We start from the raw sequence: 55,634 nt of genomic DNA, 5'->3' as shown, positions 1-55,634 counted from the left end.
CACGTCCGAGCCGTCGACGAAGGTGACCGGGACCCGGGTGCCGTCCGGCGTCACCAGCGTAACCGTGGTGGGCAGGTCGGGGGCGAACCCGGTCGCCACGACCTCCACACCGTCGGCGAGGAACTCCGCCGCCGTCAGCTCGGCGGGGGTCACCGCACCGGCCGGCTGCAGCGGAGCGGGCTCGTCCGGGGTCGGCTCGGGCGTCGGCTCCGGCGACGGGGTCGGCTCCGGGGTCAGGCTCGGCTCCGGCGTCGGGGTGGGCGTCGGCTCCTCGTCGGCGCCGAAGGCGATGCCGACGCGGAACGGGTTGTGGTCCGAGGCCCGGAACTCGTCCCCGGCGTAGAGCTGCTCGACGTTGTAGTTGTGGCGGCTGTACTCCAGGGCGACCGGCTCGTAGGCGTTGATGGTCCAGGTGTCGACACCCGTGACCAGCTCGGCGGCCGCGGCCGAGGCGTACACCCCGTCCAGCGAGCCGACGGTGCCGCCGAAGAGGTAGGAGTACTCCGTGCCCGGGGCGCCCGGGTCCAGGGCGGTGTTCTCGGCGGCGCCCAGGTTGGTGTACCCGGCGGCGGTCAGCGTGGTGGCCGGCGTCTCCTGGGAGTAGGAGTTGAAGTCGCCCACCAGGAAGACGAGGTCGGTGCCCCACTCGGCCTGCAGCCCGTCGGCGAAGTCGACCAGCGCCGCCGCCTGCCGCGTGCGGTCGCCGTTCCAGCCGCCCGTGGCCCCCGCCGGGCCCGCGGTCTCGTCGGGGTTGACGTTGTCGCCGGAGCCGGAGCCGCCCTTGGACTTGAAGTGGTTCACCACGGCGATGAACTCCTCGCCGCCCGCCAGCTCGCGGAACTCCTGCGCCAGCGGGGCCCGCGCGTTGTCGAAGACCGCGTCGTCGAGGATCCGCGACGAGCCCTCGACCGGCTCGACCGAGGCGGGCTGGTAGATGAACGCGGTGCGGATGACGTCGTCCCCGGTGCCGGGGACCACCTCGGGTGAGGGCACGAAGGCCCAGCGGTCCTCACCGGCTGCGGCGTTCAGCGCCTCCACCAGCTCGGCCAGCGCCGTGTCCCGCGGCTGGCCGAAGTCCGAGCTGTCCTCGATCTCCTCCAGCCCGACGACGTCGGCGTCCAGGGTGTTGACGGCGTCGACGATCTTGGCCTGCTGGCGCTCCAGGTCCTCGGCCTCGTAGGCGCCCCGCGGCTCGCAGTCGCGGGTGGTCACGGGGTCGCCGTCGCGGTCGGTGTAGGCGTCGGCGACGGTGCAGCCCTCGACGTCCTCGCCCAGGGTGGTGAAGTAGTTCAGCACGTTGAAGGTGCCCAGGGTGATGTCGCCGCCGACCTCCTCGACGCCCTCGCGGGCCGCGCCGAAGGTGGCGTGCGCGTCCTCGGGGTTGTCCCCGGTGACGGGGACCCGGGGCTGGAAGCGCCAGCGGTCGAAGTCGTATCCGACGACCACGCCGGTCTCGGCGAACTCGACCGCGGCCCCGACGGTGACCGGGGTCTCCAGGGTCAGGAAGGGCAGCGGGACGTCGTCCTGGTTCAGGTAGTTCGTCGTGGCGCCGTCGTCCAGGGTGACGCCGTGGGCGGCGTTGTACGCCGCCTGGGCCACCGCCTCGGGACTGCCCGGGGCGCCGACCTCGGTCGGCGTGACCAGCAGCCGCTCGCCGGCGGCGAGGCCGACCTCGCCGTACTGGTTGAGCGAGTAGTTGTCGGTGACGCGGTAGCTGCCCTGCGGGGCGATCAGCATGTGCTCGAGCCGCTCGCGCTCGGCCTCGCTCTCGGGCCACTCGACGGGCAGCGGCTCGACCTCGGCCCCGGACCCGGTGGTGGCGACGATGTCGGCGGTGATCTGGGTGGCCTCGAAGCGCTCGGCGACCGTGCCGGTCACCACCACGGAGTCGCCCAGGGACAGGCCGTCGACCTCGTCGGGGGCGTAGACGAAGACGCCGGTCGAGGCCCCGGCCCCGGGGTCCGTCGGACCTGCGGTCTGGATGGTGAACCCGTCCCGGCCGCCGGTGGCGTAGACGCCGGTGACGACGCCCTCGGTGCGGACGAGGTCGCCGGCCAGCGGGGAGGCGTCCCCGGTGCCCTGGATCTCGGCGATGGTGACCTCGGCGGGCTCACCGGGACCGGTGGGGTCGTCGGGGTCCGGGACGGCGCCCGAGCTCTGCGGGCTGGGTGCCGACGGGGCGAAGTCCGTCGCGTTGTCGTCGGTGTCGGTGCCGTCGGCGTCGCGCGAGGCGCTGGTGGCGTTGCTGATGGCCGGCGCCGGCCCCGAGCCCTCGAAGGTGCTCGCCGCACCGAAGCCCACGTAGTCGACCAGCTCGTCGGGGGTGCCGGCCCGGTCGCCGGCCACGTCGCCCGTCGGCAGCGCCGGGCCGTCGGCGACGTCGAACAGGGCCACCCGGCCCTGGGTGCCCGACAGCGTCAGGCCGCCGGTGACGTCGGGGCTGGGCAGCGGCTGCGAGGGCTGGCTGCCGGCCGCCAGCTGCACGAGGTAGTGGCCACCGGCCGGGACCGAGCCCTGCAGGGTCACCGAGCCGCCGCTGCCGCCGGCGGCGGAGAAGTACTCCAGCGACCAGCCGTCGACGGTCACCGCCTCGCCGGTCGGGTTGTACAGCTCGACGAAGTCGTTGCTGTAGACGGAGCCGCTGTTGCCGCCACCGCCGTAGACCTCGCTGATGACGACCTCGTCGCCCTCGGGAGCGGCCAGGGCGGTGGGGGCGGTGAGCGTGCAGGCGCTGGCGGCGACCAGCGCGGTGGCGGCTCCGGCGGCGAGCAGCCGGTGTGGGGTGGGTGGCACGGTCGTCCTTCGTCGTCGGGCGGGGTCGGGTCCGAACCTAGCGACGCGCTCCGACAGCTTCGGCCTCCCGCCGTGAACACCCGGCGACGGCGAGGTGACGACCACCTCCCGCCCACCGGGGCCGGACGGCCGGTGCCGCTGCGAGGACCGACCGGTCACCGGGACGTCACCTGGGACCTGGCCGCGTGTCACCGGGCTGGTGCAGGCTGGGAAGCCCCACACCCCCTGGAGGACACCATGCACAGCACCGCGCACCGAGCGGCGGTCCTGCTCACCGCCGCCCTCACCCTGCTCCTCACCGCGCTGCCGGCCAGCGCGTCGCCGCGGCCGGGGCCGCCGCCGGCCGAGCTGCAGGTGATGGCCTACAACATCCACCACGGCGCCGGCGTCGACGGCGTGCTCGACCTGGAGCGGGTGGCCCGGGTGATCGAGGAGTCCGGCGCCGACGTCGTCGGGCTGCAGGAGGTCGACCGCCACTTCGGTGCCCGCAGCGAGGACGTGGACCAGGCCCGCTGGCTGGCCCGCCGGCTGCGCATGCACGTCACCTTCGGCGCCAACCTCGACCTGGAGCCGGCGCCCGGCAGCACCCACCGCCGCCAGTACGGCACCGCGATCCTGAGCCGGTTCCCGATCCTGGAGTCGCAGAACCACCTGCTGACCAGCATCCCCTACCCCGAGCGGCCCACCGAGCAGCGCGGGCTGCTGCACGCCGCGATCAACGTCCGCGGCACCACCGTCGACGTCTGGAGCACCCACCTGGACCACCAGCGGGCCGAGCAGCGCATCTCGCAGGCGCGCGAGATCGTCGAGCTGACCAGCGGCACCGCCGACCGCCCCGGCTTCCTGGTCGGCGACCTCAACGCCACCGCCGAGACGACGGAGGTGCGGCTGCTCGCCGAGGCCGGTTTCGCCGACCCGTTCGCCGGCTCCGGTCCGGAGGGCTGGACGTACCCGGCCGAGGCACCCCGGTCCCGCATCGACTACGTGCTGGGCCGCGGCGTGAGCAGCTGGCAGGACCCGGTCGTGCTGGCGACCACGGCCTCGGACCACCGGCCCGTGCTGGTGACGGTCGAGGTGCCGCGACCGGCCCGAGGCTGACGCACCGGACGGTCAGGGACCGACCGACACCTCCACCCGGTTCGCCCACGGGTCGTCGAAGGCCAGCGTGCGGCCGTCGTCGCGGACCCCGACGCGCAGGTGGCGCAGCCGCTCGCCCAGGGCTCCCAGCTCCTCGGCACCGGGCAGCTCGATCCGGACCAGCCCCAGGCCGAGCGCCGGACGTCGCCGTCCGGCGCCGGCGCTGTTCCAGGTGTTCATCGCCATGTGGTGGTGGTACCCGCCGGCGCTGACGAAGAGGGCCTGGCCGCGCCACTCGGCGGTGGTCTCGAAGCCGAGCTGGTCGACGTAGAAGCGCCGCGCGCTCGCCAGGTCCCCCACGGCCAGGTGCACGTGACCGACCGTGGCCGGTCGCTGCCGGGCCTGCCCGAGCGCGGTCTCGTCGAGGTGCTCGCGCAGGTACCGGTGCGGGTCGAGCAGCAGGCTGTCCATCTGGATGCGGCCGTGGGCCCAGCTCCACCGGGTGCGGTCCCGGTCCCAGTACAGCTCGACGCCGTTGCCCTCCGGGTCGTCGAAGTAGAAGGCCTTGCTGACCAGGTGGTCGGCGCTGCCGGTGAAGCTGCCCGGGTGGCGCGTGGCCACCGAGTACAGGGATGCAGCCAGGTCCGCCTCGGTCTCGAACAGGATGGCCGTGTGGAAGAGCCCGGCCTCCCTCGGGCCGGCGTGGCGCAGCTCGGGGGCGTGCTCGAGCACCACCAGCGGACGGCCACCGCGGCCGAGCACGGCCCGGTCGCCGTCCTGGGCCTGCACGACCAGCGTGACGGCGTCGCGGTAGTAGGCGGTCATGGCGTCGAGGTCGGCCACCTTCAGCGTGACCGCACCCATCGCGGTGTCGCCGGGCAGCAGCTCGGCCGGCGAGCGGCTCATGCGACCGCCTGCCCCGTGGTGCCGCTGCCGGTGGTGCCCAGCTGTGCCATGACCCGCTCCTCGCCCTGATCGTCGCGACAAAGTTGTCTCTACAACTAACACGGTACGCCGCTACAGTTGAAGAATCAACCAACGGGAGGGCGAGCACGTGACGCGATGGCTGGACGAGGAGGAGCGGACCGCCTGGCTGCGGCTGGGCGGCGTGCTGGAGCTGCTGCCCGCCGCGCTGGACTCCCAGCTGCGCCAGGACGCCGGCCTCACCCACTTCGAGTACCTGGTGCTGGCCATGCTGTCCGAGGCCCCGGGGCGGACGCTGCGGATGACCGCGCTGGCCACCCGCACCAACGCCACGCTGCCCCGGCTCAGCCACGTCGTGCGCCGCCTGCAGGAGCGGGGTCTGGTCGACCGCCTCCCCTGCCCCGAGGACGCCCGCGCGACGAACGCCCGGCTCTCCGAGCACGGCTGGAGCACCCTGGTCGCCAGCGCCCCCGGCCACGTCGACGCCGTCCGCCGCTACGTCCTGGACGCCCTGACCCCCGAGCAGGTCGGCCAGCTGGCCGAGATCGCGGGCGCGGTGCTGCAGCAGCTGGACCCCGAGGGACGCTTCGCCAGCACCTTCACCGGCCGGGGACCGGCGACGGCCGGGTAGCCGCCCCCGCCGGCGTCAGCCCCCACCTCGGAGCCGCTGCTCGAAGCCGCTCAGCAGCACGTCCAGACCCATCTCCAGCTCGGCCTCGCCGTCGTAGCCGGCCAGCTCCCCCGCCACGCTGCGCAGCAGCGGGAACTCCCGCGCCGGCAGCCGGTGCAGCCCGAGCCGGAGCAGGTCGTCGGTCTCGTCCGGCTCGACCGCGGTGGCCTGCAGCTCGTTGATGACGTGGCCGTACAGGAACCCCACGTAGAGCCGGTAGCAGTGCAGCGCGGTGGAGGGGTCGAAGCCGCTGGCGGTCAGCAGCCGGAGCAGGGTCTCCAGCGGCCGCAGCGTGCCGGCCGGGCGACGCCCCAGCGGCATCAGCAGCGGACGCGTCACCAGCACCGGGACCACGTTGGGGTGGGCCAGCGCGAGCCGGCGGAAGCTGCGCGCCCCGCGGCGCAGCTGGCTCTGCCAGTCCTGCTCGTCGGCCTCGGCGTCCAGCTCCTCCAGCACCAGCTCCACGATCCCGTCGAGCAGCGCCTCACGGTCGGGGGCGTGGCGGTAGAGGGCCATCGCGTCGCGACCGAGCTCCTCGCCGAGGCGACGACGGGTGAGCGCCTCGAGGCCCTCGGCGTCCACCAGCCTCAGCGCGGCCGTCATCACGACCCTGCGGGTGAGCGGCTCGCGACGCGTCCGCCTGCGTCGGCCGCGGACTTCTGGGTACTCCGGCTCCGGGCTGGTCCCGGTACTTCGCGTGGTGGCTTCGTGTTCGGCGTCCGACCCCCGTGATGACACGTCCGACAGCATACCCTGCGAATCTCTACAACGTAGACCTAGAACGTAGATCTACACCGTAGACGGACACCGGGTCCGTCACCGCCCGGCCTCCGGGTGGGCAACACCTCTTCAGGAGCAACCATGACCGTCCCTCCCGCACCGAACGGACCGGCGAACCCGGGTCCGGGTCGCGTCGCCCACGAGGGCTCGCACGGCCGCCGTCGTCTCACCACCGAGACGAAGGCCGCGTTCAAGACGACCGAGTTCATCTTCTACGTGCTCGTCTCCGTCGCCGTGCTGATCGCGGCGGCCGTCACCGACAACGGCGACGACGGCCAGGGCTTCGGCGCGCAGAGCGCCTGGTTCTACGTCACGCTGCTGACCATCGGCTACATGGTGAGCCGCGGGCTGGCCAAGTCGGGCAGCCGCGAGCGCTACGACGACTGACCCCCTCCGGGGTCTGCGGACCCCGGGAGGACACGAGGACCCGCGGTGGATCTCCACCGCGGGTCCTCCTGCGTCCGGCGCTCTGTCTGCCGTGTCGCGGGACGGGACCGCGGCAGCCGTCGTACCGTGCCTGTCGTGACCGACGGAAGGACGTGCCGTGCGTGACCTCGTCTACTACGTGGCCCTCTCCATCGACGGCCTGCTCGCCGGCCCGCAGGACGAGCTGGACTTCTACCGGGGCTCACCGGAGTACCAGGAGTGGATGGTCGCCGAGTACGCCGACGCCCTGCCGACCGCGCCCCGCCGGCAGCTGGGGTGCGACCACGAGCCGCTGCGACGCTTCGACACCGTCGTGATGGGTCGACGCACCTACGACCCCGCCCTGGTGGAGGGCATCACCAGCCCGTACGCCCACCTGCGTCAGTACGTCGTCTCCCGGACGCTCGAGTCGCCCGACCCCGCGGTCACGGTGGTCGCGGACGACCCGCTGGCCACGGTCCGGGCGCTGAAGGCCGAGGACTCCGAGCTCGACATCTACCTGGCCGGCGGCGGCCAGCTCGCCGGCGTGCTCCTCGACGAGATCGACCGGCTGGTGGTGAAGCGGTACCCGGTGGTGGCGGGTGCCGGCCGGCCCGCGTTCGGCTCGTCCTTCTCCCCCACCCAGTTCGACCTGGACGACGTGCGGACGTTCCCGGGCGGGAACGCCGTGCTGTCCTACCACCGCCTGCGCTGACGGACCGGCCGCACGGGCCGCACCCGCAGGTGCGACCCGGTCGGCCGGGCGACCTCAGCGGGTGCGGGTCCGCCGGCTGAAGTCGGAGGCGCTGTGGCCGCTCGTGCCGGGGGTGCCGGCCCCGGTCCGCCCGCCCTGGGCGCCCTGACCGGGGTGACGGTCGTTGCGGGGGCGGCTGCGCCGGCGCGAACCGGCCGAGCGCGACCCCTCGCCGGCCACGTCGCGGGACTCCCCGCCCCGCGGGCCGCCGCTGCGGCTGCCGGCAGACCCGCCGGAGCCGCCGCCGCGGCGCGAGCCGGAGCGGCCGCCACCGGAGCGGCGCCCGCCCGAGCCGGAGCCGGCGGCAGCCGGAGCCACGTCCGAGCCCGCAGCGGGGGCCAGCCCGCCGGCGACGAGCACGCGCTCGCCGGGGGCCAGCTCCTGCAGGATCGGGTGCTCGGGGCCGCCGACGCGGGTCGTGGTGGCGGTGATCTTCGCGGCGCGGGTCAGCGCGCGCACGTCGGCCACCTGGGCGTCGGTCATCAGGGTGACCACCACGCCCTCGTTGCCGGCGCGCGCGGTCCGGCCGGAGCGGTGCAGGTAGGCCTTGTGCTCGGCCGGCGGGTCGGCGTGCACCACCAGGGCGACGTCGTCGACGTGGATTCCGCGGGCGGCGATGTCGGTGGCCACCAGCGTCTGCGCCCGGCCGGAGTGGAAGGCGTCCATGTTGCGGGTGCGGGCGTTCTGGCTCAGGTTGCCGTGCAGCTCCACGGTCGGGACGCCGCGGCCGTTGAGCTGGCGGGCCAGCGCCTTGGCGCCGTGCTTGGTCCGGGTGAACACCACGGTGCGGCCCGGCGCGCTGGTCAGGTCGGCCAGCACCGGCAGCCGCTGCTCCTTGGGCAGGTGCAGCACGTGGTGGGTGATCGCCGGGGCGGCCTGCTGCGCGCCGTCGGTCTGGTGGGTCACCGGGTTGCGCAGGAAGCGCTTGACCAGCACGTCCACGCCGGCGTCCAGCGTGGCGGAGAACAGCAGCCGCTGGGCGTCGGTGCGGGTCTGGCCCAGCAGCCGGCGGACGGCGGGCAGGAAGCCCAGGTCGGCCATGTGGTCGGCCTCGTCCAGCACGGTGATCTCGACCTCGGAGAGGTCGCAGGCCTTCTGCTGGATGAGGTCCTCGAGCCGGCCGGGGCAGGCGAGCACGATGTCGACGCCGTTGCGCAGGTTCTGCACCTGGGGGTTCTGGCCGACGCCGCCGAAGACGGTCATCGTCCGCAGGCCGGCCACGGCGGCCAGCGGCTCGAGCGAGGCCTCGATCTGGCCGACGAGCTCACGGGTCGGGGCCAGCACCAGGGCCCGCGGGGCCCTGGACCGGCGGGGGCTCCGCGAGGCGGAGAGCCGCGCCACCAGGGGCAGTAGGAAGGCGTAGGTCTTGCCCGAGCCGGTCGGGCCGCGGCCCAGCACGTCGCGGCCGGCCAGGGAGTCGGCCAGGGTGGCCGCCTGGATGGCGGTCGGGGTGGTGATCTGACGCTCGGCGAGGACGGCGTCGAGGGACGCGGGCACACCGAGGCGGATGAAGGCAGAGGTCACGGAGGAAGTCACTTTCCAGGTCTCGCCGGACGGCAGACACATCCTCACGCGGTCAGCGCGAGCGAGGCTCGGGGAGGGGAGGAGCAGGGAGCTCGACGTCACCGGCAACCCGAGGCGAGACTGGCCGAGCTGCTGCCCCGAGCCTAGCCCATCACCGGCAGCCAGGTGGCGGGTGGCACGCACCGGGGCGCCGGATGGCCCCGTGGGGCAGGATCGCAGGGTGGTCTACACCTTCTTCGCCGTCATCGTGCTGCTGCTCATCGCCGCGGTCAACCTGTGGCTCTCCGACGACGCCGGACGCTCCGCCAGCACCCGCCAGCTGCACAAGCTCGTGGCCGGTCTGTGCGCCGTGGCCGCCGTCGGGCTGCTCGCCTGGGTCTTCCTCTCCCCCGTCCTCGGCGCGGGCTCACCGGCCTGACGCCCGTCGGCGGCCGGGGCTAGCCTTGCCCGGGTGAGCGAGCACACCGACCCCGCCCCCTCCTCCTCCGCCGGCGCGGCGGCCACGACGACGCAGACCCCGGCCGAGCCCGTCGACGACCTGGTGTCGTCGCGGCACCAGCTGGTGACCGACGGCGGGACGCTGGACTACACGGCGGTCACCGGGCGGATCGTGCTGCGCGACGAGGTGCACGAGGACGGCACGTTCAAGGGCTTCAAGCCCAAGGCGGAGATCTCGATCACCTCCTACGTGCTCGACGGCGACGACCCCTCCCGGCCGGTGACCTTCGCCTTCAACGGCGGACCGGGCAGCTCCTCGGTCTGGCTGCACCTGGGGCTGCTGGGTCCACGCCGCGTGGTGATGGGCGACGCCGGCGACCTGCGGCCGCCGCCCTACGGGCTGGCCGACAACGCCGAGTCCCTGCTGGCCGTCTCCGACCTCGTCTTCATCGACCCGGTCTCCACCGGCTACTCCCGCGCCGTGGTCGAGGGCAAGCCCGACGCCTTCCACGGCTACACCGCCGACATCGAGTCCGTCGGCGAGGTGATCCGGATGTGGACCAACCGCCACCGCCGCTGGATGTCGCCGAAGTTCCTGGCCGGGGAGTCCTACGGCACCCTGCGCGCGGCCGCGCTGGCCGACCACCTGCAGTCACGCCACGCGATGTACCTCAACGGGCTCATGCTGATCTCGAGCGTGCTGGACCTGTCCTCGATCGACTTCCACCAGCAGCGCAACGACCGCGCGCACGCGTTGTACCTGCCCACCTACGCCGCCATCGCCCACTACCACGGCCGCATCCCGGGCTCGACGCTGGCGGAGGTGCTGGCCGAGGCCGAGGCCTACGCGACGCGGGAGTACCCCTACGTGCTCGCCCGCGGCAACCGGCTGGGCTCGGAGGAGCGGGCGGCCGCGGTGCAGCGGCTGGCGGCGCTGACCGGGTTGAGCGAGGAGTACGTCGACCGCGCCGACCTGCGGATCGAGCACTGGCGCTTCTTCGGCGAGCTGCTGCGCGACGAGCGTCGCACGGTGGGCCGCCTCGACGGCCGCTTCTCCGGCCCGGCGGCCAGCGCGATCGCCGAGCACATGGACGCCGACCCGTCGATGGACGCCATCTGCGGGCCGTACGCGGCGGCCTTCAACCACTACGTCCGCGCCGAGCTGGGCTACGAGAACGACCTGCCCTACGAGCAGCTGTCCCGCCGGGTGCAGCCGTGGTCGTACAAGGAGTTCGAGGGCCGCCCGGTCGACGTCACCCCGCGGCTGGAGCGGGCGATGCGGCAGAACCCGCACCTGCGCGTGCACGTGGCCTACGGCTACTACGACGGCGCCACCCCGCACCTGGCCGCCGAGGACGTCGTCGCCCACCTGCAGCTGCCGGCCGAGCTGCAGGCCAACATCGAGCACGCCTACTACGAGGCCGGCCACATGATGTACGTGCACGAGCCGAGCCGGCTGCAGCAGAGCCGCGACCTGGCCGACTTCGTCACCCGGCACTCCGCCGGCTGAGGCCCGCCAGCCCGGCGCCCTCCTCGGCGCGCCGGGCCGCGGGGCCCGGGACCAGACCCAGCTGCCGCTGGCCGTGGTCGGCGACCGCGGCCAGGAAGAGCACCACGCCGAGCATCTCCAGGAACTCCTCCACGGTGACGAGCACCGCGTAGCCCACGCCCGCCACGCCCTCGGCCTGCGACAGCGCCGCGCCGCTCATCTCCAGGCCCACCGCGCCCAGCACGAACACCGCACCGGCGGCCACGAACGTGGCGAGCGTGCGGCGCGGCAGGGCCAGCAGGAAGGGCAGCAGCACCAGCAGCAGCACCACCACGAGCGGGACCGCCACCACCACCCAGGCGTAGTACAGCGCCCCGCCGAGCCCCAGCGCGTCCCGCACCGGTGCGGTGAGGCGCTCGTGCAGACCCACCACCTCGTCCACGGACAGGAAGGCGAAGACGGCCGCCAGCAGCCGCCAGTGCCGGCTCCACCGCTCGCGGCGGGCCCGGACGGCGTCGGCCACCGTCCACAGCGCAGCGGCGCAGGCGGCCAGCCAGACCGCCTGCAGCCAGGTGGGGATGGTCTCCTCGGCGTCCACCTGCACCAGCCAGGACAGCCCCCGCAGCACCGACGAGTCGAGCTCGGGGGTGATCACCAGCAGCCGGCTGAGCAGGCTGGTCACCGAGATCAGCAGCACCAGGGCCGGCAGCCACAGCAGCACCCGGCGCGGGTCCAGGGCGAGCCGGAGGGCGCCGCCTGCTGGCGCCGCGTCGTCGTCCCCGCCAGGTCCCGTCATGGCCGGGAGGCTAGCAACGCGCACCCGTCCCGGCGGGCTGCCCACGCCGGGCTCAGTGGACGAGCTCGTGCAGCCCCACGTCGTCGCGGGCGGTCTCGGCCAGCAGCTCCAGCGCCCGCCGGGTGGCCGGGTTGCGCTCCGAGGTCCGGCGCACCGAGGCGACGTCGAGACGCTGCGGCGCGGGGTCGGTGATGGCCAGCACCCGCACCTGCGGCCCCAGCCGGGCCACGGTCAGGTACGGCCCGACGAAGAGCCCGATGCCCGCCGCGGCGAAGGCGATGGCGCTGTGGTGCCCCGACGTCCGGGCGACGATGTGCGGCGTGCGCCCGACCTGGCGCCAGGCCCGCTGCAGGATCTCCCCGCAGACCGTCTCGCCGAGGTCCTCCTGGACCCACGGGTGCTCGACCAGCTCGGCCATCGAGACCGCCGACCGGTCCGCCAGCGGGTGGTCGGTGGCCACCACCGCGAAGTAGCGCTCGCGGGCCAGCTCCACCCGCCGCCGCCCCGGCACACCCGGCACGCCCGGCCGGGCGTCACCGGTGGCGTCGGTGTGGATGGTGATGTCGGCGGAGTCCAGGTCGGCGGGGGTCACCATGTCGGAGAGGTCGACCCGCACCGACACCTCCGGGCGCTCCTCCAGCAGCCGCCGCACCACCTCGGGCAGCCACGCCTCGCCCGTGGAGGGGAAGGAGCGGATGGTCAGCTGACCCGAGCGGCCGGCCGCCAGGTCCTGCACCACCCCGTCCAGGTGGGCCAGCTGACCCATCACCGCGTCGCTCTCGGCGGCGAGCAGCTCCCCGGCCGGGGTGGGCACGATGCCGCGGCCCGACTTCTCGAACAGGGCCAGCCCGGTCTCGCGCTGCAGCGCCGCGATCTGCTGGCTGACCGCCGAGGGCGTGTAGCCCAGGGAGACGGCCGCAGCCTGGACGGAGCCGGTCGCCACCACGGCCCGGAACGCCCGCAGGCGTGACACGTCGACCATGCGCTCACCGTACAGCGGTGCTGCACGACTGTGAAGGACTATTCGCTGGTGCTGAAGGGTGGCGGGACAGAGGCTGGAGCCATGACGAACCGATACGGAACCCTCGGCCCCTCCCCCGTGGACCGCGACCGGGAGCGGCTCGCCCAGGACCTGCAGGTGCTGCGCGCCGCGGCCCCGCGGACCTGGACGAGGACGCCCCGGCAGCCCTCGCGCTGGCGCCGCGCCCGGCTCGTGCTGGCCCACGTGCTGCGTCCCCGCACCCGGCTGAGCCTCTGACCCGGCCGGCTCAGTCCCGGCTGCTCCGCCCGGCCGGCCACAGCACCAGCCCCACCGCGGCCACCAGCAGGCACACCAGCACGCCGGTGGCGGTCAGCGCCGGTGGCAGCCGCACCCCGGCCAGCACCCCGGCCAGGACGGCGGCCACCGGCACCGACACCGCGGCGGCGGCCAGCGGGACGGCCAGCCGGGCCACGACGCCCCGTCCGACGCGGGCGTGCGGGCGTCCGACCGCGGTGGCCGAGGCGGCCCAGTGCCAGCCGAGCAGCCCGAGGGTCACCGGCACCAGCGCCACCACCCCGGCGTCGGCGAGGGCCACCGACCAGAGCACCACCGCCGCCGCGAACCCGGTGGGGACGTGCCCGCGGGGCAGCAGCAGGCCGGCGACCAGCAGCAGCAGGACCGGCACGCTGAGCACGGCCACCGGTGCCAGCGTCCACAGGACGGCCACCGCGAGCAGCCCGCTGAGCAGCATCACCCCGCGCAGCGCCCACTGGGTGCGGCTCAGCCGCCGGACGCGCTCGACCAGCTCGGCCAGGGCCTCGGTCAGCCCGATCACGCGCCACCTCCCACCGAGCTGCCGCGGGCCAGCCGGGGCGCGGTCCGGCCGGCGCTGAGCGCGGCCACCACCAGCGCCAGGCTCTCCATCCCCTGCCAGGCCACCACCGGGACCCCGAGCCGGGCCAGCTGGGCCAGCTCGACATCGCGCTCGAGCCGGCGCAGCGCCCACGCCTCGTCCCAGAAGCGCTGGGCGCGGAACCGGCCCGAGAGCGCGTCGAGCACCGCGCCAGCACCGCGGGCGCGGGACGGCAGCCGTCCCAGCCCGGCCGGCAGGGTGTCCACGGCCAGCACCGCCGCACCCCGGTGCACCAGCCGGAGGACCTCCTCGAGGACGTCCGGGTCGAGCAGCGGGGAGCACACCACCACCAGCGACCCCGGCCGCACCCGGCGGATCCGCTGCAGCCGGCTGCGGGCGATGCGCTCCACCGACGCACCGGCCAGCTGCTCGACCAGCACCGCCCGCTGGCGGGACCCGGCGCCCGTCGGCACCGACCCGATGACCCAGCCCAGGTCGTGCAGACCGACCCGGTCGCCGAGCCGCAGGTAGTGCTCGGCCACGGTGGCGGCCGCCAGCACGGTGATGTCGAGGCTGGAGTCGGAGGTGCTCCTGCCCTCCTCGTCGGTGACCGCCAGGTCGGCCAGGGTGTCCACCACGACGAGCACGTCGGTGTCGCGGTCGGCGGTGGTGGCGTTGGTGTGGAGCGCGCCGGTGCGCGAGGTGACCCGCCAGTTGATCCGGCGCAGCCGGTCGCCGACCTGGAAGCGGCGAACCTCGGCCAGGCTGCTGCCCTCGCCGCGGCTGCGGCTGGGGTGGGTGCCGACCAGGCCGACCGGGTGCGGGATGGCCTCCCCGCCGCCGGGTGCGTCGCGGCCGGGGGCCACGGTGAGGCTGCTGGCCGGCGGCGTCCACGAGCCCGACCACAGGTTCCAGTCGTCGCTGACGCGGACCTCGCGCGGCTGCAGCAGGTGACGTCCCCAGCGCTGCGGCCGGACCCGCACCACGGCCTCCTCCACCCCGACCGCCGCCCCCAGCGGCGGGTCGAGCTCGCCGCGGGCCGGGGCGGGCAGGTCGAGCTCGAGCAGCAGCCCGGACCCCGGGGCGCTGACGCGCTGCTCCACCACCTCCCCGACGTGCAGCCGGTGCGCACCCAGCTCGCTCGTCGGGGTCGGCAGCGGGCCGGCCGGGCGGCGCGCGACGCCGAGCGCGCACCAGGTCAGGAACGGCGCCACCACCACCAGCAGCTCGACCCGGTGCGTCAGCAGCACGAGCAGCCCGGACAGCCCCGTGAGCAGCGCCGCCCGGACGAGCGAGGTGGCGGGGCGCAGCTCCATCAGGGCTCCGGGGAGTACTCGGTGGGCACCGGCACGCGGTCCAGCACGGCCGCCACGACCTTCTCGCCCGTGACGTTGCTCATCCACAGCTCTGGGCGGACGGTCACCCGGTGCGCGAGCGCGGCCACGGCCAGCGCCTTGACGTCGGCCGGGGTGACGTAGCTGCGGCCCTGGATCAGCGCGTGCGCCCGGGCGCAGGTGAGCAGGGCCAGCGAGCCGCGCGGGGAGGCGCCGACCAGCAGCGCGGAGTCGCGCCGGGTCTCGGTGGTGACGGCGATGGCGTAGCGACCGACCTCGGGGTGGAAGAAGACGTCCTCCGCCGCCTGCTGCACCGCCGCCAGCCCCGCCGCGTCGAGCACGGCGTCGACGCGCTGCTCCTCGGCGCGACGGCTGATCCGCCGCGAGAGGACCTCCCACTCCTCCTCGGGCTCGGGGTAGCCGAACTGCAGCCGGAGCAGGAACCGGTCGAGCTGGGCCTCCGGCAGCGGGTAGGTCCCCTCGGTCTCGATCGGGTTGGCGGTGGCCAGCACGTGGAACGGCCGCGGCAGCGGGTGCGTCACGCCCTCGACCGTGACCTGCCGCTCCTGCATCGCCTCCAGCAGCGCGGCCTGCGTCTTGGGCGGTGTCCGGTTGATCTCGTCGGCGAGCAGCAGCCCGGCGAAGAGCGGTCCGGGACGGAAGTCGAACTCGGCCCGGCGCTGGTCGTAGACGTAGCTGCCGGTCAGGTCCGAGGGCAGCAGGTCGGGGGTGAACTGGGCCCGCCGGAAGTCCAGCCCCAGCGCCTGGGCGAAGCTGCGGGCCGCCAGCGTCTTGCCCAGCCCGGGGAAGTCCTCGAGCAGCACGTGCCCGCCGGCGACCACCCCGGTGAGCACCAGCTCCAGGGCGCGGCGCTTGCCGACCACGGCCCGCTCGACCTGGTCCAGCACCCGCGCGCAGGCGGCCGCGGCCTCGGCGGTGCTCATCGGCCCCCCTGTGCTGGTCGGTCCTGTGCTGGTCGGTCCGGTGCTGGTCGGTCCGGTGCTGGTCGGTCCTGTGCTGGTCGGTCCGGGCGCGCTGGTCGGTCCGGGCGCGCTGGTCGGTCCGGCGGCGGTGGTCAGCGGGTCGGTGGTCACAGTCGGTTCAGCTCCTCGAGCAGGGCCCGCAGCTGCCGGCGGGTCAGCGTGGGCGGCGGTTCGGACGACAGGTAGGTGGCGAGCGCCGGGGGCAGCGGTGCGTCACGGGGGCGGCGCGCCTCCGCGACACGGGCGACGGTCTGCTGGACCTCGGCGCGGTTCATGCCGTGCTGGGGCTGCACCCCCCACAGGTGCTTCTCCAGCACCCGCACCCGGCGGTCCAGCTCCCGGGTCACCACGCCGGGCGGGTCGGGCTCCGGCGACGGCGGGGGGTCCACGGCGGGACGCACGACGGAGGTGAGCCAGCCGGCGGCGACGGCCGCGACGACCAGGGTGACCAGGAACGGCAGCCTCAGCCCGACGCCGACCAGCTGCAGGACCAGACCGCCGGCCACCACGGCGGCGGCGGCGACCGAGCACCGCACGGCCAGCCGGCGCCACGGCACGGCCGTCCCGGCGGCGCCCGCGCTCACCGGCTGCTCCCCTGCGCGGCGGCACGGCGCAGCTCGGCCAGGGCGTCCAGGGCCGCGGTCCGCGACGTCTCCGGCAGCCGGGTGCCGGCGAAGAGCGCCGCCTCGTACAGGTCGGCGAGCCGCTCGGCCGGGCCCTGCGGCAGCTGCGCGTCGGTCAGCACGGCCACGACGTACTCCCGGGCGGTCTGGCTGGCCCCCCGCGGGACGCCCGCGTCGGCCGCCAGCGCCTCCAGGCCGCGCCAGCAGCTCACGACGGCCCGGTTGACGTCACCGTCGAGGTCGATCTCGGAGCGGCTGCGCCGCAGCAGCTCCTCCACCTCGGCCAGGTCGACCACGGCGGGCTCGGTGTCGTCGATCCCCTCCGGCAGCGGCGGGCGACGGGCGACCACGCGGGCGACCAGCAGCAGCACCAGCACGAGCAGCGCCACCCCGACGACGACCAGCAGGCCGACCAGCACGTCACCGACCGCCTGCGCGGTCTCCGACGGCGGCTGCGGCGGGGCACCCGGCGGCAGCGGCGGCGGCGCGGGCGGCGCGGCCGGCGTCGGAGCCGGCACGGTCCGCGGGGCCAGGTCCGGCACGGCGGTCACCGGCGACTCCGCCGGCAGCCGGGCGCCCAGCCCGAGCAGCAGGAGGAGGACGGCGGCACCGGCCAGCGCCAGCACGGTCGGCGGCCGGCGTCCGGTGCTCGGCCGCGACCCGGGGCGAGGCCGCGCGGCAGTCACCCGGGGAAGTCAACCACAGGGCCCCGTCCGGCCCCGGGCGCCGGCCCGCACCCGGGGGTGGCGGGACCGCGGTGCTTGTGCCCGGGCACCGTCCGGCGGTAGGACAGGACCATGGCTCAGAGCAGAGCAGAACAGGCCCCACCCAGCGCGGCGGACGCCTTCCCGACCAAGAACCACCCGCGCCCGCAGGTCGAACCCATGCCGGTGCCACCCGCGAGGTACGGACGGCTGATCGGGCCCGGCGTCGTGGCGGCGGGCGTCGGGCTGGCCTCCGGCGAGTTCGTCCTCTACCCCTACATCGCCTCGCAGGTCGGCCTGGTCTTCGTCTGGGCCGCCTTCGTGGGGTTGGCCACCCAGTTCTTCATCAACCTCGAGATCGAGCGCTACACGCTGGCCACCGGCGAGACGGCGCTGTGCGGGTTCAGCCGCTACTGGCGGCACTGGGGCCTGGTCTTCGCGATCCTGAGCTACTTCGCCAACCTGTGGCCGGGGTGGGCCACCAGCAGCGCGACGCTGATCACCTACATGACCGGAGGTGAGGCGAGCTGGGTGGCCATCGGCATCCTGGTGGTGATCGGGCTCGTCCTGACGCTGGCGCCGGTGGTCTACGTCGCGCTGGAACGGGCGCAGATGCTCAAGGTGGCGGCGGTGCTGCTGCTGTTCGCGGTGGCGGCCGTCTTCGCCATCGGCGCGGAGTCGTGGGCCGCGCTGCCGCAGGTGGTCACCGAGGCCCGGCTGCCGTACGAGCAGATCGGCTTCGCCGTGCTGGTCGGCGCGCTGGCCTTCGCCGGCGCCGGCGGCGGGCAGAACCTGGTGCAGTCCAACTGGATCCGCGACAAGGGCTTCGCGATGGGCCAGTACGTACCCCGGCTGGTCAGCCCGGTGACGGGCGAGAAGGAGGCCAAGCCGAGCACCGGCTACATCTTCGAGCCCACCGAGGAGAACCTCTCCCGCTGGAAGGGCTGGTGGAAGTTCGCCAACGTCGAGCAGCTCGTCACCTTCGTGCTGATCACCTTCGTCACCATCCTCTTCACCTCGCTGCTGGCCTACAGCACCGTCTTCGGCACGCCGGGCCTGGAGAACGGGATCACCTTCATCCAGGCCGAGGGCCAGGCCCTGGGCGAGCGCGTCGGCGCCTGGTTCAAGTACCTGTTCTGGATCGTCGGGGCGTTCTCGCTGTTCGCCGCGGCCCTCGGCATCGTCGACTACACCAGCCGGCTGGCCGCCGACGTGCTCAAGACCTCCTACGCCCGCAAGGCCGACGAGAACAAGCTCTACGCCGGGCTGGTCTGGGGCCTGGTGGCCATCGGCATCGTCGTCATCGCCGCCGGCTTCGACCAGCCGCTGGTGCTGCTGGTGATCTCGGCCGTCGTGGGCGGGTTCATGATGTTCATCTACAGCGGCCTGCTGATCCTGATCAACCGCAAGCTGCTGCCGCAGCCGATCCGCATCCGCGGGTTCCGGCTGGTGATGATGATCTGGTCCATCCTGCTCTTCGGCACCGCCACCGCGGTGGCCGCCCAGGACCAGATCCGCAAGATCCTCGGCGGGGGCTGACGGCGACGCCTCCCGGGCCGGTCAGACCAGACCGGCCCGGTAGGCGATCACCACCAGCTGGGCCCGGTCCCGGGCGCCGAGCTTGGTCATCGCCCGGCTGACGTGGGTGCGTGCGGTGGCCGGGCTGACCACCAGCCGCTCCGCGATCTCCTCGTTGTTGAGGCCCTCGCCGATGAGGGCCAGCACCTCGCGCTCGCGGTCGGTGAGCTCTCCGAGCCGCGGGTGCAGCTGGGGCCGGCGCACCGGCCCGTCGCGCAGCGACTCGATCAGCCGGCGGGTCACCGACGGGGACAGCAGCGACTCCCCCGCCGCCGCCAGCCGGATCGCCCGGAGCATGTCGGCCGGCTCGCTCTCCTTGACCAGGAACCCGGCGGCCCCGGCGCGCAGGGCCTCCAGCACGTGGTCGTCGGTGGCGAAGGTGGTCAGCACCACCACGCGGGTGCCGGCCAGCGTCGGGTCGGCGCTGATCTCGCGGAGCGCCTCGATGCCGTCCAGCACCGGCATCCGGATGTCCATCAGCACCACGTCGGGACGGGTGCGGCGCACCAGCTCCAGCGCCGCCCGGCCGTCCGCCGCCTCACCGGCGAGCCGGAGGTCGTCCTCGGCCTCGACCAGCACCCGCAGCCCCATCCGGATCAGCGGCTGGTCGTCCACCACCGCCACCGCGATCGTCATGGGCCCTCCTCGACCGGGATCCGCGCCTGCACGAGCACCCCGCCGTCCGCGGGGGCGCCGACCTCCAGGGTGCCGCCCAGCGCACGGGCCCGTTCGGCCATCCCGGCGATGCCGTGCCCCGCCACCGGGGCGCCGGCCCGGACCGGGCCGCGGTCGCGGACGGCCACCTGCAGCTCCCGGCCGGTGCGGCGCAGCTCGACCCGGGCCGCCGCGCCGGGGGCGTGACGGCCGACGTTGGTCAGCGACTCCTGCACGATCCGGTAGACGGCGTGGCTGACCGTGGGCGGCAGCGGTCCCAGGTCGGGGAGGTCGAGGTCGACCTCGCGGCCGGCGGCGCGCAGCTGCTCCACCAGCGCGGGCAGCCGCTCCAGCCCGGCGGGCGGCTCGGTCGGCCCGCCACCGTCGCGGAACACCGCGAGGGTGGAGCGGAGCTCGGCCATCGCCTCGAGCCCGGTCTGCCGGATGGCGCGCAGCGACTCCTCCGCCTGCTCCGGGCGGCGGTTCACCACGTGCAGGGCCACCCCGGCCTGCATCGTGATCACCGACAGCGAGTGGCCGACCAGGTCGTGCACCTCGCGGGCGATCCGCAGCCGCTCCGCGTCGGCGCTCTGCCGCAGCTCCTCACGGCGGGCGCGCTCGCGGGCCAGCCGGCGCGCCCGCGTCAGCAGACCCGCGAGGGCGGCGACAGCCATCACCACCACGGCCAGGGTGGTGGCCGAGAGGTTGGTCCAGCTCAGCTCGTCGGCGTCGAAGGGGAACCACCCCAGCGCCAGCACGGGCACCAGCAGCAGCGCCCACGGCCACCAGCGGCCCGGTGGCCGGGAGGAGGCCAGCGCCAGCAGCGCCAGGGCCGGAGCGAGGCAGAGCGGCCAGAAGGGGGCGTCGCCGGCCAGCAGCAGGGCGGTCGCCGCCGCCACCGCGAGGAAGCCGGGCAGCGGCTGCAGCCGGCGCAGCGCGAGCCCGGCCAGCAGCGGCAGCAGCAGCAGACCGAGGGCCCACGGCACGTCCACCGGCGGCCACTCCCCCGGCCCCTGCCAGGGCGGCCGGCCACCCCAGTCCGGTCCGGGCCGCCGGCCCCGGTCGGGCAGCCGGGCGGCCAGCAGGCTGAACCAGCTGGCGCCGGTCACCAGCAGGGCCAGCGGGACGTCGAGCAGCAGCACCCGCGGGGACGCGCCTGCTGCCACCACCGCTCCTCCCGCCAGCGGGCCTCTCCGGCCCTGCCCGGGAGCCTAGGACCGCGGGGACGCCCGCGCATCCGTCGTGGTGCGCAGCCGCCCTACGTCAGCCGACGCAGCGCAGGTGTCGTCCGGCAGCCGATGTGCGCGCGGCCGGCCGCGGGGACAGTGGAGCGCATGGACACCTCACTGATCCCGCTCCTGCACCCGGGCCACGGCGGCCCGCCACCGTTCCTGGGAGGACTCGTGCTGCTGCTGCTCACCGCCCTCGCCGTCGCCGTCGTCGTCCAGCTCGCCCGCCGCGGCCGGCTGGGCGCACCGCCGGCCTTCTTCCGCTCACCCGAGCACGACGCGCGGGTGACCCTGGCCAACCGGTTCGCCAACGGCGACATCTCCACCGACGAGTTCCTCGAGCGCGCCTCGGTGCTCAACTGGACGCCCGGGGTGGACGACCGCTCCACCGACCAGAAGCAGCAGCGCAAGCGCTGACGCCGGAGCGCTGGCCGGGGCCCAGTAGGCTGGCGGCGACGCCTGCTGCGGCCCCGAGCCGCTCCCACGGAAAGGTTGCCTGACATCGACGACCCGACCGACACCGTGCTGTCCGGCCCGGAGCAGATCCGCTCGGACCGGCTGGTGGGCAGCAGCGAGGACCTGGACGACCTGCGGGTGGGGCTGCACGCCCTCTCCGGCCTGGCCATGGGCCGGCTCACCCTCGAGGAGACCATGCGGGCCGTGGCGACCTTCGCGGTGCAGGCCGTCCCCGGCGCGGAGGGCGCCGCGCTGACCCTCCGGGAGGACGGCCGTCCCGACACCGTGGCCGCCACCTCCGACTTCGTCGCCGGGGTGGACCGGGTCCAGCACACCTTCGGCCAGGGCCCGTCGCTGACCGCGATGGCCGAGCAGCGCGTCCTCACCAGCGACTCCCTCGGCAGCGAGGAGCAGTGGCGCCAGTTCGGCTCCCGGGTGGCCCGGATGGGGGTGCACAGCGCGCTCGCCCTGCCGCTGGTCACCGCGGAGGGCGTGGTGGGGGCGCTCACCGTCTACGCGCGGAGCAAGCACGCCTTCGACTCCCGGGCCGCCCACCTCGGGCGCCTGTTCGCCACCCCGGCCGCCATCGCGGTGCAGAACGCCCAGGTGCTCGCCGCCGCCACCCGCACCGCCGAGCAGCTGCGCCGGGCCCTCGAGGACCAGGCCGTCGTCGAGCGCGCCGTGGGCATCCTGATCTCCCGCAGCGGCTCGAGCCCGGCCGAGGCCCTTGACCGGCTGCGCCAGCTCAGCCAGGCCGAGCACCTCAAGCTGCTCGCCACGGCCGAGCGGGTCGTGGAGGAGGCGGCGCGCACCGCCCGTGCGCGGCGTCAGCCGCCGCCCGAGCCCGTGTGAGTTGGAACCACCCGGGTAGACTGGGGTCGTTGTTGAACAGCCGGCCTGGGGCCTGGAGGGCCGTTGACCACGTCGCCGCCCTCCCGCCTGTCTTCCCGACAGCCGCCCAGACTCCTACGGGACAGCCTCGCAGATTGGCGCCCCCTCATGACCCTGACCTTGACCCCTGAGCCCGTGACCCCTGAGCCCGCGCGCTCCGGCCGGGTCACGAGCGACTTCACCGCTCTGACCCAACGGGTCCGCGAGGCGGGCCTGATGCGTCGCCGCTACGGCTACTACTGGACCAAGCTGATCGGCGCCGTCGTGCTGACCGCGGCCTGGGTCGCCGGCTTCGTCCTGATCGGCGAGTCCTGGTGGCAGCTGGCCATGGCGGCCGCCTTCTCGGTGCTGATGACCCAGATCGCCTTCCTCGGCCACGACGCCGCGCACCGGCAGATCTTCCGCTCCGCCCGCTGGAACGACTGGACCAGCCTCGTGGTCGCGAACCTGCTCGTCGGCATCAGCTACGGCTGGTGGCAGAGCAAGCACACCAAGCACCACTCCGGCCCCAACAAGGTCGGCACCGACCCCGACATCGACCTGCCGGTGCTGGCCTTCACCCCCGAGCAGACCCGGCGCCACCGCAACCCGGTGCTGCGCTGGCTCACCGCCCGCCAGGGCTGGTACTTCTTCCCGCTGCTGCTGCTGGAGGGCGCCTCGCTGCACCTCGACGGCCTCAAGCGCGTCGTGAGCCCGCAGAAGATGCCGCGACGCTCCGCCGAGATCGCCATGCTGGCCGTCCGGCTGGGAGGCTTCGCCGCGCTGGTCCTGCTGGTGCTCCCGCCCGGGATGGCGGCCGCCTTCTTCGGCGTCCAGCTCGCGGTCTTCGGCCTCTACATGGGGTCGGCCTTCGCCCCCAACCACATCGGCATGCCCCTGGTCTCGCCGAAGATGCGGCTGGACTTCCTGCGCCGGCAGGTGCTGATGAGCCGCAACATCAGCGGCGGCCGGTGGATGTCGGTGCTGATGGGCGGCCTGAACTACCAGATCGAGCACCACCTGTTCCCCTCCATGTCGCGTCCGGACCTGCGCCGGGTGCAGAAGATGGTGGTGGAGCACTGCGCCGAGATCGGGGTGCCCTACACCCAGACCTCGCTGCTGCAGGCCTACCGCTCGGTGATCAGCTACCTGAACACGGTCGGGCTCAAGGGCCGCGACCCCTTCCTGTGCCCCCTGGTCGCCGCCCGCCGGACCCCCTCGATGGCCGGCGAGCAGCCGGCGCTCGCGCTGCTGCGCCGCTGAGGACCCGCGCCGACGCGCGGCGCCCTCACGGCACCACGGGCGTGTCCTAGGCTGGCGACAGCCCGGGACACGCCCGTGCTGCGTCGTAGGAGGACCCATGAAGTTCGGACCCGGCATCGCCCTGCTGGCCATCGGGGCGATCCTCGCCTTCGCCGTCAGCGACAACATCAGCGGCGTGGACCTGACCATGGTGGGCTACATCCTGATGGGCGCCGGCGCGCTCGGGATCGTCCTGGGTCTCGTCCTCGCCTCCAGCCGCCGCGGCACCCGCAGCACCACCCGCCGCGTCGTCGACGACGGCACCAACCCGCCGCGCGAAGAGGTCATCCGCCGCGACCTCCAGTGAGCAGCGGCACCGCGCAGCCCGGCTGAGAGCGAGGAGGTGACGGTGCAGACCTGGGTGTTCTGGCTGGTCGTCGTCCTCGTGCTGGGTGTCGCCGTGATCGTCGTGGGCGCCCTGCGCGACCGCCACCTGCAGCGTGCCCGCGAGCAGGAGCTGCTGCGCCCTCCCGCCCGGGCGGTCCCGGGCCCCGGCGGCACGGCCGTCCCCGGCTACGTCCTGGACGACGACGCGGGACGCCCTCCCGCCGACGTCCTCCCCAGCGACCTCGACCCCGCCGGACGCAGCGCCGTGGCAGCCGGGCTGTCGGCGTCCGTCCGCATCGGCGCGGGCATGGCCGCCCCCGGGTTCACCACCGACGCGCCGAGCGGCTGGGCCGTGCTGGACCGGCCCCGGGTGCTGGTCTGCGCGGACCCGGTCGGCAGCATCCGGGCGCTGCTGACCTTCCTCGAGGCGTCGGTGCGGGAGTCACGCCCCTGCGTGGTGGTGGCTCCCGACCTCGACCCGGTGGTGGTCCGCACCCTCGAGGTCAACCGGATCCAGCGCCGGCTGCAGGTGGTGGCGGTGGTGGCCGGGGACCTCGCCCGGGAGGCGGTCTGCGCGGCCACCGGAGCCTCCCCGGTCAGCGGCAGCGACCTGGCCGCCGGCTGGCTGCCGGACGCGGCGCTGGGCCGCTGCGAGCGGTGGGTCAGCGACTCGCGGCGCAGCTGGGTGCTCGGCGGGGCCTGACGCGCCGGTCGCGCCCGCCGCCCTCGACGTCGATAGCATCGGCTCCGTGACCGACCCGGACGCCGCCCCCGACCGCCGCTGGCCCCGGTCGATCTTCGGTGTCGGCGAGGAGCCCGACCCGCGGTTCTCCTTCGCCAACGAGCGCACCTTCCTGGCCTGGATCCGCACCGGGCTCGGTTTCCTGACCGCCGGCGTGGCGCTGGTGACGGTCTCGGAGCTGGTCCCCGGGCGGGACTGGGCCACCCACCTCGCCGCCGGCGCGCTGATCCTGTGCGGCGTGCTGTCCGGGGTGGCGGCGCTCGCGCGCTGGATGCGCAGCGAGCAGGCGCTGAGGCTGGGCCGTCCGCTGCCCTCCTCGCCGATGATGCCGGTGCTCACCGGGGCGCTGGTGGTGGTCGCGCTGGTGGCGCTCCTGCTGCTGCTGGCACCGTGACCGGCCTCTTCGACCCCGGGGCCCAGAACGAGCGGACCCGCCTGGCGTGGCAGCGGACGCTGCTCTCGCTGGTCGTGTGCGGTCTCGTCGTGGCCCGGCTGCTGGCCACCCGCGCCCTGCTCGCCGGCATGGCAGTGGCCCTGGTCACGGTCACCCTGGGGGTGCTCCTCGGGCTGCAGACCCGGCGCCGCTACCTGGCGGCGGACTCGGCGCTGCGGACGTCGGCCACGCTGCCCGACGGCCGCGACGCCCTGGTGCTGGTCCTGCTGCTGGTCACCATCGGCGTCGGCGCCATGGTGATGCTGCTCACCTGGGGCTGAGGTCAGGACCAGCCCAGCTCGTGCAGCCGGGCGTCGTCGATGCCGAAGTGGTGCGCGATCTCGTGCACCACGGTGATGGTGACCTCCTCCACCACGTCCTCGGCGGTGTCGCAGATCCGCAGCGTGGGGTTCATGAACACGACCACCCGGTCCGGCAGCACCCCGCCGTACCAGGAGTCGCGCTCGGTCAGCGGTACGCCGTCGTAGAGCCCCAGCAGGTCAGGGGCGTCGGGCGGGGCGTCGTCCTCGACCACGAACACGCAGTTCTCCACCAGCGCGGCGAGCTCGTGCGGCACCTGCGCCAGCGCCTCCTCGACCAGCCGGTCGAACTCCTCCCGGCCCATGGTGACCACCCCGACACCCTAACCGGCGGCTGTGAACACCACGCATGTAATTCTTAACAATGCATCGGCGTGTCAACTTGCACCCGAGGTTGAGGGTTATTGCGAAATCTGAAACCACGCCAATAGTGTCCGACCAGAAATGGGGTTGGTGTTACAGACGAGGCGCAAGTTGTCTATGGGACTTGTGCCGGGGAAGCGTCACCGGTGGCACCAGCTCCTTCCACGATCGACGGCTTGGGAAGGCCGTCGGGGAGGACGACGAGCGTGAACAGCGCCCTCAGCAAGATCGGCGGGGCCGCGGCCACCCTGGTGGTGACCGCAGGTCTCGTCTCGGGGGTCTCGGTGGTGGTGAGCACCAGCGCCGAGGCCCGGAACTCGATGGTGACGGCGACGACGGACGTGAACGTCCGCACCGGCCCGGGCACCAGCTACCGCGTGCTCGGCACGATCGAGACCGGCCAGAGCCTGCCGGTCAAGGGCAGCGGGAAGGCCGGCTGGACGCAGGTCAGCTACTCCGGGCAGACCGCCTGGATCTCCTCGGACTACGTGGTCGAGAGCAGCGACGACGACGACGCCCCGGCGGCCAAGCCCTCCAAGGGCTGGCGCTACGGCACCACCGCGCTCAACGTACGCACCGGGCCGTCGCTGACCGCCGCGGTGGTGACCGTGGCCGGCAAGGGCTACGGGTTCCAGGTCACCGGGACGACCAGGAACGGCTACACCGAGGTCAACTTCAAGGGCCGCGCGCGCTGGGTGACCTCGCAGTACCTGAGCGAGAAGAAGCCCGGCGAGGCGGCCAGCACGGCCGGCTGGCGCTACGCGACGACGGCGCTCAACGTGCGCACCGAGCCCACCGGCAGCGCCCGGGTGGTCGACGTGGCCGGGAAGGGCTACGGCTTCAAGTTCCACGGCACCACCCGCAACGGCTACGCCGAGGTCACCTTCCAGGGCAGCACGCGCTGGGTGTCGGCCCGCTACCTGTCGAGGACGAAGCCCTCCTCGGGGTCGAGCTCGGGCTCGTCCGGCTCCGGCTCTTCGACGGCCAAGGAGACGTGGCGCTACAGCACCGTCGCCCTCAACGTGCGCACCGGGCCGAGCCTCGGCGCCGGCGTGGTGGACGTCGCCGCCCGCGGCTACGGCTTCCTGTTCGACGGCACCACCCGCAACGGCTACGCCGAGGTGACCTTCCAGGGCAAGAAGCGCTGGGTGTCGCAGCAGTACCTGTCGACGAGCAAGCCTGGCGTCGCGGGCCCGAGCGGCTCCACCGCGCTGCCGAAGGTGGTCGGCTACCGCTACGCCACCACCGCCCTGGACATCCGCAGCGCCTCGAAGAACTCCACGACCTACTCCGAGGTGCCGCGGGGCACGAAGCTGGCCATCACCGGCGTCAAGGCCGACGGACGCGCGCAGATCGTCTACAACGGCGCGGTGCGCTGGGTGACCGCCCGGTACCTGTCGACCAAGGCCCCCAGCAGCGGTGCCGGCGGCAGCGGCGGCGGCCAGACCGTCACGCTGCCGGGTCTGACCGCCAACTCCCGCTACCTGCTGGCGCGGCTGCAGGCCCGGTTCCCGCAGATCACCACCTACTACGGGGTGCGCGCCGACCCGATCCCGGACCACCCGTCCGGGCGCGCGGTCGACGCGATGCTGCCGAACTACACCTCGGCGTCCAGCCAGGCGCTGGGCAAGGAGATGGCGGAGTGGATCAAGGCCAACGCCGGCGAGCTGAAGGTGGAGTACATCATCTTCGACCAGCGGATCTGGAACGTCCGGCGGGCCGGTGAGGGGTGGCGCTACATGGCCGACCGCGGCTCCGACAACGCCAACCACAAGAACCACGTCCACATCACCACCCTCTGACCCCCGCACCGCGGCCCGTCCCCGAGCGCTCCTCGGGTACGGGCCGCCGGTGCGTTCCGGGTAAGGTGACGCCTGAGTCCCCATCGTCTAGCGGCCTAGGACTCCGCCCTTTCAAGGCGGCAGCGCGGGTTCGAATCCCGTTGGGGATACCAGGTCCGTCCCGTCCGCGCGTCCGGTGTGGTACGGATCGGCTGTGCGCTTCGGCATCCACGTCCCGAACATCGGCCCGGACGACGGGTCGACGTCCGGCTTCGCCGATCCACGGCTCGTCGCCGAGCTGGCGCACGAGGCCGAGGAGTGCGGCTGGGACGGCTTCTTCGTCTGGGACCACATCGGCGCGGGCTGGCCGGTGGCCGTGGCCGACCCCTGGATCCTCCTCACTGCCGTCGCGCTGCGGACGTCGGTGATCCGCCTCGGCGCGCTGGTGACGCCCCTGCCGCGCCGCCGGCCGTGGAAGGTGGCGCGGGAGACCGCCACCCTGGACCAGCTCTGCGACGGCCGGCTGGTCTTCGGCGCCGGGATCGGCGGAGGGCCGGAGTACAGCTCCTTCGACGAACCCGGGGACGACCGGGAGCACGGGGACATGCTCGACGAGGCGCTGCAGGTCCTCACCGGTCTGTGGTCGGGTGAGCCCTTCGACTTCGAGGGCCACCACTACCGGATCCACGACGTGCAGTTCCTGCCGCGGCCCGTGCAGCAGCGGATCCCCGTCTGGGTGGCGGGGACCTGGCCGAGCAGGCGACCGCTGCGTCGCGCCTCCCGCTGGGACGGCGTGTTCCCGCTGGGACGTGGTCTCGGGTTCGACCAGCAGATGTCCCCCGAAGATCTGGCGGCGGTGGTCGAGCTCGTCCGCCACCACCGCAGCGGGCTCGGCACGCCCTACGACGTCGTCCACTGGGGCATCAGCACCGGCACCGACCTCCCGGCCGACCGTGAGCTGGTCGCCCGCTACGAGGCGGCCGGGGCGACCTGGTGGCTGGAGAACCTCAACAACCAGCGCGGCTCGGTGGCCAGCCAGCGGGAACGCATCCGGCGAGGCCCTCCGCGGTGACACCCGGCTGCACCGCCGCCGGGCGTCAGGTCCGCGCGAGCGCCCGCACCGCGCGCTCGAGCGCGGGGCGCACGTCCAGCCCCGGGTCGACGGTGAGCCGGTGCAGCAGCAGCCCGTCGGCGAGGGCCATCAGCGCCCGGGTCGCCGGCGCCGGGTCGGGGACGCCGACGGCCGCCACGAGCGCCTCGGTCCACCGCTCGAACTCGCGACGCTGCCGCAGCAGCGGCGCGCTCAGCTCCACATCGCCGGCGAGCTCGAGGAAGAGGGCGTAGCGGGCGCGGGTCCGCACCGCGAAGACCCCGGCCTGCACCTCCACCATGGCGGACAGGCCCTCGACCAGACCCTCCACCCCGGTGACGACCGGCATCGCGCCGGGGTCGAAGTCGGCCCGCTCCCGCTCGGCGATCCAGTCGACCACGCCGCCGAGCAGCGCCCGGCGGGTGCGGAACCAGTTCGAGGTGGACCCGGGCGGCAGGCCGGCCCGGTCGTCGACCCGCGCGTGGCTCAGCGCCCGCACGCCCTCGGCGCCGAGCAGCTCGACGGCGGCCTGGAGCGCCCGTTCCCTGGTCGCCGCCGGCATGGACACCTCCTCGACCCCGCTCTACTATGAACATAGTGCTTGGGACGAAGGAGTCACCATGGACACGCCGACCTCCTGGACGCCGCCGATGCCGGAGGCACCCGGTTTCGACCACGTCGTCGTCGAGACGCCCGGCCTACGGACGCACGTCGCCACCACCGGCGACGGCGAACCGGTCGTGCTGCTGCACGGGTTCCCCGAGCACTGGTGGCAGTGGCACGCCGTGGCCCCCGTCCTGGCTGCCCGCGGCTACCGGGTGCTCTGCCCCGACCTGCGCGGCGCCGGCTGGACCGAGGCCGACGACCCCCAGGTGCGGCGCGAGACGCGGCTGCACGACCTGCTCGCCCTGCTCGAGGCGCTCGGTGTCGAGCGCGCGCACGTGGTCTCCCACGACATGGGCACGATCACGGCGGTGCAGCTGTGCTACGACCACCCCGAGCGGGTCCGCACGGCGGTGCAGCTCGCGGTCCCGCCGGCCTTCTTCACCTTCAGCCCGAGGATCGTCCCCGGCTTCCGGCACCTGCCCCCGTTCATCTGGCACCGCCCGGGCGCCTCGCTGCGCGGCATCTTCTCCGAGGCCTACGTCGCCCGGCCGATGTCGGAGGCGACCGTCGAGACCCACCTCGCCCCCCTCAGCCGGCCCGAGGTCGACGCCGCGGTGCGCCGGCTCACCCGCGGCATGATCCTGCCCGAGGCGGTGCGGATGATGCGCGGGGTCTACCGCCGTCGACGGCTCACGGTGCCGACCCTCGTCGTGTACGGCCGTCAGGACCACCCCTGGAGCGAGCAGGTGCTCTCGCGCATCTGCCGCCACCCGGAGCGCTACGCCGACCGTCTCGAGCTCGCCTACGTGGACGACGCCGCGCACTTCATCACCGACGACGCACCCCTGGCGGTCGCCGAGCTCGCGCTGGACTGGTTCGAGCGCGCAGCCTGACCGCCGCACGGGCACCTCAGGCCGTGCCGACGGAGGGACGCGCGGGCGGTGTCAGCCCCCGGGCAGGACCCTCGTGCGGACCAGCTCGGCGGCGACCTCGCGCAGCCGGGTGTTGCTCGTCTGCGAGACGCGGCTCAGCACGGCGAAGGCGTGGTCCTGGTCGAGCTGGTAGCGCTCCATCAGGATGCCCTTGGCCTGCTCGATCACCGAGCGCGACTGCATCGCGATGCGCAGGTGCGCCAGGTCGTCCCGGGTCCGCGCCGCCGCGTCGGCGTTCCCGACGGCCAACGCCGTCCAGGCCGCGACCTCCTCCGCCAGCACCACGTCCTCCTCCGCGAAGCCGTGGGGGCGCCGTGAGTACACGTTGAGCGCGCCGACGGTGACGCTCTGGAAGGGCAGAGGAAGCGACACCGAGCTGCCGACCCCGCGGGCTGCCGCCTGCTCGATGTAGTCAGGCCAACGGGTCTCGGTGGACACGTCCGACACGACCACCGTGCGAGCGCCCAGCCCGGCTTCGAGGCAGGGCCCGTAGCCCCGGTCGTACTGCATCTCGTCGACGTCCTTGGCCAGCTGGCCGTCGTACGCCGCGCTGTAGGCCCGGTCGCCGCGGATCAGGGTGATCGAGGCGGCCTCGACCCCCGGGACGGCGCCGCGGGCGATCGCGGTGACATCGCCCAGCACGTCGGCCAGCTCGCGTCCCACCAGGACGGTGCGGGCCAGCTGCTCGTGGAGGCTGAGGAGGTCGGACATCGTGCTGCTCCAGGTAGGCGGGCGACTCGCGCTCACTGCATGCAGCTCCGGGCCGTGGGTCTTCCACGTCACACGTGGCAGGCGCGCGGCTACCGGTTGATGGGCGTCGAGGGCGCCCAGCGGAAGCCGCGGTCGAAGAGGTAGGTCGCCTCGGCGTCCGGGGCGATGGTGAGGTCGAGACCCTCGCCGCTGAGCCGGACGCGGCCGTCCCCCACCTCCTGCCAGCCGAGCTGCAGGGTGCGCTCGTGGTCGCGCACCAGGCCCTGGCTCCCCTCGCGCACGGGGTAGAGCCGGACGGTGAGCCGCTCCCCCTCCAGCCGGTAGGTGCCCTCCTGGTAGCGGCCGTCGGCGTAGCGGATGCCGATCCGGCTCCAGCCGTCCTGGGCGTACTGGCCGAAGGCCACCTGCTGCCAGCGGGTGTCCTGGCTGAGCTGGGCGGCCGGCTCGGCCGAGTCCTGCACCACGCGGTGGGCGCCGGTCAGCGGCGAGCTGGTCACCGGGATCCCGCCCCGCATGACGACCGCGAAGCCGGTCCCGGAGACGACGAGCGCCCCGACCGCGACCGCCAGACCCAGCCAGCGGGTGACGGCGTGCACCGACGGCCAGGGCACCGCGGTGGGCAGCGGTCGGGGACCGGTGGCCCGGCCGCGCAGCACCCGCCAGAGGTAGGGCGCGGACGGGGCGGCGACCACCGCGCCGCAGAGGCACAGGTAGAGCGCCAGCTGCTTCACCGGCACGTCGAAGGTGAGGTTGAGCAGGAAGACGACGGCCATCGAGGCGAAGGCCAGCAGCCCGCCCAGCCAGGCGGTGCGACGCAGCAGCAGCAGGCCGGCGGCGACCACCTCGGCCAGACCGGAGAGCACCTGGACCGCCGGCGAGAAGGCCATGAACCGCCACAGCAGCCCCATCGGGCTCATCTCGCCGAACTGCACCAGGGCGTCGCCCAGGTCGGCGCGCCCCATCTGCATCAGGAAGACCTTGCTCCAGCCGTACACCAGCAGCGCCAGCGCGAGCTGCATCCGGACCAGCCAGTGCAGCATCCACCCGGCGGTGACCAGCGGCGGCTGCTCCCCGCCGGGCTGGCGGGGCGTCCTGGTCGGGGTGTTCTCGGCGGCGGGAGCGGTGTCGACGGGCACACCGCGAACCTAGGTCCGGGACGGCCGCCGGTCCGCTGACGCGCGTCATGCTTTCGGCAGGACAGCCTCACCGGTGCCGGGTCAGGTCCGTCGCCGCCGGCTCCGGACCGCGAGCACCACCCCACCCACCGCCAGCAGCACGCCGAGCAGCTGCAGCCCCGGCGAGTCGTCGGCTCCTCCGGCCACCACGGCGGCCACGCCGAGCGCGACCGTCAGGATGGCCAGCACCTGGTTCACCACGTCACCACCTCCTCGCCCCACGTCACTCCTCCTCGACCCACTCGAGCAGGTCACCGGGCTGGCACTCCAGCACCCGGCACATGGCCTCCAGCGTGCTGAACCGCACCGCCTTGGCCCGCCCGTTCTTCAGCACCGCGACGTTGGCCGGTGTCAGCCCGACCCGTTCGGAGAACTCCCCGACGCTCATCTTGCGCCGGGCGAGCTCCACGTCCAGCCGCACCACGATGGGCATCAGATCACCGCCTCGAGGTCGCTGCGCAGCGACGTCGCCTGCCGCAGCAGGGCCCTCATCACCACCATCAGCAGCCCGAGCACCGTCAGCCCCACCACCATCACGAACAGCAGCAGCGGCAGCCCCGGGTCCTCGGCGTTGAAGCCGACGTAGAGGAAGACCGCGACCAGCACCACCCAGGCGGCGGCGATGGCCCACACGATGCCGTCCACCCACCCCAGCGAGGCCTCGGTGAAGATCCGGTCGGCCTTGACCAGACCCAGCAGCCGCCAGGTGCAGACGATGACGGCCTGGACGCAGAGCACCCAGAACACCGTCACCGCGGTCGCCGGCCACCTGAGGTAGGCCATCTCCGGGTCCTGGCGGGCCATGTGGGCGAACTGGCCGGGCAGCGACATGACCTGCAGCAGGACCAGCACGGCGAAGAGCACCACCAGGAACACCCGCAGCGGCGCGACCGCGCGTCTTTCGTTCATCATGCATCGACTATCAGCGCTGATCTATCGAAAGTCAATAGGCCCGCAGGCCCACGGGGCTACGACCGCGGGCCGGGACGCCCGCTCGCGGGCCGGCCGAGCCAGGGCCAGGCCAGGACCGCGCCGGTCAGCACGGCCACCGCCGACACCCAACCCGTCTGCGCCGGCGCGGCGACCAGCAGCACCTGCCCGCCGGCGAAGGCCCCGGCGGCGATGCCGACGTTGAACCCGGCGTTGTGGACGGCCGCGGCCGTCGAGGCGTGCTCGCCGCCGGCGCGGATGATCGCGGTCTGCAGCAGCGCGTTGAGCGGGCCCGCCGCGAGCCCCCACACCACCAGCAGGGTGGTGCCGGTGGCGCGGTCGGACGGTGCGAGCGCGAGCAGCAGGAACACCACCGCCAGCGCCAGCAGCACCCCGGTCAGGGTGGCTCTCAGCCGGGTGTCGGCCAGCCGGCCGAGGACGCCCAGACCGACCAGCGCGGCCGCGCCGTAGACCAGCAGCGCCAGCCCGACGTCCCGCACCGAGTAGCCGAAGCCGATCATGATGGGGCTCATGTAGGTGTAGCTGGCGAAGGTGCCGGTGACGACCACCAGGGTGGCCACCTCGAGCCAGCGGAACGGGCGGCGTCGCAGCACCTCGCGCAGCTGGCGCCCACCGCCGACGGGCGAGCCGGGCAGCGGCGGCAACCGGTACCACAGCAGCAGCGTGAGCAGGGCGGCCAGCACGGCCACGCACGCGAAGGAGCCGCGCCAGCCGACCGCGGCGCCGAGCAGCGTGCCCAGCGGGGTGCCGAGCGCGATCGCCACGCTGCTGCCGCTGCCCACGACCGTCAGCGCCGCACCGACCCGGTGCGGCGGGGACAGCGCGGTGGCGTAGCCGAACAGCACGGCGAAGAACAGCGCGTGGGTCAGGCCGCCCACCACCCGCGCCCCGGCCGCCACGGCGTAGCTGCCGGTCAGGCAGAGCACCAGGTTGCTGAGCGCGTAGACCCCCACCAGCCCGGTCATCAGCGGCCGCCGGGGCAGCCCCGACGTCCACGCGTTCAGCGGCACGGAGGCGACCACGACCGTCGCGGCGTAGACCGAGACCAGCAGCCCCACCTCCGACTCCGACACCGCGAGGTCGGCAGCCATCAGCGGCAGCAGCCCCACCGGCAGGGTCTCGGTGGCCACCGCGACGAAGCAGGCGACGGCCAGCAGCACCAGCGTCCCGAGCGGCAGCCGCTGCGGCGGGGCGGCGGCGGGGGACGTGGACATCGGGCTCCTGGTGTCGAGCGGGCGGCTCCGGCGATGCTAGCCACGGCGACGGGGATGCCCGGGACCGGCCGCCGTGGCGCGGACGACGGCCTCGAGCACGGCATCCGGCTCGACGGTCAGCATCCGCCAGGTGAAGCGCAGCACGGTCCAGCCGTCCAGCACGAGCAGGTTCTGCCGTCGCCGGTCAGACTCGAAGGCCTCGGCCGAGGAGTGGAACTCACGGCCGTCGACCTCCAGCACGACCCGGGCGTCGGCGAAGAGCACGTCGACGACGAAGCGGCGTCCGCCGGCCACCACCGCCGCGTTGGCCCGCCAGCCGACCACCCCGGCCTCGCGCAGCAGCTGGTGCAGCAGCCGCTCCGCGGCCGACCACGGCTCGTCGCGAGAGTCGTGCAGCAGCTCGCGGCGGCGCCGGTTGCCGGGCCGCTGGCTGGTGAGCGCCAGCGCCCGGTGCAGCTCGGCCAGGCTGGCCGCCCGGGCGCGGAGGCAGCGGTCGATAACCTCGGGGCCGGAGCTGGCGGCCAGGTCGAGGGCGGCCAGCGCGGCGCAGGCGTGACGGAGCCCGCCCCGCTCGACGACCAGCTCCAGCGGCACCCGGCGGCGCGACACCCGGTACCCCGCCGGGGCGCTGAGCCCGCGCGGACTGGCCAGCTCCACCTCGTCGGTGCGGCGGTCGGGCCAGAAGGTGAGCCTCGCCGCGGCGCCGCCGACCAGCACCGCGTCGCGGTCCCACAGCCCCACGGCGCGCAGCCGCAGCAGCGGCTCGGCCCGGCGGCCGGTCGGGCAGTACACCCCCGGCAGCAGCCGGGTCAGCCGGCCGGCGGCGCGCTCGCGGTGCAGCGTGCTGCGCAGGGCGGGGTGCTCGCGGGCCCGGACCAGCCCGTCCCCCTCACGCAGCGCCTGGACCAGGTCGGGGTTCACTCCCCCACCGTGGGCGCCGGGCGGGAGAAAACCCGCCCGACCGGAGCCGTCCACAGCCGCGGGCGCGCAGCGGCGCGGCTGTGGACGACGGGCTCGCCGGTCGGGCGGGTTTCCTCTCGCCGGGGTCAGGCGGAGACGCCGGCCAGGAACTCGGTGAGCAGCGGCACCAGCACCGACACCCGGCGGGTCACCTGCATGTGGGTGGTGCCGGGCAGCACCGCGAGCTGGGAGCCGCGGATCAGGTCGAGCATCAGCGCGGCGTGCGAGACCAGGGTGAAGTCGCGGTCGCCCTGCACGATCAGCACCGGGCAGGAGATCTGGTCCAGCTGCTCGTCGCTCCAGCCGGCGAAGTCGGCGTCGATGCCGCCGAGCCGCATCATCAGGTCGTCGAACTGCTCCGGGTGCGGGGACAGCCGCCGGTAGGCCTCCTGCATGTCGGCGAAGTCCTGCGCGGTGGGCATGATCGGCGAGGTCTCGAAGGTGGAGGGGTCCAGCAGGTCGGGGTGCATCCCCTCGGGGCGGACGCTGGCCGACATCGGCACGACGGCGCTCACCCGGTCGGGGTAGTTGACCGCCAGCTCCAGGGCGACGGCGCCGCCCATGCTGTGGCCGACGACCGTGGCGCGGGCCAGCCCCAGGTGGTCCAGCAGCCCGACCACGTCGGCGGCGAGCGCGGGGTAGGTGATCGGCCGCCCGTTGTCGGCGGTGCGGCCGTGGCCCTGCAGCTCGACACCGATGACGGTGTGGGTGCGGGCCAGCGCCGGGATCAGGGTGGCGAAGTTGAGGTCGATGGTCAGCATGCCGCCGTGCAGCAGGACCAGCGGCGGGCCCTCGCCGTAGGTCTCGTGGTACAGCCGCAGGCCGTTGACCTCGGCGTAGCCGGTGGTGGTGGGCTCGAGGGTGGTGCTCACAGGGGTTCCTTCCGGGTGGTGGTCGGCGGGTGACGCCGGTCAGGCCTCGAGCCACTCCTGGACCATGGTGGCCGAGGCGTGGACGCACATGATCCGCAGCGGCCCGGTGCCGGTGTTGGTGAAGCCGTGCCAGACGCCCGGCTGCACGACGGCCGTGTCGCCGGCGGTGGCCACCAGCTGCTGGTCGCCGATCGTGATGGTGGCCTGACCGGCCAGCACGGTCCAGGTCTCGGTGTAGGGGTGGCGGTGCAGCCCCGGGCCCATCCCCGGGTCGTTGTCGACGAGGAAGAAGGAGATCCCCGAGCCGTGGTCGCGGCCCTCGAAGCGGAGGCTCCGCGACTCCCCCATCCGGAGCTGGTCGGCGGTGACCAGGGCGGCTGCGGCGCTGCCCTGCGGTGCGGTGGTGCCGATGTCGGTGGTGCCGATGTCGGTGGTGCTCATGTCGGTGGTCCTTCCTGCGGTGGTCCGGGTGCTTCCAGGGTCGCCAGCGGACCGCACGGCGCCTACCCTTTCGACGTGGGTCGAAAGGTCACCTTCTCCCTGGGCGGCGACGACATCTCCGCCATCCGTTTCGGGATCTCGCCGGGGCACGAGATGAGCCACGCCGTCCGCGCCCTGCTCGACCCCGGAGCGCACCCGCTGCAGTGGGGCTGGCTGCGCGCGGTGCAGCCGCGGCTGTCCCGCGAGGCGGTCGGCACGCTGGCCCTGGTGATCGGGGTCGACGGCTACTTCCCCGACTTCCTCACCTGCTCCCCCAGCTGGGAGATGACCCCCGAGGAGGAGGTCGAGCGGCTGCGGACCGTCTCGCTGGAGCAGGTCCGCTTCGACCTGACCAAGGTGCTGGCCCGCTCCAGCGGACGCCGGCACGAGCGGGTCGCGGCGATGCTCGCCGCACCGGCCGAGGCCCGGGAGCGGATCGCCGAGGCGTGGTCGGCGGTGTGGGAGGTGGCGCTGGCCCCGTACTGGGAGCAGAGCCGCCGGCTGATGACGGCCGACATCGCGCTGCGGACCCAGCAGCTCGCCGCCCGGGGCCTGGGCGAGGTGGTGGCCACGCTCGCCGACGGCGTGCACTGGCGCGGCGACGCCATCGAGGTCGACATGCGCTTCCACAGCGAGGTGGTCGACTGCGCCGGCAGCGGCGTGGTGCTGGTGCCCAGCGTGATGTCGCGGCGGTGCTCGGTGCTCACCGAGAAGCACGTGCAGGCCACGCTGTTCTACCCGGTGCGAGGGGTCTCGGAGAGCTGGACCGAGCCCCGTGCCCCCCGCCGCGAGGCGCTGGCCCGGCTGCTCGGCGCCGGACGGGCCGAGGTGCTGCTGAGCCTGGACGCACCCCGCTCCACCAGCGAGGTCGCCGCCGCCTGCGGCCTCGGCGCCCCGACCGCCTCCCACCACCTGGCCGTGCTGCGCGACGCGCGGCTGGTCGACAGCAGCCGTGACGGCGGCCGGGTGCTGCACGCGCGGACCCCGCTCGGGGACACCCTCGCCGGTTGACAATGATTCTCATTTGCTGGTGGGATGCCGGGCATGACGCCACGACGCACCCTCCGACGCCCGCCCCTGCTCGCCGGTCTGGCCCTCGCGCTGGTCGGCACCGCCGCCTGCTCCCCGCAGGCCGAGCCCCAGGCCGCGCCGCCCGAGACCCCGGCCAGCGGCCAGCAGGAGGTGTCCTCGGCCACGCCACGGCTGGTCACCACCTTCGACGGCGGCGCGCTGGTGCTGGACGCCGCCACCCTCGAGGTGCTGGCCGAGGTGCCGCTCGAGGGGTTCAGCCGGGTGAACCCCGCCGGTGACGGCCGGCACGTGCTGGTCAGCACCGCCGGCGGGTTCCGGGTGCTCGACACCGGCACCTGGACCCAGGCCCACGGCGACCACGGCCACCACTACACCGCGCCGCCGCGGCTGACCGACACCACCTTCACCGCCACCGAGCCCGGCCACGTCGTCTCCCACGCCGACCGCACCGTCCTCTTCGACGACGGCACCGGCACCGTGCAGTCCTTCGACCCGCACGAGCTGGCCGAGGGCCGGCCCCAGGTCGACACCTGGACCGCGCCGGAGGCGCACCACGGGGTGGCCGTCGAGCGCTCCGACGGCAGCATGGTCGTCACGGTCGGGGACGCCGAGAGCCGGCAGGGCGTCGCGGTGCTCGACGAGGACGGCGAGGAGCTGGCCAGCAGCGACGACTGCCCCGGCGTCCACGGCGAGGCGGTGACGGCCGGGGAGCGGGTCGTCCTCGGCTGCGAGGACGGGGTGCTGGTGGTCGACGACGAGCGGATCACCAAGCTGGCCAGCCCCGACGACTACGGCCGGATCGGCAACCAGGCCGGCTCGGAGGAGTCGCCCTACCTGCTGGGCGACTACAAGAGCGACCCCGACGCCGAGCTCGAGCGTCCGGAGCGGGTCGCCGCCGTCGACACCGCCGAGGGCGAGCTGCAGCTCGTCGACCTGGGCACCAGCTACAGCTTCCGCTCGCTGGCCCGCGGCCCGCACGGCGAGGGGCTGGTGCTGGGCACCGACGGCGCGCTGCACGAGATCGACCTCGCCGAGGGCGAGGTGACCGGCTCCGTCCCGGTGGTGGAGCCGTGGGAGGAGCCGCTGGAGTGGCAGCAGCCGCGCCCGACGGTCTTCGTCCTCGACCACACCGCCTACGTGACCGAGCCGGCCACCTCCGAGCTGCACGCCGTGGACCTGGAGACCGGCGAGGTCACCGCCACCGGCACGCTCCCCCACGTCCCCAACGAGCTCACCGGCGTCACCGGCTGAGCCGGGACGCCGGGAGCCGGCCGGGTGGCGACCGGGGGCGTCAGCGGTAGATCAGGTGGCGACGACGGCGGCTGGCGAACTCCGCGGTCTCCCGCTTCCAGGAGCTGATCACCGTGTCCGCCGACGCCCCCTGGTCGATCTGGTTCCGCAGCCGCGGCGAGCCGGTCAGCTTGTCGATCCAGTACGGGCGGGCGGTGTCCCAGGAGTCGTAGCGCCACTGGAACTCGGGGTAGAGCTCCTTGAGCCCGATGAGCATCTCGACCGCCACCCGGATGGCGTCGAGCTCCTCCGGGTCGGTGATGTGCACCTGGACGCCGCCGTTGATGACCCCGGCGTTCTTGCTGATCAGCGGGTTGAAGTAGGCCTCGCGGAACAGCACGCCCGGCAGCTCGCGCGCGGTCAGCCACTCGGCCCAGCGGTGGTCGACGTAGGGGGCGCCGATCAGCTCGAAGGGCCGGGTGGTGCCGCGGCCCTCGGAGAGGTTGGTGCCCTCGAACAGGCAGGTGCCGATGTAGAGCAGGGCGGTGTCGGGGGTCGGCATGTTGGGGCTGGGCAGCACCCACAGCAGCCCGGTCTCCTCGAAGAGCATGTCGCGGCGCCAGCCCTCCATCTCCACCACGGTCAGCTCGTCCACGGTGGCGCCCCCGTTGCGGGGCAGGTAGTCGGCGTTGAAGAAGCGGGCCAGCTCGCCCACGGTCATCCCGTGGGCCTGGATGATCTCGTGGGCGCCGACGCCGGAGGTGTACTCCGGAGTCATCATCGGCCCGCGCGGGGTGCCGCCGATGGGGTTGGGGCGGTCCAGCACGGTGAAGGCGACGCCCTCGTCGGCCGCGGCCACCATCGCGGTGTACATCGACCAGATGTAGGTGTAGAACCGCGCACCCACGTCCTGGATGTCGAAGACCACGGTGTCGACCTGGGCCTCGCGGTACATCGCCGCCAGCGAGGTGGCGTTCGCCCCGTAGGCGTCGTAGACCATGATCCCGGTGCGCGGGTCGACCATGTCGCCCTCGGACTCACCGGCCTGGGCGGTGCCCCGGAACCCGTGCTCGGGCCCGAAGACGGCGACCACGTCGACGTTCCCGGACTCGTGCATCTCGTCGACGATGCTGCGGCCGTTCTGCAGGATGCCGGTGGGGTTGGTGAACACCCCGATCCGGCCCTCCGACAGGCCGCGCCAGCCGTCGGCGGCCAGCACGTCCGCGCCGGTGCGCACCGTCGCCCTCCGGGTCTCGGCGCGGGCGGGGGTGGCGCCGTGCACGGCGGCCAGCGGCAGCGCCACCGAGGCCGCGCCGGCTCCGGCCAGCAGTGTTCGTCGGTCCAGGCCGGTCATGGTGTTCTCCTCAGCGGGGCAGGGGTGGGTGGGACGGGAGTTCAGTAGCCGAGGCCGGACCCGAACGGGTACAGCACGGTGCCCGGGTCGCCCAGGGCGGGGATGTCGACCGGGAGCTTGCCCGACGGCTCCACCTCACCGGTCAGCACGCGGGCCAGCGAGGGCACCGTCACCGGGCTGTAGGAGTAGGTGGTCAGGTAGGTCTCGGTGCCGGGCAGCGCCGCGATGTCGTAGGGGTTGCGGACCGCGACCACCACGACCGGGGTGCCGGTCGCCTGCAGCTGGCTGACCAGCCGCTGCTGGGCTGCGGAGGTGCTGGCGTTGTTGGTCAGCACCACCACGGTGTCGGCCTGCTCGGCCGCGGCCACGGCAGCGGCGATCCGCGTGGCGTTCGGCGCGGTGCCGGTCTCCTGCACGGTGGTGGTGGCCCCCCGCGCCGCCAGCTCGGCGGCCAGCGTCGAGGTGGTGCTGACGCCGAACCCGGTCACCAGGACGTCCTGGCCCCCGACCTGGAGCGGCAGCAGGTCGGCGTCGTTCTCCAGCAGGGTGTGGGTGCCGTCGGTGATCCGGTCGGCCTCGGCCCGGTGCTCGGGCGCCCCGACGGTCTGCGAGACCGCCGACTCGTCGACCATCGGGTCGAGCACGGTGCCGTTGGTGCACTTGAGCTGCAGCACCCGCTTCACCTTCTGGTCGATGTCGCCCTCACGCAGCCGGCCGCTCTGCACGGCCTCGACCACCGCCGGGTAGGCCACCGGCAGGTCGGACGACATCAGCAGCTGGTCGGCGCCGGCCTCGAGGGCCCGGACGGCGATCTCGGCGTCGTCGAACATGTCGCGGACGCCGGCCATCTGCAGGGAGTCGGTGACGATGACGCCCTCGTAGCCCATCTCCTCGCGCAGCAGGTCGGTCAGGATCGGCTTGCTCAGCGTGGCCGGGACCCCGGAGTCGTCGAGGGCGGGCATCACCAGGTGCGCGGTCATGATCATGTCGGCCCCGGCCTCGATGGCGGCCTCGAACGGCGGCCGGTCCAGCTGCTCCCACTGCTCACGGGTGTGGGTGATCAGCGGCAGGCCGGTGTGGGAGTCGGTGGCGGTGTCGCCGTGGCCGGGGAAGTGCTTGGCCGAGGAGGCGATGCCCGCGTCGTCCTGGTAGCCCGCCACCTGGGCGGCCACGAAGTCGGCGGCCAGCTCGGGGTCGGAGGAGAAGGAGCGGACGCCGATCACCGGGTTCTGCGGGTTGACGTTGACGTCGGCGTCGGGGGCGAAGTTCACGTTGACCCCCATCGCGGCCAGCTCCTCGCCGGTGATCGCGGCGGCGGTGCGCGCGTCCTCGGTGCTGCGGGTGGCGGCCACGGCCATCGAGCCGGGGAACTGGGTGGCCGGCGGGCCGATGCGGGTGACGACGCCCTGCTCCTGGTCGATCGCGACCTGCAGCGGGACGTCGAAGCGGTCGGCTCCGAGCGCCGCCTGCTGCAGACCGTTGGACAGCCCGGCGATCTGCTGCGGGCCGCCGGCCACGGAGTCGGTCCAGGCGAAGTAGATGGCCCCGCCCAGGTGGTACTTCGCGATGATCTCGGCCGGCGTCTCCAGGCCGTAGAAGTCGACGTTGCGGGGGTCCTTGGTGGTGGCGGTCGGGCCGTAGAGCTCCTGGATGAACAGCTGGCCGACCTTCTCCTCCAGCGTCATCTGCTTGGTGACCTGCTGCGACCAGGCCCGGCACACGCCCTCGGTGACGACCCCGCGCTTCTTCAGCTGGTCGGTCGGGTTGGGCCGGTCGGCCGCGGCGGGCTGGACCGCGCCGAGGGCGACCAGGCCGGCGGCGGCGGTGGCCACCGCGGCGAGGCCGAGGCGCCGGCCCCGACGAGCGGTGGAGGGACGGTCGGTACATGGCATCTGGGACTCCAGCAGCAAGGGGGGCATCGGTCCAGCACCGGCCGGACAGCACCGCGGGGACGGGGTTTCGTCGATCCTCGCCCACCGCGCCCCGGCGCGCAAGACCCTGCGAGGTCCGGGATCGCGCGAACTTACGTCACGTATCTCCGGGCCCCGCACACCGCCACCGGGCAGGAGCACCGGCCGGGGGCACCGAGGATGCGTTCCCGGTCCCGCCCGGGTGTCGTCGCCGGCGTCAGCCGTTGGGCAGGATCGAGACCTTGACCGAGGAGCCGCTCGTGTCGGCGACCAGGTCGAGGGCCTGCTGGAAGTCGGCCAGGCCGACCTGGTGGGTGCAGATGTCGTCGACCGGGACCTTGCCGTCCTCGAGCATCTTGATCGCCGCCGGCCAGCAGTACGGGCCGAGGTGGGCGCCGAGCACGTCGAGCTCCTTGTCGTCGGAGATGATCGTCCAGTCGACGGTGACGTCAGAGCCGAAGACGGAGTACTCCACGTAGGTGCCGAGCTTGCGCAGCAGGTTGAGGCCCTGGCCGACGGCGGACGGGTGGCCGGTCCCCTCCAGGTAGACGTCGGCGCCGTAGCCCTCGGTCAGCTCCCGGACCCGGGCGACGGCGTCCTCGCGGGCGACGTTGATCACCACGTCGGCGCCGCAGCGGCGGCCGAGCTCGAGCTTGTCGTCGTCGAGGTCGAGGGCGATCAGCAGCCGCGGGTTCTTCTGCCGGGCACCCAGCACCAGCCCCAGGCCGATCGGTCCGCAGCCGGCGACCACCACCACGTCCTCGAACGTGATGCCACCCCGCTCGACGGCGTGCAGGGCGCAGGACAGCGGCTCGGCGAAGGCGGCGTGGTGGGGGGCGAGCTCCTTCGACACCCGGTGCACGCGGGCCCGCGCCGGCACCAGCAGATACTGCGCCATCGCCCCGTCGAAGCTCTTGAACCCGAAGATGTCGTGGGGGCCGCACATCCAGTACTGCCCGCGCCGGCAGTAGCGGCACTCCTCGCACGGCACGATCTGCTCGCAGACCACCCGGTCGCCCAGCTGCACGCCGTGGCGCTCCAGGGCCGCCTGGTCGCCGCGGACCACGTCGCCGACGAACTCGTGCCCGGGGATCCGGCCCCGCTCCACGTAGGGCGGGCGGTCCTGGTCGCCCCAGAACTTCGCAGCGCCGTGGTAGCACTTCAGGTCGCTGGCGCACACCCCGACCGCGCGGACCTCGAGCAGCATCTCCCCCGGCCCGGGGACCGGGACGTCGACCTCCTCCAGCCGGTAGTCCTCGGGTCCGTGGACGACCACGGCCTGCATGCGGGTGGGGATCTGCTCGGACATCACTGACCTCCGTCGGGCTCGGCTGCTCGCCCAGAGTCTGGCGTCCCGGGCCCGTCCGCGCACCACCGGGTCCTCCGCACCGGGTGCGACGGCGGCTCCCGGGAGGCGCCGCAGCGCTCGATTCGCTCCGCCCCGGTCCCTGCGCTATAGTTTCGGATCGCTGGCCGGAGACGGCCGGAAGAGGCCCTGAGCACGATCTGGGCCCCGTGGCGCAGTTGGTTAGCGCGCCGCCCTGTCACGGCGGAGGTCGCGGGTTCGAGTCCCGTCGGGGTCGCGAGAGCGGTGATGATCCATCCGGATGGTCACCGCTTTCGATCGTCGTGGTCCTGGTGCCCAGGGTCCCCGCGGCCAGGTAGCTCAGTTGGTAGCAGCGTTCGCCTGAAAAGTGAAAGGTCGCCGGTTCGAGCCCGGCCCTGGCCACAGTCGAGGCCCCTCCCCCTGCGGGGAGGGGCCTTCGTCGTCCCCGGCCCCGGACGGGGCGAGGCCTCCTGGTCCCGGGTACGCGGACGGCCCCGCACCCGGGAGGGTGCGGGGCCGTGCCGACGGGTCACTGCTGGGCGGCCTCGGCCAGCTTCTCCTCGCCCTGCTCCATCTGCTGGGCGCGGGCGATCGCCGCCATCTGCTCCTTGCGCCCCGGGGTGTCGGCCACGTCACCGACGATGGCCACCGAGTTGCGGGGGTAGCTGAAGTAGCGGGTGGCCAGGCTGACCATGGCCTGGATCCGGTTCCGGCCGCCGAGCAGCATGTAGATGTGCAGGGCGACCCACGCCACCCAGGCCGGGAACCCCTTGAACTTGGGCCCGCCCTTGAGCTCGACCACGGCGTCGTTGCGGCCGATGGTGGCCATGGTGCCCTTGTCGAAGTACTTGAAGGGCTTCATCGGCTGCCCCTTGGCGAGGGCGACGATGTTGTGGGCCACGTGCTTGCCCTGCTGCATGGCCGGCGGGGCCACCTGGGGCAGCGGGTCGGTCTCGATCATGGCGCAGTCGCCGATGCCGAAGATGCGCTCCTCGCCCTTGGCCAGCAGGGTGTCCTCGAGCAGGATGCGTCCGCCGCGGCCGATCTCCAGGCCCCACTCGCGCACGATGGAGTAGCCGCCGATGCCCGCGGCCCAGATGACCAGGTCGGCCTGCATGGTCTCGCCGCCCTTGAAGTCGACGCTGTCGGCGCGGACCTCGGCGATGGCCGTCCCGGTGCGCACCTCGACGCCGCGCTTCTCGAGCTCGCGGCGGGTGTACTCGCGCAGGTCGGGCTTGAAGGGGCCCAGCAGGTGGTCCATCATCTCGACGAGCACGACGCGGACCCGGTCGCGGTCGATCTCGGGGTAGACGACCGGGACGCCGTAGGTGCGCATCTCGGCCAGCGAGCCGGCCATCTCGACGCCGGTGGGGCCGCCGCCGACGACGATCACGGTGAAGCCGCGCTCCTTGGCGGCCGGGTCGGCGGCCAGGCGCTCCATGGCACCGAAGATGGTGTCGCGGACCTCGATGGCCTGGCGGCGGGTGTACATCGAGCGGGTGTACTCGGCCGCACCCGGGATGCCGAAGTGGTTGGTGGTCACGCCGTTGGCCACGACCAGGTAGTCGTAGTCGATCGGCGGGCCGTCGTCGACCAGCACCTGCCGGTTCTCGCGGTCGATGCCGGTGACCAGCGCGCGGCGGAACCGGGCCAGCCGACGGTGCTGCTTGGCCACCAGGGCGCGCAGCGAGTAGGTCACGTCCCCAGGGTTCAGACCGCCGGTGGCCACCTGGTACAGCAGCGGCTGGAACGTGTTGTACGGGTGGCGGTCCACGAGGGTGACCCGGCAACCGAGCTTCGTCAGCTCGCGGGTAGCCGACACACCTCCGAAACCGGCCCCGATCACCACGACATGGGGTGCAGTGCTCATGCCCTCATTCTTGCGCGTCGCCGCGCCGGGAGACGAATCGGGTGACCCGCCGGGGAGTGTGTCCGCCGTCACCCCCGACGGGGCGGCTCCGCAGCCGGTCGCGGATCGATACGGGAGGGCCGGGCGGGGGTGGGCTGCTCGGGCGTGGGCGCCAGCAGGTAGCCGTTCAGCCAGCGTCCCAGCTCGGTGAAGGTGGTGCTCCGCGCGGGCTCGTCGGAGAGCACCAGGTCGTGCATGCCGCCGTCGATGCGCACCACGGTCACCAGCCGTCCGAGGCGGACGGCTCGCTGGGCGATCTGCTCCACGTCCAGCACGATGTCGGCCGCCCGGAGCTCCGGCTGCCAGGTCCGGCGGAAGTCGCTGCGGGCCGAGCACATCACCAGCACCGGCACGTCGATGGTCAGCCCCGCGGCCACCCGCTTGTGGCCCTCGAGCACGGCGCGCAGCCAGCCGACGCGCACCGGCCACGCCGGCGAGGCCTTCCAGGCCAGGTCGTAGGACCACTCCCCCTCGCGGCTGACGTGCAGCGCCCGGGCGTAGAGGCCGGGGTCGGGCAGCCTGAGCACCGCGGTGGGCAGCCGCTGGCCGAGCCCGCTGAGGATGGGCGGACCGAGGGTGCGCAGCATCGCCGACCCCTGCAGGTCCAGCCACGGCGAGTTGAGCACGACGCCGTCGAGCTCACCGGGGCGCTGGTCGGCCCACAGCGCGCCGACCAGCCCGCCGGTCGAGTGGCCCATCAGCGTGACGCGGGGGTGGTCGGCCCTGATGACCTCCAGCGCCGCGTCGAGCTCCTCGCCGTAGAGGTCGAGGTCGTTGATCCAGCCCTGCAGCTGGCCGGGCCGCAGCGAGCGTCCGTAGCGGCGCAGGTCCACGGCGTGGAAGGCGTAGCCGAGCCCGGCCAGGAAGTCGGCGAGGTGGGTCTGGAAGAAGTAGTCGTTCCAGCCGTGCACGTACAGCACGGCACGGTCGGTGTCGCGTCCGGCGACACGGCGCACCAGCGTGGCCGTGGGCGGGTCCTCCGGCTCCCCGGGGGCGGTCTGCGCCCCGGGGAGCGGGAGCTCCCGGGCCTCGTAGCCGGGCAGGACGTCAGGGCGCCACGGGCCCGGTGGCGTGGCCACGGTCAGCCGGCGGCGGGGTCGGCGGGCGTCACTTCACCCAGCTGACGTTCACCGGGTAGCGGTAGAAGTCGCCGCGGTTGGCCGCCATCGCGGCCATGATGCCGAACACGAGCGCCGCCACCCAGGCCACGAACCAGGTGATGAAGCCGACGCCGACCGTCATCAGCACCCCGCTGACCACGTAGACGATCGTCACCAGGATCGAGAAGTTCAGCGCCTGGGCCGCGTTGGCCCGGATCCACTCCGAGCGGTCCCGGTAGACCAGGTAGACGACCAGCGGGCCGAGGAAGCCGGTGACGATCATCCCGACGTGGCTGAGGGTGCCCCACAGCCGCTCCTCCGACGGGGGCACGGCCAGCGCACCGGGCGGCGGGACCTGCTGCCCCGGGTAGCCGCCCTGCTGGCCGTAGGGGTCGTGGCCACCCGGCTGGGCCGGCGGGTAGGAGCCGGCGGACGCCTGGGCGTAGGGCTGCTGGCCGTAGGGATTGGCGCTGGGCTGGGAGTACGGCTGCTGCCCGTAGGGGTTCGCGCTGGGCTGGGAGTACGGCTGCTGGCCGTAGGGGTTCGCGCTGGGCTGGGAGTACGGCTGCTGCCCGTACGGGTTCGCACTCGGCTGGGAGTACGGGCCGGCGGGCGGACCGGACGGGCCCGGCGCGCCGGAGGGACCGGGCTGCGTGTGGCCACCGGCCTGTCCCCCGGCGGAGGTGCCGTAGGAGCCGGGGTCGGCGCTCGCCCGCTGCGGCGGGGCGCCCGCGTCCTGACCCGCGCCCGGCTGGCCGTCGGCGGGCTGACCCGCGCCCGCGTCCTGCGCACCCGGCTGGGCACCCTCGCGGGCGTCGCCGGGTTCGCCCCAGACCTGCTCGGTCTCGGTCGGGGTCGCCTGGTAGTCCGGGCGCCCGTAGCTGGGCGTGACGTAGCTCGGCCCCGCGTAGCTCGGGGTGTACCCGGCCGGGGCCGGACCGTCGGCGGCGCGCTGGGCGCGCTCGGACTGCTGCTCCGGCGTCAGGTCCCAGAACCGCTCGGCGGAGTCCGGGCTGCCCGCGGGCTGGCGCTGGGGGGCGTTCGGGTCGCTCATGCCAGCAGGCTAGCAACCCGGCGGGTTCTCACCCCCCGTCGACGGGGCGGCTAGACCGAGCGGCGGTACTGGCCGTCCTCGTCGTCGTCGTCGACCGCGTACTTGTCCGCGAGATCGGTGTAGGGATCGGGCACCTCGTGGTGCTCGTCGCCGGTGGAGCTGCCCCGGAGCTCTCGCTCCAGCGAGGTCAAGTCCGTACCGACGCTGCGGTACTTCAGCTCACGGGCAACCTTGGTCTGCTTTGCCTTTGCACGGCCGCGCCCCATATGGGTCGACCCCCTCGCGTCTCAGCGCGCGGACGAGCCGCGGCTCTTTGTGGTCATGTCGTGGCGCCAATCTACCCGAGCGGGGAAGTGACGCAAAGCAGGGAGGCCCGGAGTGGTCAGCGGTGGTCGCCGACGAGCTCCACCCGACCGCCCGGGACGTCCTCCACCCGGCCGCAGACCCAGGCCGGCAGACCGCGCGAGGCCAGCAGCGAGACGGCGGTGTCGACCGACTCCGGGGGCAGCACCGCGACCATGCCCACGCCCATGTTCCAGGTGGCCTCGACGTCGGCGGCGGTGAGCCGGCCGAGCTCCTGCAGCACCGAGAACACCGCGGGCGGGGTCCAGCTGCTGCGCTCGACCACGGCCGAGAGGGACTCCGGCAGCACGCGGGAGAGGTTGTTGGCCAGTCCGCCGCCGGTGACGTGGCTGAGCACGCGGACCTCGCAGGCCTCGGTGAGCGCCAGGCAGTCCAGGGCGTAGATGCGGGTGGGCTCGAGGAGCTCCTCGCCGAGGGTGCGCCCGAACTCGGGCACCTCGCGGTCCAGGGCCCAGCCGGCCTCGGCCACCACGTGGCGCACCAGCGAGTAGCCGTTGGAGTGCAGCCCGGAGGCGGCCATCGCCACCAGCACGTCGCCGGGGCGCACCCGCTCCGCGCCCAGCATCTTGTCCCGCTCGACGATCCCGGTGGTGGCCCCGGCCACGTCGTAGGCGTCGGGCTCGAGCAGCCCGGGGTGCTCGGCGGTCTCGCCGCCCAGCAGCGAGGCGCCGGCCAGCACGCAGGCGTCGGCGATGCCGGAGACGATGTCGGCGATGCGCTCGGGCACCAGCCGGCCGCAGGCGATGTAGTCGGTGACGAAGAGCGGCTCCGCGCCGCAGACGACCAGGTCGTCGACCAGCATGCCGACCAGGTCGTGGCCGATGGTGGTGTGGACGTCCATGGCCTGGGCGATCGCGACCTTGGTGCCCACCCCGTCGGTGGAGGTGGCCAGCACGGGGTGCTGGTAGCGGGCCAGCGTGCTGGCGTCGAAGAGACCGGCGAAGCCACCGAGCCCGCCGATCACCTCGGGACGGCGGGTGCGGCCCACCGAGGTCTTGAGCAGGTCGACCGCCCGCTCCCCCGCCTCGATGTCGACGCCGGCGCGGGCGTAGGCGGACGTGTTCGGCGCGTCCACTCAGGCCTCCACGGACTCGGGCACGCGGTCGGCGACCGGCTCGGCGGCGCCGTCGGCCTCGTCGAGCTGCAGCGCCGGCTGGGTGGAGGCGGCGTCCAGGCCGTGCCGGCCGGTGCGCTCGGAGAGCGGGATCTCGACCGGGTACACGCCGTCGAAGCAGGCCCGGCACAGGTCGTCCTTGGGCAGCGTGGTCGCCCCGACCAGGCCGTCGAGGGAGATGTAGCCCAGCGAGTCGGCGTCGATGGAGCGGCAGATCTCCTCCACCGAGAGCCCGTTGGCGATCAGCTGGGCGCGGGTGGCGAAGTCGATGCCGTAGAAGCAGGGCCAGCGCACCGGCGGGGAGGAGATCCGCACGTGCACCTCGGCGGCGCCGGCCTCGCGCAGCATCCGGACCAGGGCGCGCTGGGTGTTGCCGCGGACGATCGAGTCGTCCACCACCACCAGCCGCTTGCCCTCGATGACGTCGCGCAGCGGGTTGAGCTTGAGCCGGATGCCGAGCTGGCGGATGGTCTGGCTGGGCTGGATGAAGGTCCGCCCGACGTAGGAGTTCTTGACCAGGCCCTGGCCGTAGGGGATCCCGGACTGCTCGGCGTAGCCGATGGCGGCCGGGGTGCCCGACTCGGGCACCGGGATCACCAGGTCGGCCTCGACCGGGTGCTCGATCGCGAGCTGGCGGCCGACCCGGACGCGGGTCGTGTGGACCCGGCGGTTGCTGATGGTGGTGTCGGGCCGGGCCAGGTAGACGTACTCGAACAGGCAGCCCTTGGGCTCGGGCTTGGCGAAGTGGCGGCTGCGCAGCCCGTCCTCGTCGATGGCGATCAGCTCGCCCGGCTCGATCTCGCGGACGAAGGAGGCGCCGACGATGTCGAGGGCCGCCGTCTCGCTGGCCACCACCCAGCCCGTCTCCAGCCGTCCCAGCACCAGCGGGCGGATGCCCTGCGGGTCACGGGCGGCGTAGATGGTGTCGTTGTCCATGAAGACCAGGCAGAAGGCGCCGCGCAGCCGGGGCAGCACCTCCATGGCGGCCTCCTCGACGCTGAGGTCCTCGTAGGTGGCCAGCAGCGCCGTGACCAGGGTGGTGTCGTTGGAGGAGTCCATCGTCACCTTGTGGCTCACCGGCTGGGCGTTGGGCCGGCTGGCCAGCCAGGCCTCGAGCTCGTCGGTGTTGGTCAGGTTGCCGTTGTGGCCGAGGGCCAGACCGCCGGTGGCGGTGGGGCGGAAGGTCGGCTGGGCGTTCTGCCAGACGCTGGCGCCGGTGGTCGAGTAGCGGGTGTGGCCGATGGCCACGTCACCGCGCAGCGAGGCCAGCGTGGACTCGTCGAAGATCTGGCTGACCAGGCCCATGTCCTTGTAGACCATGATCTGCGAGCCGTTGCTGACCGCGATCCCGGCCGACTCCTGGCCACGGTGCTGCAGGGCGTAGAGCCCGAAGAAGGCCAGCTTGGCGACCTCCTCACCGGGCGCCCAGACCCCGAAGACACCGCAGGCGTCCTGGGGTCCACGGTCCTGCGGATCGATGTCGTGGTTGAGGCGACCGTCGGGGCGAGGCACGCAGCGAGTTTAGCGGCTCGCGCCCAGCCCCCGCCCCGCGCCCCGCCCCGGGCGGTGCTCAGCCCGGCAGGTGCTCCCCCACCAGGGCCAGGTTCTGGATCGCGGCGAGGCCGTACTGGGCGGCGTCGTTGGTGCTGACCGGACGCACCTCCTGCACCACCTCGGCCACCTCGTGACCGGTCACCGTCACCACGTCCCAGGGCATGGTCTGCAGCGGGTTGGTGTTGAGCTGGTCGCCGTCGCCGATGTCGAAGGCGTGCCAGGCCAGCCGGGCCAGCTCGGCGTCCCCGGTGCGGGCCGCGGCCCAGGCGGTCAGCCGGCTGTGGGCCTGGATCAGCGAGATCCCCGACAGCGGGGCCCCCACCGCCTCCTGCTGCGCCTCCGGCCCGGCCAGGTAGAGCCGGCAGTACCGCAGCCAGGCCTGCTCGAAGCCCGGCGCCTCCTCCGGCGTGCCGGCGGTCAGCGCCACCAGCTCCGAGCAGATCTCCACCAGCCCGAAGACGGCCGAGAGGTGGGACACCCTGACCCGGTCCCGGCTGGTGTCGAAGCGGCCGGTCTCCAGGTCGAGCAGCGCCTCGCCGGTCAGGAAGCCCTGCGGCAGCGACCCGATGTCGGTCATGGTGCCCAGCAGCCGGTCGCGCGCGCGGGTGTCGCCGTGCCGCTCCCAGCGGGTGAGCCAGGCCGCCGCCAGGGCGCTCCAGTCCGTGCCCAGGCCGACGGCCAGCGCCGACGGGTCGGGGGTGTAGACGTCGGTGCGGACCTTGCGGGTGGGGTCGATGGCGGTGAAGGTGCGCTCGGGCTCGGCGAGCTCGTCGAGCAGGTCGCCGGTGCGCTCGTCGGCGGTCAGGTAGTAGAAGAAGCGGCGGTAGGCCGCCGTGGAGATCCGCAGCTGCTTGGCGCTGCAGCCCCAGTGCTGGACGTTGTGCCGGGTGCCCAGGCCCTTCCAGCGGCCGGCGTGGTAGACGTCCACCTCGCCGGTGTGGCGGGTCATCGCCTCGGCCAGCCGGAAGACGTCGGCCCGGCCGGTGCGCAGGAAGGAGTACCACAGCCACAGGTCGGGGCTGAGCTCGGAGTTGTCCCAGGCGTAGCCGCCGACGTCGTAGCGCCACTGGTGGCGGTCGTGGTCGTAGGTGTGCATGACGTCGCCGAAGTCCCAGAAGCCGTACCAGCGCCGCTGCTCCACCTGGCCGGCGTAGTAGTCGAGCAGGAGGTCGAGCCGGTCCTCGATGGCGGCGCGGGCGGGGGTGCTGCGGTCGACCAGGGACCAGTCGCCGAAGACGCCGGCCGCGTGCAGCCGCTCCGGCGGGCAGACCAGCAGGGCCGGGTCGCCCAGCGCGGCCGCGTGCTCGGACAGCTCGGCCCCGGTCGGGGTGGCGGCGTGGGCCCGCAGGGTGAGCTCGGAGGTGCGGGCGATGCCGTGGGCGTCGCCGAAGCCGGGCTCGTAGTCCTCGTAGGTGATCTCCAGGCCCTCGAGCTGGCTGGCGAAGTCGTCCTGGCCGAGGCCGTCGTGGTAGAAGCGCAGGTCCATCGCCGGCGCCGACGGCGACCACATCCACACCGTCGCGGTGGCGGTGGCGGTGGCCGCGCCGCGGACGTCCAGCCGGGTCGGGTGCTGCTGCCAGAAGTTCCGGAGCCCGAAGCCGAGCCCGCCGCCGGCACCGCCGAGGTAGCCGTAGCCGGCCGAGCGCCGCCCCGACGGGATGGTCACCCAGGACCGGCCCGCGCCGGTGCGCTTGCGTAGCAGGTAGCCGTCGGCGCTGGTCTGGTCCAGGGTCCAGTCGTTCCAGGCCGGGATGAGCTCCAGCCGCCGGGAGACCTCCGGGGCCCACTCCTGCACCGGCGGGCAGGGACGTCCCTCGACCTGCGCCCGGCGGACCTGCTCGCCCGGGTCGCGGCGCAGACCGGTGAGGCCCCGGACGGCCTCGGTCAGGAAGCCGACCGCCTCCTCGTCGCGGCCCGGTCCACCGGCGGTGCCGGCCAGCCGCACGTGGCGGTCGTGCAGGGCGTCGCGCATCGGCACCGAGGCCCGCAGCCCCAGCCCGGCCAGGAAGTCCCGGTCGGCGTCGCCGTCCCAGACCAGCGAGTGCACGACCCGCAGCTCCTCGGAGCCGGCGGCGAGGACCAGCCGGACGGTGAACGGCAGCCAGGCGCCGCGCCCGCCCCGCGTCGCGGCGGCGGAGGGCCGGGCGTGGCGGCCGGTCAGCCGGACGACCGCGCGCAGCGGACCCGACTGCTCCACCACCACCTCCTCCACCAGCCCGCGCAGCTCCTCGCGCTCGACGTGGCCGCCGGCGTCGGGGGTGGGTCCGCCCTGCCAGAGGCTGACCAGCTCCACCGGGCCGACCACCGTGCGGCCGTCCCGCTCGGCGGAGCCGACCAGCAGCGGGCCGCTGGTGGGGATGGTCCAGCGCACCACGCCGGTGTCGACCACCACGCCGTCGGCGGACTCGCCCACCCTGACCACCGGGCCCTCGACGGGCGCGGGGTCGGCGGTCGGGGTGAGGGTGTACCCCGCCGCCGGGTCCTGCTGCGGGCCGATCGCGTGGGCCGACCACTTGACGCTGCCGTCGGGCCAGCGGGCGGTCACCCAGCTCTGCACCGGCACCGGCCGGCCGTCGGCGGTGGCCAGCGCGAAGCCGTCCCCGGCACCGACCGTGCCGCGGGCCCAGGGCACCCCCCAGGTGGTGGCCTGGGGACGGGGACGGGTCAGCCAGCGCAGCGGGGTGGGGGTCACGGGGATCCTCTCGCGGGGTCGGTGGGTCGGGGGTGGGTGTGCCGGGTCGTGTGTGTGGGGTGCGGGTGTGTGGCGTTCGGGTGTGTGGGGTGCGGGTGTGTCAGGTGCGGGGCGGTGGTCAGGCGGCGGGGCGGGACCAGCCGGCGGCCGTCCACAGCCCGGCGAGCTCCTCGGCCACCAGCTCGGCCACCGCCACGGCGCCGTCGAAGGAGAAGTGGGTGTCGTCGGCGCAGCCGTCGGGGTAGAGCGGGTGCTCGCCGCGGCCGAAGTGGGTGAACAGCGCCCGCGACCCCTCCTCCCCCAGCCGGGCGTAGAGCTCGGTGGTGCTGCGTGCCAGGTCCAGGCACGGCCAGCCGCGACGGCCGGCGAGCTCGCGGACCGCGCCGGGGTAGTCGCCGTGGGTGTCGACGAGGCGACCCTCCACGAAGCGGCGACGGGCCACCGGGGTGCACAGCACCGGCCGTCCACCCCGCTGCAGCACCTCCTCGCCGGCCCGCTCCAGGTTGGTGGTGTAGCCCGTGCGGGCGGCGAGGTGCTCGGCCTTGGAGTCGTTGTGGCCGAACTGCAGCAGGACCACGTCCTGCGGGCGGAGCTCGGCCAGCAGCGCCGCCCACAGCCCCTCCTGCCGGTGGCTCTCCGTGGTGGCCCCACCCCGGGCGGTGTTGAGCACGGCCACGGTGCGGACCGGTTCCCCGGCCCGCACCGCCGCCTCGGTCAGCCGGCGGTTGAGCGGGGCCCCCAGGTGGGGGCCCCAGCCCGACATCGGCGTCTCCGTGGCCGGGCAGGCCGCCACCGTCGAGTCCCCGGCGAGCAGCACCCGGGGACCCGGAGCGGGATCGCTCACCCCTTCACCGAGCCGATCAGCATGCCCTTGGCGAAGTGCTTCTGCAGGAAGGGGTAGACCAGCAGGATCGGCAGCGTCCCCACCACCACGGTGGCGAACTTGATCCCCTGCTCCGGCGGGAGGTACTGCGGGTCGAGCTGGCCGAGGGTGGAGGCCATGTCGGCCGAGACGGTCACCTGCCGGATGAACATCTGCAGCGTCCACTTGTCGGAGTCGTCGATGTAGAGCAGGGGCGACATGAAGTCGTTCCAGATCCCGACGGCGTAGAACAGCGAGAAGGTCGCCAGGATCGGCTTGGACAGCGGCAGCACGATCCGGAAGAACACCCCGATCTCGGAGCAGCCGTCGATCCGGCCGGCCTCCTGCAGCTCCTCGGGCAGCTCCTGGAAGAAGTTCTTGATGATCACCAGGTAGAACGGGCTGATCGCCATCGGCAGGATGAGCGACCAGTAGGAGTTCAGCAGCCCCAGCTCGCGCACGATCAGGAACGTCGGGATCATCCCGCCGCCGAACACCATGGTGAAGATCACCAGGTTGAGCACCAGGTTGCGTCCCGGCAGCGCCTTGTGCGCCAGCGGGTAGGCCATCGTGGCCGTCAGCGCCAGCTGCACCAGCGTGCCCACCGCCGTCACCCCCACCGTCACCAGCAGGCTCCGCACGAAGGTGCCGGTGGAGAAGATGTAGGCGTAGGAGGACAGGTCGACGTCGTTCGGCCACAGGAAGAACGGCCGTGAGGCCAGCTCGGCCTCGCTGGCGAAGGAGCCGGCGATCACGTACAGGAACGGCAGCACCGTGATCACGGCCAGGGCGACCAGGACCAGCAGGTTCAGCCCGTCGAAGAGACGGCTGCCCAGCGACTCCTTCTGGCCGCGCCGGCGCAGCGGCTGGGTGCCGGGACCGCTGCGGCCGCGGACCGAGCGGGGGTCGTCCAGCGCCGCCGCCTGGACCTCACGGCCCGGTTCGTCGAGTGTGCTCACTGCCCCCTCCTCAGAACAGTCCGCGCTGGCCGACACGGCGCGCGATCCAGTTGGAGCCGAAGATCAAGATGATCCCGATGACGGCCTTGAACAGCCCCACCGCGGTGGAGTAGCTGTACGAGCCCTGCGTGATGCCGAGGTAGTAGACGTAGGTGTCGAACACGTCGGCGACCGACCGGTTCAGGCTGTTGGTCATCAGGTAGATCTGCTCGAAGCCGGTGTCGAGCAGGTTGCCCGACAGCAGGATCGCCATGATCACCACGGTCGAGGCGATCGCCGGCAGCGTGACGTGCCACAGCTGCCGCCACCGGCTCGCGCCGTCGATCTTGGCCGCCTCGTACAGGTTCGGGTCCACCCCGGTCAGCGCGGCCAGGTAGATGATCGTGCCCCACCCGGTGGACTTCCACAGGGTCTGCAGGATGATCAGCGGCCGGAACCAGTCGGGGTCGGCGAGGAAGTCGAAGCGGTTCCCGGTCAGGCTGTTCGCCGCCGCGGTGATCGCACCGACGTCCAGGGCGAAGAGCAGGTAGGTCAGCGAGGCCACGATCGTCCACGACAGGAAGTGCGGGATGTAGATCAGCGACTGCACCGTCCGCTTCACGATCTGCAGCCGCAGCTCGTTCAGCAGCAGCGCCACGACGATCGGCGCCGGGAAGACGATCACCACGTTGAGCGCGGCCAGGATCAGGGTGTTGCTCAGCAGCCGCGGGAAGTCGGGGCTGGAGAACAGCGCCTCGAAGTGCTTGAACCCCACCCAGGGACTGCCGGTCATGCCCAGGAAGGGCAGGTAGTCCTGGAAGGCGATCGTGATCCCGTACATCGGGGCGTACTTGAAGATCGCGAAGTACACCACGCCCGGCGCCAGCAGCAGGTACAGCCAGCGGTAGCGCAGCAGCCGCGCCTTCAGGCTGACCTTGCGGTCCACGTGCCCGGGTGCCGGGGGCGTGGCCCCCGACACCCGGCTGCTCTCGACCGTGGTGCTCACTGCAGCTCGGCGTA

57 protein-coding genes and 3 tRNA genes (1 of these 60 only partly in view) are annotated in these 55,634 nt (G+C 73.7%); 23 read left to right on the top strand and 37 right to left on the bottom strand.

Features of this window, described 5'->3' with window-relative positions; genetic code table 11:
- Positions 1 to 2,793, bottom strand: partial view of an ExeM/NucH family extracellular endonuclease gene (locus GC722_RS05350; RefSeq protein WP_197429817.1) — the 5' portion only. It extends 387 nt beyond the left edge of the window; the window shows 2,793 of its 3,180 coding nt (coding positions 1–2,793); it begins with the start codon at positions 2,791 to 2,793; the stop codon falls past the left edge of the window.
- 237 nt (positions 2,794 to 3,030) lie between these two features.
- Here GC722_RS05350 and GC722_RS05345 point away from each other — a divergent pair, with 237 nt between their 5' ends.
- Entirely contained in the window at positions 3,031 to 3,891 is an 861-nt protein-coding gene (locus GC722_RS05345) for an endonuclease/exonuclease/phosphatase family protein (protein WP_156608545.1), read from the top strand.
- A 12-nt stretch (positions 3,892 to 3,903) separates the two neighbouring features.
- Here GC722_RS05345 and GC722_RS05340 read toward each other — a convergent pair whose 3' ends face one another.
- A complete protein-coding gene (locus GC722_RS05340; protein WP_156608543.1) occupies positions 3,904 to 4,776 on the bottom strand; it encodes a VOC family protein in 873 nt (290 codons plus the stop codon).
- 148 nt (positions 4,777 to 4,924) lie between these two features.
- On the opposite strand from GC722_RS05340, the gene GC722_RS05335 reads away from it, so the two are divergent.
- Positions 4,925 to 5,425: a MarR family winged helix-turn-helix transcriptional regulator gene (locus GC722_RS05335; RefSeq protein ID WP_331714404.1), complete on the top strand. Its 501-nt coding sequence runs from the start codon at positions 4,925 to 4,927 to the stop codon at positions 5,423 to 5,425.
- Between the two features lie 15 nt (positions 5,426 to 5,440).
- On the opposite strand, the gene GC722_RS05330 is transcribed toward GC722_RS05335, so the two are convergent.
- Positions 5,441 to 6,067, bottom strand: a complete 627-nt coding sequence (locus GC722_RS05330) for a TetR/AcrR family transcriptional regulator C-terminal domain-containing protein (RefSeq protein ID WP_197429816.1) — start codon at positions 6,065 to 6,067, stop codon at positions 5,441 to 5,443.
- 258 nt (positions 6,068 to 6,325) lie between these two features.
- Between GC722_RS05330 and GC722_RS05325 the strand changes: the two genes are divergently transcribed.
- Positions 6,326 to 6,631: a hypothetical protein gene (locus tag GC722_RS05325; RefSeq protein WP_156608539.1), complete on the top strand. Its 306-nt coding sequence runs from the start codon at positions 6,326 to 6,328 to the stop codon at positions 6,629 to 6,631.
- Positions 6,632 to 6,788: 157 nt separating this feature from the next.
- Entirely contained in the window at positions 6,789 to 7,364 is a 576-nt protein-coding gene (locus GC722_RS05320) for a dihydrofolate reductase family protein (protein ID WP_331714403.1), read from the top strand.
- A gap of 54 nt (positions 7,365 to 7,418) precedes the next feature.
- Here the strand turns inward: GC722_RS05320 and GC722_RS05315 are convergent, their stop codons facing one another.
- Positions 7,419 to 8,927 (bottom strand): DEAD/DEAH box helicase, encoded by a 1,509-nt coding sequence (locus tag GC722_RS05315; RefSeq protein WP_408609291.1) that lies wholly within the window; start codon positions 8,925 to 8,927, stop codon positions 7,419 to 7,421.
- 220 nt (positions 8,928 to 9,147) lie between these two features.
- On the opposite strand from GC722_RS05315, the gene GC722_RS05310 reads away from it, so the two are divergent.
- Together GC722_RS05310 and GC722_RS05305 are read left to right on the top strand one after the other, a co-directional pair.
- Entirely contained in the window at positions 9,148 to 9,345 is a 198-nt protein-coding gene (locus GC722_RS05310; RefSeq protein ID WP_156608534.1) for a hypothetical protein, read from the top strand.
- Positions 9,346 to 9,378: 33 nt separating this feature from the next.
- Entirely contained in the window at positions 9,379 to 10,875 is a 1,497-nt protein-coding gene (locus tag GC722_RS05305) for a S10 family peptidase (RefSeq protein ID WP_331714402.1), read from the top strand.
- Here the strand turns inward: GC722_RS05305 and GC722_RS05300 are convergent.
- Together GC722_RS05300 and GC722_RS05295 are read right to left on the bottom strand one after the other, a co-directional pair.
- Positions 10,853 to 11,650, bottom strand: a complete 798-nt coding sequence (locus tag GC722_RS05300) for a hypothetical protein (RefSeq protein ID WP_156608532.1) — start codon at positions 11,648 to 11,650, stop codon at positions 10,853 to 10,855. The genes GC722_RS05305 and GC722_RS05300 overlap by 23 nt on opposite strands.
- 52 nt (positions 11,651 to 11,702) lie before the next feature.
- Positions 11,703 to 12,632: a LysR family transcriptional regulator gene (locus tag GC722_RS05295; RefSeq protein WP_156608530.1), complete on the bottom strand. Its 930-nt coding sequence runs from the start codon at positions 12,630 to 12,632 to the stop codon at positions 11,703 to 11,705.
- Between the two features lie 81 nt (positions 12,633 to 12,713).
- Here GC722_RS05295 and GC722_RS05290 point away from each other — a divergent pair, with 81 nt between their 5' ends.
- Positions 12,714 to 12,908 carry a hypothetical protein gene (locus GC722_RS05290; protein WP_156608527.1) on the top strand — a complete coding sequence of 65 codons (195 nt, stop codon included), beginning with the start codon at positions 12,714 to 12,716 and terminating at the stop codon, positions 12,906 to 12,908.
- Positions 12,909 to 12,918: 10 nt separating this feature from the next.
- Here GC722_RS05290 and GC722_RS05285 read toward each other — a convergent pair whose 3' ends face one another.
- The 5 genes from GC722_RS05285 to GC722_RS19175 all read right to left on the bottom strand — a co-directional run bounded on the left by GC722_RS05285 (position 12,919) and on the right by GC722_RS19175 (position 17,111).
- Positions 12,919 to 13,467 (bottom strand): hypothetical protein, encoded by a 549-nt coding sequence (locus tag GC722_RS05285; RefSeq protein ID WP_156608525.1) that lies wholly within the window; start codon positions 13,465 to 13,467, stop codon positions 12,919 to 12,921.
- On the bottom strand, positions 13,464 to 14,801 hold the full coding sequence (locus tag GC722_RS05280) for a DUF58 domain-containing protein (protein WP_156608523.1): 1,338 nt from the start codon (positions 14,799 to 14,801) through the stop codon (positions 13,464 to 13,466). The genes GC722_RS05285 and GC722_RS05280 overlap by 4 nt, the downstream gene beginning before the upstream one ends.
- The gene (locus GC722_RS05275) at positions 14,801 to 15,763 is read right to left on the bottom strand and encodes an AAA family ATPase (protein ID WP_156608521.1); all 963 of its coding nucleotides are present in this window, start codon (positions 15,761 to 15,763) and stop codon (positions 14,801 to 14,803) included. The genes GC722_RS05280 and GC722_RS05275 overlap by 1 nt, the downstream gene beginning before the upstream one ends.
- A gap of 146 nt (positions 15,764 to 15,909) precedes the next feature.
- Positions 15,910 to 16,386: a hypothetical protein gene (locus GC722_RS05270; protein ID WP_156608520.1), complete on the bottom strand. Its 477-nt coding sequence runs from the start codon at positions 16,384 to 16,386 to the stop codon at positions 15,910 to 15,912.
- Positions 16,383 to 17,111 (bottom strand): DUF4129 domain-containing protein, encoded by a 729-nt coding sequence (locus GC722_RS19175; protein ID WP_156608517.1) that lies wholly within the window; start codon positions 17,109 to 17,111, stop codon positions 16,383 to 16,385. Before GC722_RS19175 ends, GC722_RS05270 begins: the two co-directional genes overlap by 4 nt.
- Before the next feature lie 111 nt (positions 17,112 to 17,222).
- On the opposite strand from GC722_RS19175, the gene GC722_RS05260 reads away from it, so the two are divergent.
- Complete coding sequence (locus GC722_RS05260) at positions 17,223 to 18,668, top strand: Nramp family divalent metal transporter (protein WP_156608515.1); 1,446 nt, start codon at positions 17,223 to 17,225, stop codon at positions 18,666 to 18,668.
- A 21-nt stretch (positions 18,669 to 18,689) separates the two neighbouring features.
- Here the strand turns inward: GC722_RS05260 and GC722_RS05255 are convergent, their stop codons facing one another.
- Together GC722_RS05255 and GC722_RS19170 are read right to left on the bottom strand one after the other, a co-directional pair.
- Positions 18,690 to 19,343 carry a response regulator gene (locus GC722_RS05255; protein ID WP_156608513.1) on the bottom strand — a complete coding sequence of 218 codons (654 nt, stop codon included), beginning with the start codon at positions 19,341 to 19,343 and terminating at the stop codon, positions 18,690 to 18,692.
- The gene (locus GC722_RS19170) at positions 19,340 to 20,527 is read right to left on the bottom strand and encodes a sensor histidine kinase (protein WP_156608511.1); all 1,188 of its coding nucleotides are present in this window, start codon (positions 20,525 to 20,527) and stop codon (positions 19,340 to 19,342) included. The genes GC722_RS05255 and GC722_RS19170 overlap by 4 nt, the downstream gene beginning before the upstream one ends.
- 168 nt (positions 20,528 to 20,695) lie before the next feature.
- On the opposite strand from GC722_RS19170, the gene GC722_RS05245 reads away from it, so the two are divergent.
- The 7 genes from GC722_RS05245 (at position 20,696) to GC722_RS18865 (ending at position 25,001) form a co-directional block, all read left to right on the top strand.
- Complete coding sequence (locus tag GC722_RS05245; RefSeq protein WP_156608509.1) at positions 20,696 to 21,007, top strand: SHOCT domain-containing protein; 312 nt, start codon at positions 20,696 to 20,698, stop codon at positions 21,005 to 21,007.
- Positions 21,008 to 21,082: 75 nt separating this feature from the next.
- Positions 21,083 to 21,898, top strand: coding sequence for a GAF and ANTAR domain-containing protein (locus GC722_RS05240; protein WP_197429815.1), 816 nt, complete (start codon positions 21,083 to 21,085; stop codon positions 21,896 to 21,898).
- A gap of 174 nt (positions 21,899 to 22,072) precedes the next feature.
- Positions 22,073 to 23,179, top strand: coding sequence for a fatty acid desaturase family protein (locus tag GC722_RS05235; RefSeq protein ID WP_331714401.1), 1,107 nt, complete (start codon positions 22,073 to 22,075; stop codon positions 23,177 to 23,179).
- Positions 23,180 to 23,276: 97 nt separating this feature from the next.
- Positions 23,277 to 23,525 carry a DUF6458 family protein gene (locus GC722_RS05230; protein WP_156608505.1) on the top strand — a complete coding sequence of 83 codons (249 nt, stop codon included), beginning with the start codon at positions 23,277 to 23,279 and terminating at the stop codon, positions 23,523 to 23,525.
- A gap of 42 nt (positions 23,526 to 23,567) precedes the next feature.
- On the top strand, positions 23,568 to 24,248 hold the full coding sequence (locus tag GC722_RS05225) for a TCP-1/cpn60 chaperonin family protein (protein WP_156608503.1): 681 nt from the start codon (positions 23,568 to 23,570) through the stop codon (positions 24,246 to 24,248).
- A gap of 46 nt (positions 24,249 to 24,294) precedes the next feature.
- Positions 24,295 to 24,681, top strand: coding sequence for a YidH family protein (locus GC722_RS19165; RefSeq protein ID WP_331714400.1), 387 nt, complete (start codon positions 24,295 to 24,297; stop codon positions 24,679 to 24,681).
- The gene (locus tag GC722_RS18865) at positions 24,678 to 25,001 is read left to right on the top strand and encodes a DUF202 domain-containing protein (RefSeq protein ID WP_197429814.1); all 324 of its coding nucleotides are present in this window, start codon (positions 24,678 to 24,680) and stop codon (positions 24,999 to 25,001) included. Before GC722_RS19165 ends, GC722_RS18865 begins: the two co-directional genes overlap by 4 nt.
- A gap of 2 nt (positions 25,002 to 25,003) precedes the next feature.
- Here the strand turns inward: GC722_RS18865 and GC722_RS05210 are convergent, their stop codons facing one another.
- Complete coding sequence (locus GC722_RS05210) at positions 25,004 to 25,345, bottom strand: metallopeptidase family protein (RefSeq protein ID WP_156608945.1); 342 nt, start codon at positions 25,343 to 25,345, stop codon at positions 25,004 to 25,006.
- A 264-nt stretch (positions 25,346 to 25,609) separates the two neighbouring features.
- On the opposite strand from GC722_RS05210, the gene GC722_RS05205 reads away from it, so the two are divergent.
- From GC722_RS05205 to GC722_RS05195, 3 genes are all read left to right on the top strand, one after another.
- Positions 25,610 to 27,205 carry an SH3 domain-containing protein gene (locus GC722_RS05205; RefSeq protein WP_156608502.1) on the top strand — a complete coding sequence of 532 codons (1,596 nt, stop codon included), beginning with the start codon at positions 25,610 to 25,612 and terminating at the stop codon, positions 27,203 to 27,205.
- Between the two features lie 76 nt (positions 27,206 to 27,281).
- Positions 27,282 to 27,357, top strand: a tRNA-Glu gene (locus GC722_RS05200).
- 41 nt (positions 27,358 to 27,398) lie between these two features.
- Positions 27,399 to 28,256 (top strand): LLM class flavin-dependent oxidoreductase, encoded by an 858-nt coding sequence (locus GC722_RS05195; RefSeq protein WP_197429813.1) that lies wholly within the window; start codon positions 27,399 to 27,401, stop codon positions 28,254 to 28,256.
- Positions 28,257 to 28,281: 25 nt separating this feature from the next.
- Here GC722_RS05195 and GC722_RS05190 read toward each other — a convergent pair whose 3' ends face one another.
- On the bottom strand, positions 28,282 to 28,836 hold the full coding sequence (locus tag GC722_RS05190) for a TetR/AcrR family transcriptional regulator (protein WP_156608500.1): 555 nt from the start codon (positions 28,834 to 28,836) through the stop codon (positions 28,282 to 28,284).
- 58 nt (positions 28,837 to 28,894) lie between these two features.
- On the opposite strand from GC722_RS05190, the gene GC722_RS05185 reads away from it, so the two are divergent.
- On the top strand, positions 28,895 to 29,773 hold the full coding sequence (locus GC722_RS05185; protein WP_156608943.1) for an alpha/beta fold hydrolase: 879 nt from the start codon (positions 28,895 to 28,897) through the stop codon (positions 29,771 to 29,773).
- 51 nt (positions 29,774 to 29,824) lie between these two features.
- On the opposite strand, the gene GC722_RS05180 is transcribed toward GC722_RS05185, so the two are convergent.
- The 9 genes from GC722_RS05180 to GC722_RS05140 all read right to left on the bottom strand — a co-directional run bounded on the left by GC722_RS05180 (position 29,825) and on the right by GC722_RS05140 (position 36,136).
- A complete protein-coding gene (locus GC722_RS05180; RefSeq protein WP_156608498.1) occupies positions 29,825 to 30,523 on the bottom strand; it encodes a GAF and ANTAR domain-containing protein in 699 nt (232 codons plus the stop codon).
- An 89-nt stretch (positions 30,524 to 30,612) separates the two neighbouring features.
- Complete coding sequence (locus tag GC722_RS05175) at positions 30,613 to 31,659, bottom strand: hypothetical protein (RefSeq protein ID WP_197429812.1); 1,047 nt, start codon at positions 31,657 to 31,659, stop codon at positions 30,613 to 30,615.
- Positions 31,660 to 31,740: 81 nt separating this feature from the next.
- A complete protein-coding gene (locus GC722_RS05170) occupies positions 31,741 to 31,920 on the bottom strand; it encodes a hypothetical protein (protein WP_156608496.1) in 180 nt (59 codons plus the stop codon).
- A gap of 1 nt (position 31,921) precedes the next feature.
- Positions 31,922 to 32,131 (bottom strand): helix-turn-helix domain-containing protein, encoded by a 210-nt coding sequence (locus GC722_RS05165; RefSeq protein WP_156608494.1) that lies wholly within the window; start codon positions 32,129 to 32,131, stop codon positions 31,922 to 31,924.
- Positions 32,131 to 32,610, bottom strand: a complete 480-nt coding sequence (locus GC722_RS05160; RefSeq protein WP_156608492.1) for a DUF2975 domain-containing protein — start codon at positions 32,608 to 32,610, stop codon at positions 32,131 to 32,133. The genes GC722_RS05165 and GC722_RS05160 overlap by 1 nt, the downstream gene beginning before the upstream one ends.
- 56 nt (positions 32,611 to 32,666) lie before the next feature.
- Complete coding sequence (locus GC722_RS05155; protein ID WP_156608490.1) at positions 32,667 to 33,863, bottom strand: MFS transporter; 1,197 nt, start codon at positions 33,861 to 33,863, stop codon at positions 32,667 to 32,669.
- A 36-nt stretch (positions 33,864 to 33,899) separates the two neighbouring features.
- On the bottom strand, positions 33,900 to 34,784 hold the full coding sequence (locus GC722_RS19160; protein ID WP_197429811.1) for an endonuclease domain-containing protein: 885 nt from the start codon (positions 34,782 to 34,784) through the stop codon (positions 33,900 to 33,902).
- Positions 34,785 to 34,909: 125 nt separating this feature from the next.
- A complete protein-coding gene (locus GC722_RS05145; RefSeq protein ID WP_156608488.1) occupies positions 34,910 to 35,695 on the bottom strand; it encodes an alpha/beta fold hydrolase in 786 nt (261 codons plus the stop codon).
- A gap of 39 nt (positions 35,696 to 35,734) precedes the next feature.
- Positions 35,735 to 36,136: a cupin domain-containing protein gene (locus tag GC722_RS05140; protein ID WP_156608486.1), complete on the bottom strand. Its 402-nt coding sequence runs from the start codon at positions 36,134 to 36,136 to the stop codon at positions 35,735 to 35,737.
- 75 nt (positions 36,137 to 36,211) lie between these two features.
- Between GC722_RS05140 and GC722_RS18145 the strand changes: the two genes are divergently transcribed.
- Together GC722_RS18145 and aztD are read left to right on the top strand one after the other, a co-directional pair.
- Complete coding sequence (locus GC722_RS18145) at positions 36,212 to 37,186, top strand: ArsR/SmtB family transcription factor (RefSeq protein ID WP_197429810.1); 975 nt, start codon at positions 36,212 to 36,214, stop codon at positions 37,184 to 37,186.
- A 33-nt stretch (positions 37,187 to 37,219) separates the two neighbouring features.
- Entirely contained in the window at positions 37,220 to 38,458 is a 1,239-nt protein-coding gene (gene aztD / locus GC722_RS05130; protein ID WP_197429809.1) for a zinc metallochaperone AztD, read from the top strand.
- Between the two features lie 40 nt (positions 38,459 to 38,498).
- On the opposite strand, the gene GC722_RS05125 is transcribed toward aztD, so the two are convergent.
- From GC722_RS05125 to GC722_RS05115, 3 genes are all read right to left on the bottom strand, one after another.
- A complete protein-coding gene (locus GC722_RS05125; RefSeq protein WP_156608482.1) occupies positions 38,499 to 39,791 on the bottom strand; it encodes an exo-beta-N-acetylmuramidase NamZ family protein in 1,293 nt (430 codons plus the stop codon).
- A gap of 41 nt (positions 39,792 to 39,832) precedes the next feature.
- Positions 39,833 to 41,710: a glycoside hydrolase family 3 protein gene (locus tag GC722_RS05120; protein ID WP_231747391.1), complete on the bottom strand. Its 1,878-nt coding sequence runs from the start codon at positions 41,708 to 41,710 to the stop codon at positions 39,833 to 39,835.
- A gap of 208 nt (positions 41,711 to 41,918) precedes the next feature.
- Entirely contained in the window at positions 41,919 to 43,010 is a 1,092-nt protein-coding gene (locus tag GC722_RS05115) for an alcohol dehydrogenase catalytic domain-containing protein (protein ID WP_156608480.1), read from the bottom strand.
- A gap of 200 nt (positions 43,011 to 43,210) precedes the next feature.
- Between GC722_RS05115 and GC722_RS05110 the strand changes: the two genes are divergently transcribed.
- Both GC722_RS05110 and GC722_RS05105 read left to right on the top strand, forming a co-directional pair.
- A tRNA-Asp gene (locus tag GC722_RS05110) sits at positions 43,211 to 43,284 on the top strand.
- A gap of 72 nt (positions 43,285 to 43,356) precedes the next feature.
- Positions 43,357 to 43,430, top strand: a tRNA-Phe gene (locus GC722_RS05105).
- A gap of 127 nt (positions 43,431 to 43,557) precedes the next feature.
- Here the strand turns inward: GC722_RS05105 and GC722_RS05100 are convergent.
- From GC722_RS05100 to GC722_RS17635, 10 genes are all read right to left on the bottom strand, one after another.
- A complete protein-coding gene (locus GC722_RS05100; RefSeq protein WP_156608478.1) occupies positions 43,558 to 44,898 on the bottom strand; it encodes an NAD(P)/FAD-dependent oxidoreductase in 1,341 nt (446 codons plus the stop codon).
- Between the two features lie 68 nt (positions 44,899 to 44,966).
- Complete coding sequence (locus GC722_RS05095; protein ID WP_331714399.1) at positions 44,967 to 46,016, bottom strand: alpha/beta hydrolase; 1,050 nt, start codon at positions 46,014 to 46,016, stop codon at positions 44,967 to 44,969.
- 28 nt (positions 46,017 to 46,044) lie between these two features.
- Positions 46,045 to 47,091, bottom strand: a complete 1,047-nt coding sequence (locus GC722_RS05090) for a DUF4870 domain-containing protein (protein ID WP_156608473.1) — start codon at positions 47,089 to 47,091, stop codon at positions 46,045 to 46,047.
- A 50-nt stretch (positions 47,092 to 47,141) separates the two neighbouring features.
- Positions 47,142 to 47,357 carry a DUF3073 domain-containing protein gene (locus tag GC722_RS05085; protein WP_156608471.1) on the bottom strand — a complete coding sequence of 72 codons (216 nt, stop codon included), beginning with the start codon at positions 47,355 to 47,357 and terminating at the stop codon, positions 47,142 to 47,144.
- Between the two features lie 116 nt (positions 47,358 to 47,473).
- Positions 47,474 to 48,529, bottom strand: coding sequence for a phosphoribosylformylglycinamidine cyclo-ligase (purM, locus tag GC722_RS05080; protein WP_331714398.1), 1,056 nt, complete (start codon positions 48,527 to 48,529; stop codon positions 47,474 to 47,476).
- A complete protein-coding gene (gene purF / locus GC722_RS05075) occupies positions 48,530 to 50,080 on the bottom strand; it encodes an amidophosphoribosyltransferase (protein WP_331714397.1) in 1,551 nt (516 codons plus the stop codon).
- A 58-nt stretch (positions 50,081 to 50,138) separates the two neighbouring features.
- Positions 50,139 to 52,814, bottom strand: coding sequence for an exo-rhamnogalacturonan lyase family protein (locus tag GC722_RS05070; RefSeq protein ID WP_331714396.1), 2,676 nt, complete (start codon positions 52,812 to 52,814; stop codon positions 50,139 to 50,141).
- A 118-nt stretch (positions 52,815 to 52,932) separates the two neighbouring features.
- Entirely contained in the window at positions 52,933 to 53,658 is a 726-nt protein-coding gene (locus tag GC722_RS05065) for a rhamnogalacturonan acetylesterase (protein WP_197429808.1), read from the bottom strand.
- Positions 53,655 to 54,635 carry a carbohydrate ABC transporter permease gene (locus GC722_RS05060; protein WP_331714395.1) on the bottom strand — a complete coding sequence of 327 codons (981 nt, stop codon included), beginning with the start codon at positions 54,633 to 54,635 and terminating at the stop codon, positions 53,655 to 53,657. The genes GC722_RS05065 and GC722_RS05060 overlap by 4 nt, the downstream gene beginning before the upstream one ends.
- 10 nt (positions 54,636 to 54,645) lie before the next feature.
- A partial coding sequence (locus tag GC722_RS17635) for an ABC transporter permease (RefSeq protein ID WP_197429807.1) occupies positions 54,646 to 55,634 on the bottom strand: 989 nt, incomplete at its 5' end.

Origin of the sequence: Auraticoccus cholistanensis, assembly GCF_009742705.1 — a bacterium.
GTDB lineage: Bacteria > Actinomycetota > Actinomycetes > Propionibacteriales > Propionibacteriaceae > Auraticoccus > Auraticoccus cholistanensis.
This window is presented reverse-complemented; position numbering and strand designations above follow the sequence as displayed.

Bases quoted from the DNA above. Each gene is read 5' to 3' on its own strand.
- GC722_RS05330 (WP_197429816.1), bottom strand. From the start codon at position 6,067: ATGACGGCCGCGCTGAGGCTGGTGGACGCCGAGGGCCTCGAGGCGCTC.
- GC722_RS05275 (WP_156608521.1), bottom strand. From the start codon at position 15,763: ATGAGCACCGCCGAGGCCGCGGCCGCCTGCGCGCGGGTGCTGGACCAG.
- GC722_RS05255 (WP_156608513.1), bottom strand. From the start codon at position 19,343: ATGACGATCGCGGTGGCGGTGGTGGACGACCAGCCGCTGATCCGGATG.
- GC722_RS05185 (WP_156608943.1), top strand. From the start codon at position 28,895: ATGGACACGCCGACCTCCTGGACGCCGCCGATGCCGGAGGCACCCGGT.
- GC722_RS05280 (WP_156608523.1), bottom strand. From the start codon at position 14,801: ATGGAGCTGCGCCCCGCCACCTCGCTCGTCCGGGCGGCGCTGCTCACG.
- GC722_RS05245 (WP_156608509.1), top strand. From the start codon at position 20,696: ATGGACACCTCACTGATCCCGCTCCTGCACCCGGGCCACGGCGGCCCG.
- GC722_RS05160 (WP_156608492.1), bottom strand. From the start codon at position 32,610: ATGATGAACGAAAGACGCGCGGTCGCGCCGCTGCGGGTGTTCCTGGTG.
- aztD (WP_197429809.1), top strand. From the start codon at position 37,220: ATGACGCCACGACGCACCCTCCGACGCCCGCCCCTGCTCGCCGGTCTG.
- GC722_RS05125 (WP_156608482.1), bottom strand. From the start codon at position 39,791: ATGACCGGCCTGGACCGACGAACACTGCTGGCCGGAGCCGGCGCGGCC.
- GC722_RS05155 (WP_156608490.1), bottom strand. From the start codon at position 33,863: ATGTCCACGTCCCCCGCCGCCGCCCCGCCGCAGCGGCTGCCGCTCGGG.
- GC722_RS05120 (WP_231747391.1), bottom strand. From the start codon at position 41,710: ATGCCCCCCTTGCTGCTGGAGTCCCAGATGCCATGTACCGACCGTCCC.
- GC722_RS05345 (WP_156608545.1), top strand. From the start codon at position 3,031: ATGCACAGCACCGCGCACCGAGCGGCGGTCCTGCTCACCGCCGCCCTC.
- GC722_RS05325 (WP_156608539.1), top strand. From the start codon at position 6,326: ATGACCGTCCCTCCCGCACCGAACGGACCGGCGAACCCGGGTCCGGGT.
- GC722_RS05210 (WP_156608945.1), bottom strand. From the start codon at position 25,345: ATGGGCCGGGAGGAGTTCGACCGGCTGGTCGAGGAGGCGCTGGCGCAG.
- GC722_RS05260 (WP_156608515.1), top strand. From the start codon at position 17,223: ATGGCTCAGAGCAGAGCAGAACAGGCCCCACCCAGCGCGGCGGACGCC.
- GC722_RS05340 (WP_156608543.1), bottom strand. From the start codon at position 4,776: ATGAGCCGCTCGCCGGCCGAGCTGCTGCCCGGCGACACCGCGATGGGT.
- GC722_RS05085 (WP_156608471.1), bottom strand. From the start codon at position 47,357: ATGGGGCGCGGCCGTGCAAAGGCAAAGCAGACCAAGGTTGCCCGTGAG.
- GC722_RS05300 (WP_156608532.1), bottom strand. From the start codon at position 11,650: ATGACGGGACCTGGCGGGGACGACGACGCGGCGCCAGCAGGCGGCGCC.
- GC722_RS05115 (WP_156608480.1), bottom strand. From the start codon at position 43,010: ATGTCCGAGCAGATCCCCACCCGCATGCAGGCCGTGGTCGTCCACGGA.
- GC722_RS05090 (WP_156608473.1), bottom strand. From the start codon at position 47,091: ATGAGCGACCCGAACGCCCCCCAGCGCCAGCCCGCGGGCAGCCCGGAC.
- GC722_RS05140 (WP_156608486.1), bottom strand. From the start codon at position 36,136: ATGAGCACCACCGACATCGGCACCACCGACATCGGCACCACCGCACCG.
- GC722_RS05100 (WP_156608478.1), bottom strand. From the start codon at position 44,898: ATGAGCACTGCACCCCATGTCGTGGTGATCGGGGCCGGTTTCGGAGGT.
- GC722_RS05165 (WP_156608494.1), bottom strand. From the start codon at position 32,131: ATGCCCATCGTGGTGCGGCTGGACGTGGAGCTCGCCCGGCGCAAGATG.
- GC722_RS05230 (WP_156608505.1), top strand. From the start codon at position 23,277: ATGAAGTTCGGACCCGGCATCGCCCTGCTGGCCATCGGGGCGATCCTC.
- GC722_RS05190 (WP_156608500.1), bottom strand. From the start codon at position 28,836: ATGCCGGCGGCGACCAGGGAACGGGCGCTCCAGGCCGCCGTCGAGCTG.
- GC722_RS05295 (WP_156608530.1), bottom strand. From the start codon at position 12,632: ATGGTCGACGTGTCACGCCTGCGGGCGTTCCGGGCCGTGGTGGCGACC.
- GC722_RS05180 (WP_156608498.1), bottom strand. From the start codon at position 30,523: ATGTCCGACCTCCTCAGCCTCCACGAGCAGCTGGCCCGCACCGTCCTG.
- GC722_RS05290 (WP_156608527.1), top strand. From the start codon at position 12,714: ATGACGAACCGATACGGAACCCTCGGCCCCTCCCCCGTGGACCGCGAC.